The sequence below is a fragment of the Vogesella oryzae genome (assembly GCF_902829295.1).
Taxonomy (GTDB): Bacteria; Pseudomonadota; Gammaproteobacteria; order Burkholderiales; family Chromobacteriaceae; genus Vogesella; species Vogesella oryzae.
Genome location: NZ_CADEPL010000001.1, coordinates 1 through 56,257 on the forward strand (window position 1 = coordinate 1; position 56,257 = coordinate 56,257).

60 protein-coding genes and 1 tRNA gene (1 of these 61 cut by a window edge) are annotated in these 56,257 nt (G+C 62.0%); 14 read left to right on the forward strand and 47 right to left on the reverse strand.

The window, feature by feature from the left end:
• Both HU218_RS00005 and HU218_RS00010 read left to right on the forward strand, forming a co-directional pair.
• Window positions 1–446: MotA/TolQ/ExbB proton channel family protein (locus tag HU218_RS00005; RefSeq protein ID WP_174872865.1), on the forward strand; the 446-nt coding region annotated here is incomplete at its 5' end.
• A 14-nt stretch (window positions 447–460) separates the two neighbouring features.
• Window positions 461–712 (forward strand): hypothetical protein, encoded by a 252-nt coding sequence (locus tag HU218_RS00010; RefSeq protein ID WP_174872866.1) that lies wholly within the window; start codon window positions 461–463, stop codon window positions 710–712.
• 292 nt (window positions 713–1,004) lie between these two features.
• Here HU218_RS00010 and gabP read toward each other — a convergent pair whose 3' ends face one another.
• On the reverse strand, window positions 1,005–2,408 hold the full coding sequence (gene gabP / locus HU218_RS00015; RefSeq protein WP_174872867.1) for a GABA permease: 1,404 nt from the start codon (window positions 2,406–2,408) through the stop codon (window positions 1,005–1,007).
• Window positions 2,409–2,569: 161 nt separating this feature from the next.
• Between gabP and pdxR the strand changes: the two genes are divergently transcribed.
• The gene (pdxR, locus tag HU218_RS00020) at window positions 2,570–4,078 is read left to right on the forward strand and encodes a MocR-like pyridoxine biosynthesis transcription factor PdxR (RefSeq protein ID WP_174872868.1); all 1,509 of its coding nucleotides are present in this window, start codon (window positions 2,570–2,572) and stop codon (window positions 4,076–4,078) included.
• A gap of 16 nt (window positions 4,079–4,094) precedes the next feature.
• Here the strand turns inward: pdxR and HU218_RS00025 are convergent, their stop codons facing one another.
• The 4 genes from HU218_RS00025 to metH form a co-directional block, all read right to left on the reverse strand.
• A complete protein-coding gene (locus HU218_RS00025) occupies window positions 4,095–4,607 on the reverse strand; it encodes an acyloxyacyl hydrolase (protein WP_174872869.1) in 513 nt (170 codons plus the stop codon).
• A gap of 157 nt (window positions 4,608–4,764) precedes the next feature.
• The gene (locus HU218_RS00030; protein ID WP_174872870.1) at window positions 4,765–5,592 is read right to left on the reverse strand and encodes a substrate-binding periplasmic protein; all 828 of its coding nucleotides are present in this window, start codon (window positions 5,590–5,592) and stop codon (window positions 4,765–4,767) included.
• A gap of 112 nt (window positions 5,593–5,704) precedes the next feature.
• A complete protein-coding gene (locus HU218_RS00035; RefSeq protein WP_174872871.1) occupies window positions 5,705–6,280 on the reverse strand; it encodes a TMEM175 family protein in 576 nt (191 codons plus the stop codon).
• Window positions 6,281–6,437: 157 nt separating this feature from the next.
• Complete coding sequence (gene metH, locus HU218_RS00040; protein ID WP_174872872.1) at window positions 6,438–10,169, reverse strand: methionine synthase; 3,732 nt, start codon at window positions 10,167–10,169, stop codon at window positions 6,438–6,440.
• A gap of 122 nt (window positions 10,170–10,291) precedes the next feature.
• On the opposite strand from metH, the gene HU218_RS00045 reads away from it, so the two are divergent.
• From HU218_RS00045 to HU218_RS00055, 3 genes are all read left to right on the forward strand, one after another.
• Window positions 10,292–11,047: a substrate-binding periplasmic protein gene (locus HU218_RS00045; protein WP_174872873.1), complete on the forward strand. Its 756-nt coding sequence runs from the start codon at window positions 10,292–10,294 to the stop codon at window positions 11,045–11,047.
• A gap of 65 nt (window positions 11,048–11,112) precedes the next feature.
• A complete protein-coding gene (locus tag HU218_RS00050; RefSeq protein WP_174872874.1) occupies window positions 11,113–11,694 on the forward strand; it encodes a YqiA/YcfP family alpha/beta fold hydrolase in 582 nt (193 codons plus the stop codon).
• 107 nt (window positions 11,695–11,801) lie between these two features.
• Window positions 11,802–12,776, forward strand: coding sequence for a quinone oxidoreductase family protein (locus tag HU218_RS00055; RefSeq protein ID WP_174872875.1), 975 nt, complete (start codon window positions 11,802–11,804; stop codon window positions 12,774–12,776).
• 78 nt (window positions 12,777–12,854) lie between these two features.
• Here HU218_RS00055 and HU218_RS00060 read toward each other — a convergent pair whose 3' ends face one another.
• From HU218_RS00060 to HU218_RS00070, 3 genes are all read right to left on the reverse strand, one after another.
• Window positions 12,855–13,313, reverse strand: coding sequence for a hypothetical protein (locus tag HU218_RS00060; protein WP_174872876.1), 459 nt, complete (start codon window positions 13,311–13,313; stop codon window positions 12,855–12,857).
• 60 nt (window positions 13,314–13,373) lie between these two features.
• Complete coding sequence (locus HU218_RS00065; protein ID WP_174872877.1) at window positions 13,374–13,730, reverse strand: hypothetical protein; 357 nt, start codon at window positions 13,728–13,730, stop codon at window positions 13,374–13,376.
• A gap of 67 nt (window positions 13,731–13,797) precedes the next feature.
• A complete protein-coding gene (locus tag HU218_RS00070) occupies window positions 13,798–14,397 on the reverse strand; it encodes a hypothetical protein (protein WP_174872878.1) in 600 nt (199 codons plus the stop codon).
• A gap of 209 nt (window positions 14,398–14,606) precedes the next feature.
• On the opposite strand from HU218_RS00070, the gene HU218_RS00075 reads away from it, so the two are divergent.
• Window positions 14,607–15,338, forward strand: coding sequence for a response regulator (locus HU218_RS00075; protein ID WP_174872879.1), 732 nt, complete (start codon window positions 14,607–14,609; stop codon window positions 15,336–15,338).
• Window positions 15,335–16,480, forward strand: a complete 1,146-nt coding sequence (locus HU218_RS00080) for a histidine kinase dimerization/phospho-acceptor domain-containing protein (protein WP_174872880.1) — start codon at window positions 15,335–15,337, stop codon at window positions 16,478–16,480. Before HU218_RS00075 ends, HU218_RS00080 begins: the two co-directional genes overlap by 4 nt.
• Here the strand turns inward: HU218_RS00080 and HU218_RS00085 are convergent.
• Window positions 16,475–17,026, reverse strand: a complete 552-nt coding sequence (locus HU218_RS00085; RefSeq protein WP_174872881.1) for a cation:proton antiporter domain-containing protein — start codon at window positions 17,024–17,026, stop codon at window positions 16,475–16,477. The genes HU218_RS00080 and HU218_RS00085 overlap by 6 nt on opposite strands.
• 302 nt (window positions 17,027–17,328) lie before the next feature.
• Here HU218_RS00085 and HU218_RS00090 point away from each other — a divergent pair, with 302 nt between their 5' ends.
• On the forward strand, window positions 17,329–18,630 hold the full coding sequence (locus HU218_RS00090; protein WP_174872882.1) for a chloride channel protein: 1,302 nt from the start codon (window positions 17,329–17,331) through the stop codon (window positions 18,628–18,630).
• A gap of 148 nt (window positions 18,631–18,778) precedes the next feature.
• Here HU218_RS00090 and HU218_RS00095 read toward each other — a convergent pair.
• Window positions 18,779–18,863: transfer RNA gene (locus HU218_RS00095), tRNA-Leu, on the reverse strand.
• 52 nt (window positions 18,864–18,915) lie between these two features.
• Window positions 18,916–19,788 carry a 16S rRNA (cytidine(1402)-2'-O)-methyltransferase gene (gene rsmI, locus HU218_RS00100; RefSeq protein WP_174872883.1) on the reverse strand — a complete coding sequence of 291 codons (873 nt, stop codon included), beginning with the start codon at window positions 19,786–19,788 and terminating at the stop codon, window positions 18,916–18,918.
• A gap of 123 nt (window positions 19,789–19,911) precedes the next feature.
• Between rsmI and HU218_RS00105 the strand changes: the two genes are divergently transcribed.
• From HU218_RS00105 to HU218_RS00120, 4 genes are read left to right on the forward strand one after another with little or no spacing between them, the layout of a single operon-like run.
• Window positions 19,912–20,919: a penicillin-binding protein activator gene (locus HU218_RS00105; RefSeq protein WP_174872884.1), complete on the forward strand. Its 1,008-nt coding sequence runs from the start codon at window positions 19,912–19,914 to the stop codon at window positions 20,917–20,919.
• Window positions 20,916–21,254: a YraN family protein gene (locus HU218_RS00110; protein WP_174872885.1), complete on the forward strand. Its 339-nt coding sequence runs from the start codon at window positions 20,916–20,918 to the stop codon at window positions 21,252–21,254. Before HU218_RS00105 ends, HU218_RS00110 begins: the two co-directional genes overlap by 4 nt.
• A gap of 38 nt (window positions 21,255–21,292) precedes the next feature.
• Window positions 21,293–21,883, forward strand: coding sequence for a phosphoheptose isomerase (locus tag HU218_RS00115; protein WP_174872886.1), 591 nt, complete (start codon window positions 21,293–21,295; stop codon window positions 21,881–21,883).
• Window positions 21,880–22,455 carry a BON domain-containing protein gene (locus HU218_RS00120; protein WP_246210677.1) on the forward strand — a complete coding sequence of 192 codons (576 nt, stop codon included), beginning with the start codon at window positions 21,880–21,882 and terminating at the stop codon, window positions 22,453–22,455. The genes HU218_RS00115 and HU218_RS00120 overlap by 4 nt, the downstream gene beginning before the upstream one ends.
• A gap of 55 nt (window positions 22,456–22,510) precedes the next feature.
• On the opposite strand, the gene HU218_RS00125 is transcribed toward HU218_RS00120, so the two are convergent.
• The 25 genes from HU218_RS00125 to HU218_RS00245 form a co-directional block, all read right to left on the reverse strand.
• Complete coding sequence (locus HU218_RS00125) at window positions 22,511–23,701, reverse strand: sensor domain-containing phosphodiesterase (RefSeq protein ID WP_174872887.1); 1,191 nt, start codon at window positions 23,699–23,701, stop codon at window positions 22,511–22,513.
• A gap of 165 nt (window positions 23,702–23,866) precedes the next feature.
• Window positions 23,867–27,925, reverse strand: a complete 4,059-nt coding sequence (locus HU218_RS00130; RefSeq protein WP_174872888.1) for a retention module-containing protein — start codon at window positions 27,923–27,925, stop codon at window positions 23,867–23,869.
• Window positions 27,926–28,084: 159 nt separating this feature from the next.
• Window positions 28,085–28,693 carry a response regulator transcription factor gene (locus HU218_RS00135; protein WP_174872889.1) on the reverse strand — a complete coding sequence of 203 codons (609 nt, stop codon included), beginning with the start codon at window positions 28,691–28,693 and terminating at the stop codon, window positions 28,085–28,087.
• Window positions 28,683–30,059: an HlyD family type I secretion periplasmic adaptor subunit gene (locus tag HU218_RS00140; RefSeq protein ID WP_174872890.1), complete on the reverse strand. Its 1,377-nt coding sequence runs from the start codon at window positions 30,057–30,059 to the stop codon at window positions 28,683–28,685. The genes HU218_RS00135 and HU218_RS00140 overlap by 11 nt, the downstream gene beginning before the upstream one ends.
• Window positions 30,056–32,227 (reverse strand): type I secretion system permease/ATPase, encoded by a 2,172-nt coding sequence (locus HU218_RS00145; protein WP_343033018.1) that lies wholly within the window; start codon window positions 32,225–32,227, stop codon window positions 30,056–30,058. Before HU218_RS00145 ends, HU218_RS00140 begins: the two co-directional genes overlap by 4 nt.
• Window positions 32,228–32,451: 224 nt before the next feature.
• Window positions 32,452–32,805, reverse strand: a complete 354-nt coding sequence (locus HU218_RS00150) for a DUF2069 domain-containing protein (protein ID WP_174872891.1) — start codon at window positions 32,803–32,805, stop codon at window positions 32,452–32,454.
• Window positions 32,798–33,529: a twin-arginine translocase subunit TatC gene (tatC, locus tag HU218_RS00155; RefSeq protein WP_174872892.1), complete on the reverse strand. Its 732-nt coding sequence runs from the start codon at window positions 33,527–33,529 to the stop codon at window positions 32,798–32,800. Before tatC ends, HU218_RS00150 begins: the two co-directional genes overlap by 8 nt.
• Window positions 33,530–33,991 (reverse strand): Sec-independent protein translocase protein TatB, encoded by a 462-nt coding sequence (gene tatB / locus HU218_RS00160; RefSeq protein WP_174872893.1) that lies wholly within the window; start codon window positions 33,989–33,991, stop codon window positions 33,530–33,532. It lies immediately after the preceding gene.
• A gap of 12 nt (window positions 33,992–34,003) precedes the next feature.
• Window positions 34,004–34,201 (reverse strand): Sec-independent protein translocase subunit TatA, encoded by a 198-nt coding sequence (tatA, locus tag HU218_RS00165; RefSeq protein ID WP_174872894.1) that lies wholly within the window; start codon window positions 34,199–34,201, stop codon window positions 34,004–34,006.
• A 47-nt stretch (window positions 34,202–34,248) separates the two neighbouring features.
• Entirely contained in the window at window positions 34,249–34,569 is a 321-nt protein-coding gene (locus HU218_RS00170) for a histidine triad nucleotide-binding protein (protein WP_174872895.1), read from the reverse strand.
• 14 nt (window positions 34,570–34,583) lie between these two features.
• Complete coding sequence (locus tag HU218_RS00175) at window positions 34,584–34,910, reverse strand: phosphoribosyl-ATP diphosphatase (protein ID WP_174872896.1); 327 nt, start codon at window positions 34,908–34,910, stop codon at window positions 34,584–34,586.
• 143 nt (window positions 34,911–35,053) lie between these two features.
• Complete coding sequence (gene hisI / locus HU218_RS00180) at window positions 35,054–35,446, reverse strand: phosphoribosyl-AMP cyclohydrolase (RefSeq protein ID WP_174872897.1); 393 nt, start codon at window positions 35,444–35,446, stop codon at window positions 35,054–35,056.
• 11 nt (window positions 35,447–35,457) lie between these two features.
• The gene (gene hisF, locus HU218_RS00185; RefSeq protein WP_174872898.1) at window positions 35,458–36,225 is read right to left on the reverse strand and encodes an imidazole glycerol phosphate synthase subunit HisF; all 768 of its coding nucleotides are present in this window, start codon (window positions 36,223–36,225) and stop codon (window positions 35,458–35,460) included.
• A 47-nt stretch (window positions 36,226–36,272) separates the two neighbouring features.
• Window positions 36,273–37,016: a 1-(5-phosphoribosyl)-5-[(5-phosphoribosylamino)methylideneamino]imidazole-4-carboxamide isomerase gene (gene hisA, locus HU218_RS00190; protein WP_174872899.1), complete on the reverse strand. Its 744-nt coding sequence runs from the start codon at window positions 37,014–37,016 to the stop codon at window positions 36,273–36,275.
• A gap of 23 nt (window positions 37,017–37,039) precedes the next feature.
• Window positions 37,040–37,681 (reverse strand): imidazole glycerol phosphate synthase subunit HisH, encoded by a 642-nt coding sequence (hisH, locus tag HU218_RS00195; RefSeq protein WP_174872900.1) that lies wholly within the window; start codon window positions 37,679–37,681, stop codon window positions 37,040–37,042.
• Window positions 37,682–37,736: 55 nt separating this feature from the next.
• Window positions 37,737–38,330 (reverse strand): imidazoleglycerol-phosphate dehydratase HisB, encoded by a 594-nt coding sequence (gene hisB, locus HU218_RS00200; RefSeq protein WP_174872901.1) that lies wholly within the window; start codon window positions 38,328–38,330, stop codon window positions 37,737–37,739.
• Window positions 38,331–38,336: 6 nt separating this feature from the next.
• Window positions 38,337–39,407, reverse strand: a complete 1,071-nt coding sequence (gene hisC, locus HU218_RS00205) for a histidinol-phosphate transaminase (RefSeq protein WP_174872902.1) — start codon at window positions 39,405–39,407, stop codon at window positions 38,337–38,339.
• Between the two features lie 130 nt (window positions 39,408–39,537).
• Entirely contained in the window at window positions 39,538–40,830 is a 1,293-nt protein-coding gene (hisD, locus tag HU218_RS00210) for a histidinol dehydrogenase (protein ID WP_174872903.1), read from the reverse strand.
• A gap of 57 nt (window positions 40,831–40,887) precedes the next feature.
• The gene (gene hisG / locus HU218_RS00215; RefSeq protein WP_174872904.1) at window positions 40,888–41,529 is read right to left on the reverse strand and encodes an ATP phosphoribosyltransferase; all 642 of its coding nucleotides are present in this window, start codon (window positions 41,527–41,529) and stop codon (window positions 40,888–40,890) included.
• 28 nt (window positions 41,530–41,557) lie between these two features.
• Window positions 41,558–42,310, reverse strand: a complete 753-nt coding sequence (locus tag HU218_RS00220) for a flagellar brake protein (protein ID WP_174872905.1) — start codon at window positions 42,308–42,310, stop codon at window positions 41,558–41,560.
• 44 nt (window positions 42,311–42,354) lie between these two features.
• Window positions 42,355–42,939 (reverse strand): SCO family protein, encoded by a 585-nt coding sequence (locus HU218_RS00225; protein WP_174872906.1) that lies wholly within the window; start codon window positions 42,937–42,939, stop codon window positions 42,355–42,357.
• Window positions 42,940–43,842 carry a heme o synthase gene (locus HU218_RS00230; RefSeq protein ID WP_174872907.1) on the reverse strand — a complete coding sequence of 301 codons (903 nt, stop codon included), beginning with the start codon at window positions 43,840–43,842 and terminating at the stop codon, window positions 42,940–42,942.
• On the reverse strand, window positions 43,830–44,855 hold the full coding sequence (locus HU218_RS00235) for a COX15/CtaA family protein (protein WP_174872908.1): 1,026 nt from the start codon (window positions 44,853–44,855) through the stop codon (window positions 43,830–43,832). The genes HU218_RS00230 and HU218_RS00235 overlap by 13 nt, the downstream gene beginning before the upstream one ends.
• A 51-nt stretch (window positions 44,856–44,906) precedes the next feature.
• Window positions 44,907–45,386: a hypothetical protein gene (locus HU218_RS00240; protein ID WP_174872909.1), complete on the reverse strand. Its 480-nt coding sequence runs from the start codon at window positions 45,384–45,386 to the stop codon at window positions 44,907–44,909.
• Window positions 45,364–46,071 carry an SURF1 family protein gene (locus HU218_RS00245; RefSeq protein WP_174872910.1) on the reverse strand — a complete coding sequence of 236 codons (708 nt, stop codon included), beginning with the start codon at window positions 46,069–46,071 and terminating at the stop codon, window positions 45,364–45,366. Before HU218_RS00245 ends, HU218_RS00240 begins: the two co-directional genes overlap by 23 nt.
• Here HU218_RS00245 and HU218_RS00250 point away from each other — a divergent pair.
• Entirely contained in the window at window positions 46,070–46,249 is a 180-nt protein-coding gene (locus HU218_RS00250; RefSeq protein WP_174872911.1) for a twin transmembrane helix small protein, read from the forward strand. The two genes, HU218_RS00245 and HU218_RS00250, sit on opposite strands and share 2 nt — an antisense overlap.
• Before the next feature lie 2 nt (window positions 46,250–46,251).
• Here HU218_RS00250 and HU218_RS00255 read toward each other — a convergent pair whose 3' ends face one another.
• The 11 genes from HU218_RS00255 to ilvB form a co-directional block, all read right to left on the reverse strand.
• Complete coding sequence (locus HU218_RS00255) at window positions 46,252–47,109, reverse strand: cytochrome c oxidase subunit 3 (protein ID WP_174872912.1); 858 nt, start codon at window positions 47,107–47,109, stop codon at window positions 46,252–46,254.
• A 27-nt stretch (window positions 47,110–47,136) separates the two neighbouring features.
• Window positions 47,137–47,316, reverse strand: coding sequence for a DUF2970 domain-containing protein (locus HU218_RS00260; RefSeq protein WP_174872913.1), 180 nt, complete (start codon window positions 47,314–47,316; stop codon window positions 47,137–47,139).
• A complete protein-coding gene (locus HU218_RS00265) occupies window positions 47,313–47,855 on the reverse strand; it encodes a cytochrome c oxidase assembly protein (protein ID WP_174872914.1) in 543 nt (180 codons plus the stop codon). Before HU218_RS00265 ends, HU218_RS00260 begins: the two co-directional genes overlap by 4 nt.
• A gap of 1 nt (window position 47,856) precedes the next feature.
• Window positions 47,857–49,488: a cytochrome c oxidase subunit I gene (gene ctaD / locus HU218_RS00270; RefSeq protein ID WP_174872915.1), complete on the reverse strand. Its 1,632-nt coding sequence runs from the start codon at window positions 49,486–49,488 to the stop codon at window positions 47,857–47,859.
• Window positions 49,489–49,497: 9 nt separating this feature from the next.
• Window positions 49,498–50,616 (reverse strand): cytochrome c oxidase subunit II, encoded by a 1,119-nt coding sequence (gene coxB / locus HU218_RS00275; RefSeq protein WP_174872916.1) that lies wholly within the window; start codon window positions 50,614–50,616, stop codon window positions 49,498–49,500.
• A gap of 229 nt (window positions 50,617–50,845) precedes the next feature.
• A complete protein-coding gene (gene bioD / locus HU218_RS00280) occupies window positions 50,846–51,469 on the reverse strand; it encodes a dethiobiotin synthase (protein ID WP_174872917.1) in 624 nt (207 codons plus the stop codon).
• A gap of 211 nt (window positions 51,470–51,680) precedes the next feature.
• Window positions 51,681–53,471: a 2-isopropylmalate synthase gene (locus HU218_RS00285; protein ID WP_174872918.1), complete on the reverse strand. Its 1,791-nt coding sequence runs from the start codon at window positions 53,469–53,471 to the stop codon at window positions 51,681–51,683.
• A 205-nt stretch (window positions 53,472–53,676) separates the two neighbouring features.
• Window positions 53,677–54,429 (reverse strand): CDP-diacylglycerol--serine O-phosphatidyltransferase, encoded by a 753-nt coding sequence (gene pssA / locus HU218_RS00290; protein WP_425509236.1) that lies wholly within the window; start codon window positions 54,427–54,429, stop codon window positions 53,677–53,679.
• A 178-nt stretch (window positions 54,430–54,607) separates the two neighbouring features.
• Window positions 54,608–55,624, reverse strand: coding sequence for a ketol-acid reductoisomerase (ilvC, locus tag HU218_RS00295; RefSeq protein WP_174872920.1), 1,017 nt, complete (start codon window positions 55,622–55,624; stop codon window positions 54,608–54,610).
• A 48-nt stretch (window positions 55,625–55,672) separates the two neighbouring features.
• Window positions 55,673–56,164 (reverse strand): acetolactate synthase small subunit, encoded by a 492-nt coding sequence (ilvN, locus tag HU218_RS00300; RefSeq protein WP_026108204.1) that lies wholly within the window; start codon window positions 56,162–56,164, stop codon window positions 55,673–55,675.
• A 9-nt stretch (window positions 56,165–56,173) separates the two neighbouring features.
• Window positions 56,174–56,257: the end of a biosynthetic-type acetolactate synthase large subunit gene (gene ilvB, locus HU218_RS00305; RefSeq protein WP_174872921.1), read on the reverse strand. 1,683 nt of this gene lie beyond the right edge of the window; only the last 84 of its 1,767 coding nucleotides appear in the window; the start codon falls outside the window, past its right edge; the stop codon is at window positions 56,174–56,176.

The following is a 56,257-nucleotide window of genomic DNA, read 5'->3' on the forward strand; positions in this document are numbered from 1 at the left end:
CTGCCGGCAGCGAGAAGCTGTTTCAGGCCGGCTTTGCCGAGTTCCTCAAGCTGCGCCGCCAGAGCGGCATGGAGGCCTCCGACCAGCTGGACGGCGCGCGACGCGCGATGCGTGCCGCCGCGCAGCGCGAGCTGGATGCGCTGGATCATCACAACGCGTTCCTCGCCACCGTCGGCTCGGTCAGCCCGTATATCGGGCTGTTCGGCACGGTGTGGGGCATCATGCACGCCTTTATCGGGCTGGGTAACGCCGGCCAGGCCACGCTTGCCACCGTGGCGCCCGGTATTGCCGAGGCGCTGATCGCTACCGCCATCGGCCTGTTCGCGGCGATTCCGGCGGTGGTGGCCTACAACCGTTTTGCCGCCGATGTCGATCGCCTGGCAGGGCGCTTCGACTCGTTCATGGAAGAGTTTTCCAACATCCTGCAGCGGCTGGCGGCGCGTTGAGCCGGCTAGGTTATGTGAAGCCGTTCACCTTCGGGTGGGCGGCTTTTTTCATGCTGCGGCTTGCGGCCAACAATTACCGCGTTGCTGTGGTGTTTTGCTTGGGTATGGAATCCGCTGCGCGGATGTTGTTTGAAGTCGCCGGTTCCGCCCGGCAGACGGGCGAGGGGGCGGGCCGCCGCCCCCTCGCGACCCCGCTCGCCCTAATGGTCCGCGAAACCCCGGCCAAAACGGCATTCGCCAGGCGCCGGCAATTCACCGTTTGCTAACGTCAAACGGCTCAGCTGCCGTCTTAAAACCTGGCGAACACCATTTTGGCCGGCGCTCCCCGTGGGGCAGTCTGGCGCTACACAACGCTGGCCGCATGCCTTTCGCCGCTTGATACAACACAACGTGTGTTGCAGGGCGTAAGCCCCGCAGGGGCGTTCCGCCATTGGCTGCCGGTTTGCGGCCAACCTTGTTTCTTGCCTGCGAAACGCCCGGTACTAACGGACGGCAAGCAAAAAAATGCCCGTCGCGGTTGCGACGGGCGAGTGCTGTGACACAGCAGGGTCAAACCAATCAGTTGCGGGCCATGGCCGGGCGCAGGGTGCTGCTGTGGCGCCACGGGGTGCCGAACAGGCGGGAGCGGATCCAGCCGACGACCAGCAGCGCCAGGGTCAGCACGCCGGTGCCGATCACCTCGATCTGGTGATCCGGGCGGAAGGCCATCAGCAGTACCACCGCGGTGATGAACAGGATTACCGCCCAGGTCAGCCACGGGAACAGCCACATCTTGAACGCCGGGGTCTCGCCGGCGGCAATCATGCGCTGGCGCATGCGCAGCTGCGAGATGGCGATGGCCAGGTAAACCAGCAGCGCGATGGTGCCGGAGGTGGCCAGCAGGATGTCGAACACTTCCTTCGGCATCACGTAGTTGGCGATCACGGTGAGGAAACCCACCACCATCGAGCCCAGCACCGCTTTTTGCGGCGTGCCGTTGGCCGCCACGGTGCCGAACAGGCGCAGCGCGTCGCCGCGGGTGGACAGCGAGTACAGCATGCGCGAGGCGGTATACAGCGCGGAGTTCAGGCAGCTGGCGACCGAGATCAGCACCACCACGTCGACGATGGCCTTGGCGTTGGGGATGCCGATCAGCTCCAGCGTGCGCTGGTAGGAGCCCAGGGCCGCCAGTTGCGGATCGTTCCACGCCACCAGTGCCGTCACCACGAAGATGGAGCCGAGGTAGAACAGGCTGATCCGCCATACCACCGAGTTGGTGGCCTTGGTGATCTGCTGCTGCGGGTTGTCGGATTCGGCGGCGGCGATGGTGACGATCTCGGTGCCGAGGAAGGTGAACATGGTGGTGAGCATGGCGCCCAGTACCGCACCGAAGCCGTTGGGCATGAAGCCGCCGTGGGAGAACAGCTGCGACACGCCGCTGACCTGGCTGCCCGGAATCAGGCCGCAGATGGCGGCGCCGGCAATGGCCAGGAAGGCGACGATGGCGATCACTTTCACCAGCGCGAACCAGAATTCGAATTCACCGTAGTTCTTCACGCTGAACAGGTTGGTGATGGTCAGCAGTACGGTGATGCCCAGCGCAAACAGCCACATCGGCACGCCGGCAAACCAGGCATGCAGGATGGTGGCGGCGGCGTTGGCTTCCAGCGGAATCACCAGTACCCAGAACCACCAGTACAGCCAGCCGATGATGTAACCGGCCCAGTGGCCGATGGCGCGATCGGCATAGGTGGAGAACGAGCCGGTATCGGGCGAGGCTACCGCCATTTCGCCCAGCATGCGCATGACCAGCACCACCAGCAGACCGGCGATGGCGTAGGCCAGCAGTACTGCCGGGCCGGCTTCGGCGATGGCGTGGCCGGAGCCGACGAACAGGCCGGCACCGATAACGCCGGCGATCGACAACATGGTGACGTGACGTTGCTTGAGCCCGTGGCTCAAGCCGGAGGAGGGAGCGCTCATCAAACTTTCTCTCTATTGGTCCAGGGGACGACCGCGCAGGCGGTCCATCTTGTTGTTTTATTGTTATTGCTGCATCGGGGGGAATGCAGGCCGGCAGTGTAAGGGGCCATTGGCGATATAATTAGACCCAATCCTGTTTTTTTGATGGAACCAATAGCGCCATGACATGGTTGCCGCCTCCCGCTGCCGCCGGCAGTTCGCCACTGCTCGGCGATCTGGTGCAGCAGCAGTTCGACCCGCATAGCCGCGAGGCCAACAACCAGCAGCTGTACCGGCTGCTGCGCGACGCCATGCTGCAGGAGCAGTTGCCGCCGGGGCTGCGGCTGCCGTCGTCGCGGCAGCTGGCGGCGGAACTGGGGGTGGCGCGCAACACGGTAATCCACGTCTACGAAAGGTTGGCCGCAGAGGGTTATGTCAGTGCCGGCGTCGGGCAGGGCACGTTTGTGCTGGATACCCGGCCGGACCGGCTGGTGGGGCTGGAGGCCGCCCAGCCGGCGGTACCGTCAGCGGCACAGGCGGCAATCTCGACGCGCGGCCAGGCGCTGGTGGCGCAGGCCGGTGCCGCCGGGCGGCAGTGGGGGGCTTTCATGCCGGGGGTGCCGGAGGTGCGCACCTTTCCGGCTCGCATCTGGATGCGCTTGCACAACCGGCAGTGGCGCAAGCCGCAGCCGGACCTGCTCACCTACGCGGTGGGGCCGGGCCTGCCGGCCTTGCGCCAGCAGCTGGCCGACTACCTGCGCAGCTCGCGCGGGGTGCGCTGTTCGCCGGAGCAGATCATCGTCACCAACGGCACCCACGCCGCCATGCAGCTGGTGGCATTGCTGCTGGCCGACAGCGGCGATAGCGCCTGGGTGGAAGATCCGGGCTACTGGGGGGTACACAGCGTGTGGCGCAGTGCCGGCCTGCAGACGCTGCCGGTGGCGGTGGACGAACAGGGGCTGATGGTGGACGAGGGCGCGCGGCAGGGCGAGCCGCGGCTGATCTACGCCTCGCCGTCGCACCAGTATCCGCTGGGGGCGGTGATGAGCCTGGCGCGCCGGCGCCGGCTGCTGGCCTACGCGCACCGGCATAACAGCTGGATCGTGGAGGACGACTATGACAGCGAGTTCCGCTACGGCCGGCCGCCGCTGCCATCGCTGCAGGGGCTGGACCCACACGGGCGGGTGATTTATCTGGCCACCTTTTCCAAGGTGATCTACCCGGGTTTGCGGCTGGCCTATATGGTGGTGCCGGAGGCGCTGGTGGAAAGCTTCCAGACCGGCCTGTCCGAGCTGTATCGCGGTGGCCAGTACCTGACGCAGGCGGTGCTGGCGGACTTCATTGCCGAGGGTCATTTTGTCGCCCATATCCGCCGCATGCGCCAGTTGTACGCGCGGCGGCGGCAGGCGCTGCTGGGCGCCATCCGCCAGCATTTCGGCGACCGGCTGCCGATTCACGATGGCGCCGCCGGCCTGCATCTGGTGCTGGGGCTGCCGGCTGGCAGCGACGATCTGGCGGTGAGCGAGGCGGCGATGGCGGCCGGCATCCTCACCCGGCCGTTAAGCCAGTACTACCGCGGCAGCAAGGCACAGCCGGGCTTGTTGCTGGGCTACGCCCACGTGGACGAGGCCGATATTGCCCGCCATTTCGCTACCCTGGCACAGGTGATCCAGCGTTGCTGCCCGGGCTAGGGTTGGCCGCGGCCACTCAATACTGCCACTGGTAATACAGCGAATAGCCTTCGATGCCATCGTTGGGCTGTTTCAGTCCGCCATTGGAGTAATGGATGGCGCGCAGCCCCAGGGTATGGCCGCCGCCCAGCCGCAGGCCGACACCCAGCCGGTCTTCCATCTGCAGCGCGGTGCCCAGCTTGTGGTCATCCACCCGGCTATGGCGGAAGGCTGCCAGACCGATGCCGGCCTCGACGAAGGGGCGGATGCCGTTGCCGTGGAATTCGTAAACCAGCACTGGCGATACCGACAGCGACTGGTTGTCGGCGCTGTCCTGCGCCTGCCAGTAGCTGACGGCGGCATCCCAGTAACCGGTCAGCCGGCCGTGGCGACTTTGCCACCAGCTGCTGTCAAATTCCTGCTGCCCGCCGAAGCGGAAGTAGTTCGACCCCTCGCCATTGCTGCCGGCGCCTAACGACAGATCGAGCGCGGCGGCGTGGCCTGCCAGCACCGCACATAACAATCCGGCCCAGATGGTGTTGTTCTTCATGTCTGGCATCCTCTTCGCGACCGCAAAATGACAAAGAAGCAGCGTGTACATGGAGTATAGAAAGTGGGGGAAAGGCAACAAGCCGCGATCCTGGCGGACGGCATAAAGCGTCGGCACTGTTGGCCGCAAGCCACAGCCGCGGACGGTGTGCCAGGGTTTACTTCAGCAGCGAGGTCGCGGTCAGCGCCCAGGGTTGGCCGCCCGGCGGGGTATGCACCACGGTGTCCGGGCTGAATAGTGCCCGTCCCTGGCGATCCAGCAGCTTGTAGCGCTGCGCCAGCTGCTCGTAGAAGCCGGAATGCGCCAGCTGCCGGATGGCCTTGTTGAAGCGCTGGCGGGCTTCCGGGCTGCGGAACGACAGCGAATACAGCGTCGGCGGAAACAGCGCGTGGCTGCACACCGGGCGGCGGGAGCTGACCGGCAGGGTGGGCGGCGCCGGCAGTTGCAGGAAGATGAACAGGTCCGAGATCACCACATCGGTGCGGCCGCTATACAACAGGTTGCCGAGGATGGCCTGTGGCGAGACTTCGACATAATCCGGATTGACGCGCGCCATGTCGGCGTATTCCGCGCCCAGAAAGCGCTGCGCATTGTGGAAGGCGGCCACGCGGAAGCGCCCCAGCGCGTGGATGCTGTCCAGGCTGAGCTGCGGCTTGCACAGCGAGATCGCCATATTGTGGTAGGCGATGTAAGGCACCGACACGAAGGGGCCGTTGCGCGAAATGGCGGCATCCACCCGGCCATCGGCCAGCGCCAGTTGTGCCCGCTGGTTGGGCATGTACTGCACCTGCGGTTCGTAACCGGCCAGTCGCAGCGCAGTGGTGGTCAGCTCGTATTCGATGCCCGCATTCTTGTCCTGCAGGATATAGGGCGGCTTGTGCTCGCCCAGCGCCAGCAGCAACGGCGGCAATGGCAGCTGGGCAGCAGCGATCTGGCCGCATAATGCGGCCAACAGCAGGCAAAGGTGGTAGAGACGATTGGGCATGGCGACTATTGTAATCGTGTGGCGCTGTGCCATTGTCATGAAATGAGTGCAATCAGGGGTTTGACTGTCGCAGGTCAAATCACCGGTGGTGGCAGTCAGACAGGTGTCGGCGCTATGGCTGCTGGAGGCGTTCCAGCCGCCGGTCCGGAATCAGCCACAGCAGGGCCACCAGCGCATAAACCGCTTGCCCCAGCCACTGCCAGCGCAGCGAGACAGCGATGCCGGCAAGATAGAGCAGCGGCGACAGCTTGCCTTTCCAGTCGTGACCCAGTGCCCGCTTCAGCGGCGAGCCCTGGCCGTCGCTGCACATGATGCTGAATTGCAAAAGATGCCAGGCAATGGCGGCCAGCAGCAGCACCACGCCATAAGCGGCCGTGGGCAGCGCGGCAAAGTGGTTTTCTCCCATCCAGCCGGTAGCCAACGGCAGCAGCGACAGCCAGAACAGCAGGTGCAGGTTGGCCCACAGCACCCCGCCGGAAACACGGCTGGCGGCATGCAGCAGGTGGTGGTGATTATTCCAGTAGATGCCGACGTAGATGAAGCTCAGCACATAGCTCCAGAAACTGGGCAGCAGCGGCGTTATCGCGCCCCAGCCGCTGCCGTGCGGTACTTTCAGCTCCAGCACCATGATGGTGATGATGATCGCCAGTACACCGTCGCTGAATGCTTCCAGGCGGCCCTTGCCCATACTGTTTGCTCCTGTGCGGTGATGGCGCGCCCGGTAGGGCGGTGCACCGTGGTTAATCGGCAATCATTGCTTACATCGTAGCGGTAAATGACAAACGGCAAGCCTGTCGGCCTGCCGTTTCGGAGTAATGCGGCCAACGTTGGCCGCAGGACATGGCTTACGCGTTGTAGCCCAGGTTGGGCGCCAGGTCGCGCTCGGCCTGTTGCACGCTGACACCGCGACGCTGGGCGTAGCTTTCCACCTGATCGCGGCTGATCTTGCCGACGCCGAAGTAGCGGCTGTCCGGATGGCTGAAGTAGAAGCCGGACACCGCCGCCGTCGGCAGCATGGCGTAGCCTTCGGTCAGCGTCATGCCGATCGCCGGTGCGTTCAGCAGCTCGAACAGTTCGCGCTTCACGGTGTGATCCGGGCAGGCTGGGTAGCCTGGCGCCGGGCGGATGCCCTGATACTTTTCGTCGATCAGCGCCTCGTTGTCCAGGTTTTCGCCGGCGGCATAGCCCCAGAACTCGGTACGCACGCGGTGGTGCATCAGCTCGGCAAAGGCTTCGGCAAAACGGTCGGCCAGCGCCTTCAGCAGGATCGCCGAGTAGTCGTCGTTGGCCGCCTCGAAACGCGCCACGTGCGGGTCGATACCCAGGCCACCGGTGACGGCGAAGGCGCCGATGTAGTCATCCACGCCGCTGTCGGCCGGGGCGATGAAATCGGCCAGCGACCAGTCCGGATTCTTGTTGCCGTCCTTATCGGTTTTCACCAGCTGCTGACGCAGGCCGACCCAGGTCATCAGCGGCGCGCGGGTGTCCGGATCGAGAATCTCGATGTCGTCCACGTCCACGCTGCGCGCCGGGAACAGGCCGATTACCGCGTTGGCCTGCAGCCACTTCTCGTCGATGATCTGCTGCAGCATGGCCTGCGCATCCGCCCACAGCGCGCGGGCGGATTCACCGACGATCTCGTCGTCCAGGATCGCCGGGAAGCGGCCGGCCAGCTCCCAGCTCTGGAAGAACGGCGTCCAGTCGATGAAGCGGGCAATCTCGGCCAGGTCATAATGCTCGAAGCGGCGCACGCCCAGCCATTGCGGCGTCGGCGGGGTGTAGTTCGCCCAGTCGATGCGGTGGCGTTGCGCGCGCGCTTCGGCAATCGGCAGCAGCTTGGCATCGCCGCGGCCTTCGAAAATGGCGCGTGCCTTGGCGTAGTCGTCGGCGACTTCTTTCACGAACGGGTCGCGCAGGGTGTCGGACAGCAGGTTGGAACACACGCCGACGGCGCGGCTGGCGTCCGGCACGTAGATCACCGGGCCGCTGTAATGCGGCGCGATCTTCACCGCGGTGTGCACGCGGCTGGTGGTGGCGCCGCCGATCAGCAGCGGAATGTCGAAGCTCTGGCGCTGCATTTCCTTGGCCACGTGCGCCATTTCTTCCAGCGACGGGGTAATCAGGCCGGACAGGCCGATGATGTCGGCGTTGTGCTCGCGCGCCGCATCCAGAATGGCCTGGCACGGCACCATCACGCCGAGGTCGATCACCTTGTAGTTGTTACAGCGCAGCACCACGCCGACGATGTTCTTGCCGATGTCGTGCACGTCGCCCTTCACCGTGGCCATGATGATCACGCCCTTGGCCGGCGCGTCCTGCAGGCCCATGCGGATCTTTTCTTCTTCGATGAACGGCTCCAGATAGGCCACCGCCGCCTTCATCACCCGCGCCGATTTCACTACCTGCGGCAGGAACATCTTGCCGGCGCCGAACAGGTCGCCGACCACGTTCATGCCGTCCATCAGCGGGCCTTCGATCACGTGGATCGGGCGCTCGCTCTTGGCGCGCACCTCCTCGGTATCCTGCTCGATATAGCTGGTGATGCCCTTGATCAGCGCGTGTTCCAGCCGTTTTTCCACCGGCAGCTCGCGCCAGGCCAGGTCCTCGCCCTGCTTGCCGGCCACCGCGTCGCCCTTGAATTTCTCCGCCAGCGCGATCAGGTTTTCGGTGGCGTCGGAGCCATCAGCGGTTGGCCGCATCAGCACCACGTCCTCGATACGCTCGCGCAGCTCGGCATCGACCTCGTCGTATACCTCCAGCGCGCCGGCGTTGACGATGCCCATGGTCATGCCGCGCTTGATGGCGTGGTACAGGAACACGGCGTGGATCGCCTCGCGCACCTTGTTGTTGCCACGGAACGAGAACGACACGTTGGACACGCCGCCGGAAATCTTGGCGTGCGGCAGGTTGTCCTTGATCCAGCCGGTGGCCTCGATGAAGTCCAGACCGTAGCGCGCGTGTTCCTCGATACCGGTGGCCACCGCGAAGATGTTGGGGTCGAAGATGATGTCTTCCGGCGGGAAGCCGACTTCATCCACCAGGATGCGGTAGCTTTTCTCGCAGATTTCCACCTTGCGGGCGAAGGTATCCGCCTGGCCCACTTCATCGAAGGCCATCACGATCACCGCCGCGCCGTAACGGCGCAGCAGGCGCGCCTGCTCGATGAATTTGTCGACGCCTTCCTTCATCGAGATGGAGTTGACGATGCCCTTGCCCTGGATGCATTTCAGGCCGGCTTCGATCACTTCCCACTTGGAGGAGTCGATCATGATCGGCACGCGGCTGATGTCCGGCTCGGCGGCGATCAGGTTGAGGAAGCGAACCATGGCGGCGTGGGCGTCCAGCATGCCCTCGTCCATATTGATGTCGATGACCTGGGCGCCGTTTTCCACCTGCTGCCGCGCCACGTCCAAGGCGGTGGCGTAGTCGCCGTTGAGAATCAGCTTGGCAAAGGCCTTGGAACCGGTGACGTTGGTGCGCTCGCCGACGTTGACGAACAGATCGCTGTCACCGATGTTGAACGGCTCCAGACCGGACAGCCGGCATTTCGGCTCGATGTCCGGCAGCTGTCGCGGCGGCAGGTCCTTCACCGCCTGGTAGATGGCGGCGATGTGTTCCGGCGTGGTACCGCAGCAACCGCCGATGATGTTCACCAGCCCGGCCTCGGCCCACTCGCGCACTTGAGGTGCCATGTCTTCCGGCGTCAGGTCATAACCCGTCGGCGCCAGCGGGTTGGGCAGGCCGGCGTTGGCATGCACCGAGACATAGGTGGACGAAATGCGCGACATCTCTTCCACGTAGGGGCGCAGCAGGTCGGGGCCCAGCGCACAGTTGAGGCCGAAGCTCATCGCGTCGGCGTGCGACAGCGAGTTGTAGAACGCCTCGGTGGTCTGGCCGGTGAGCGTACGGCCGGACTGGTCGGTAATGGTGCCGGAAATCATGATCGGCAGCCGCGTGACCTGTGGGCGCTCGTCAAAATACTTGTGGATTGCGAACACTGCCGCCTTGGCGTTCAGCGTATCGAAAATGGTTTCCACCAGCAGGAAGTCAGCACCACCCTGCACCAGACCGTCGATGGCCTCGCTGTAGGTGTCCACCAGTTCGTCGAAGGTCACGTTGCGGAAGCCCGGGTCATTCACGTCCGGGCTGATGGAACAGGTGCGACTGGTGGGGCCGAGCACGCCGGCACAGAAGCGCGGCTTGTCCGGGTTGGCCGCGGTCATTGCCACGCACAGCGCTTTCACCAGTTTGGCGGCTTCGTAGTTCAGCTCGCGCACCAGCGACTCCATGCCGTAGTCGGCCATGGCGATGGCGGTGGCGTTGAAGCTGTTGGTCTCGATGATGTCGGCACCGGCGTCCAGGTAAGCCTGGTGGATGCCGGCAATGATCTGCGGCTGGGTCAGCACCAGCAGGTCGTTATTGCCTTTTACATCGCGTGGCCAGTCCTTGAAGCGCTCGCCCCGGTAGTCGGCTTCTTCCAGCTTGTGGCGCTGGATCATGGTGCCCATACCGCCGTCCAGAATCAGGATGCGGCGCGCGAGCAGGTCGAAAACAGGGTGCGTAGCGTGTGTGGACATGGCGAAAGCTGCTTTTATAGGTAAAACTACGTAGACAAAAGAGCTTCATCTTATCATTGCGATTCAGCCGGATAAGCTCATTCTTTAGAAGAATACAATATAAAAGAAGCAGGGAGCCGCATATGCGGAAGTTGGCAGTCACACTATGGTTGGCACTCCTGGCCGCCGCCGGCAGCGGCCAGGCGGCAGAGCTGCGCGTCGGCGTGGCGGAGTCGGATGCACCGCCGATCGTGGTGATCAATGCGGCGCGCGAGCTGGCGCCGAGTCTCAGCTATGACATTGGTGTTGCCGTGGCGGGCAAGCTGGCGGCCAAGGCCAGATTCTTGCTGCTGTCGCGCAACCGGGTGGAACCGGCGCTGGAAAGCAGCGAGGTGGACATCGTCTGCAACGCCAATCCGGTATGGTTCGGCGATGCCGACAAGCTGGGCTGGACGCGTGATGTCTATGCGCAGGTGGAGCGGGTGGTTACCGGCAACAGCCTGCCGCGGCAGATCCAGTCGCAGCAGGATCTGGCCGGGCTGCGCATCGGCGTGATCCGCGGTTACAGCTACCCCGACGTGCAGTCGTTGTGGCAGCGCGGGGCTTCGGTGCGGGTGGATCACCCGCGGCTGGATTCGCTGCTGCGGGCATTGGGCATGGGGGCGGTGGATGCGGTGATTACCTCCGAGCTGGAGCTGGCCGGCTGGGCGCGCAGCCATGCCGCAGCGGCTCAGCACATCAAGGTGCAACCGTGGCAGGTGTCGATCCAGCCGACCTACTGCGCGGTGGCGCCCAGGTCGCGCTTTAGTGTGGCACAGCTCAATCAAGCCATTGCCGAGTTGGCGCGCAGCGGCGAACTGCGGCAGATCCTGCAGCGTTACCAGTGGCTGACACACTGAACAAGGTTTCAATGACACCGCAGATGCTGGCATACACTTGAAGCATCCATCCCGCGCAGGCCACCATGACCCACTACCTTTATCTGCACGGCTTCCAGTCCGGGCCGCAATCGCTGAAGGCGCGCGAGACGCGTGATTTTCTGGCGAGCAGTACCCCGCTGCATACGTTTGCCGCGCCGCAGCTGTCACCGTATCCGGCCACTGCCATCGCACAGCTGGCCGAGCTGATCGTCACGCAGCAGCAGCCGATGGTGCTGATCGGCAGTTCGCTGGGCGGCTTTTACGCCACCCATCTGGCCGAACGTTTCGATCTGCCGGCGGTGCTGATCAATCCGGCCATCTATCCGGAACGCGATCTGGCTCGCTTTCTCGGCCCGCAGCACAACCCCTATACCGGCGAGGACTACGTGCTGACCGAGCAGCACATGGCCGAGCTGGAGGTGATCCGGCCGGAGAGTGTGCATGCGGCCAACTACTGGCTGGTGCTGGGCACCGAGGACGAGGTGCTGGACTGGCGGATCGCAGCCGGCTACTACGCCGGTGCGCGGCAGAGCATCTTCAATGGCGATGACCACCGGCTGCAACGTTGGCCGCAATGCCTGCCAGCGCTGTTGCATGTCGATGGCCGGCTGCCGCAGCGCCACTAGCCACCGGTTCTGTCTGCAGAACAGCCTGTTGCTGCCCATCCCGCCCGCTTTATTGCAAGATGTCGCTCCATGTGCGCCAGGGAGGCGCCCACCGACAGGAGGCACCCATGAACCAGATCATCCGTTTTCACGCCACCGGCGGCCCGGAAGTATTGCAGCTGGAACAGAGCGATCCGGGCCAGCCCGGCGCGGGCGAAGTGTTGCTGCGCCACACCGCCATCGGCGTCAACTTCATCGATACCTACCATCGCAGCGGCTTGTATCCGCTGACGTTGCCATCGGGCCTCGGTACGGAAGCGGCCGGGGTGGTGGAAGCGGTGGGCGAGGGCGTCAGCCATGTGGCGGTGGGTGACCGTGTCGCCTATGCCGGCGGGGCGCAGGGTGCCTACAGCCAGCAGCGGGTGATGAATGCCGCGCCGCTGGTGCGGCTGCCGGACGATGTCAGCGACGAGCCCGCCGCCTGCGTGATGCTGCAGGGCATGACCGTGGAGTACCTGATCCGCCGTACCTTCGCGGTGCAGCCGGGACAGACCGTGCTGTGGCATGCCGCCGCCGGCGGTGTGGGACAGATCGCGGTGCAGTGGCTCAAGTCGCTGGGGGTGCATGTCATCGGTACCGTCGGCAATGCCGACAAGGCCGCCATCGCGCACCGGCTGGGCTGCAAGCATGTGATCAACTACCGCGAGGAAGACGTGGTGGCGCGGGTCAACGAGATTACCGACGGCAAGGGCGTGCCGGTGGTGTACGACTCGGTGGGCAAGGACACCTTCAACATCTCGCTGGATTGCCTGGCGCCGCGCGGCATGTTCGTCAGCTTCGGCAATGCCTCCGGTGCGGTGCCGCCGTTTGCGCCGCTGCTGCTGGCGCAGAAGGGCTCGCTGTTCTTCACCCGGCCCAAGCTCGGCGACTACGTGGCCAGCCGCAGCGAACTGGAAGCCAGTGCCGCCGCGCTGTTCGAGCGCATCGGCGCCGGTGCGGTCAAGGTGCAGCCGTCGGCGCGCTACGCGCTGGCCGATGCCGCTCGTGCGCATGCCGATCTGGAAGCGCGGCAGACCACCGGCTCCATCATTCTGCTGCCATAGGACTTGCGGCCAACGTTGGCCGCAACAACAAGGCCGCCGGTCGGTGACCGGCGGCCTTGTTCATGGTGATGGCGGGGACTAGCGCTGCTCGGAGCCGTCATCCAGTTGCTGGATGGCCAGATGCTGGCATTGCCGGCGGCGGCTGCCGAACAGGGCGCCACAGCGGCTGGCGGCTTCCTGCAAGGCGCGGCAGCGCTCCTGGGCGGTGCCCGGCCGGCAGGTGGGCGCCGGCAGGGCGGCGGCAAGGCACTGGCGGCGGGCCGCACCCTGCTGCTGGCTGCATTGGTATTGCGCCTGCTGCAGGGCGATGCAGGCGGCCTGGTCGCGTTCGCGGCGGCAGTTGGCCGGCGGGGTGAATTGTTGCAGGCAGGCGGTACGCTCGGATCGGGCCACGTCGCTGCAGCTGGCCTCACCCGCCTGCTGATACTGGCAGGCCGGGCTGTCCGCCTCGCTGCGGCAGCTGGCCGCCGATGCGGCCCAGACCTGTGATGCGGCCAACCCTGCGGCCAGCAGCCCTGCCCAGCGTAGCCATCTCATGCCCATCCCCCAATATCAAATCTCCTGCCAGCCGGAGCTTACAGCGCACCCTGCACGCTGCTAGTCCGGTGCGGCAAACGGCTGTGCGTTAAGCCGGTCCTGTTTTTTTCGCCAGCGTCGCCAGCCCTTGCCCTCTTGCTGTCCATCCGGCGGGTTGTCCAGACCGGAGGCCGGCGGAAAAGGGCGTACCGCCTCGTGGCGGCGGTAGAACTGGCGCAGGCGTCTGGCTTCTTCCGGGCTCAGCTCGCCGCGATCGATTGCTTCCTTGAGGCGCAATTCGCGCAGGCGCAGGGTGTCGCCCCCATCCTGCTGGTCGCGGAACGGTTGCGGCCCGGCAAACAGCGGTGGTGCGGCCAGTGCCGCGTTACCGTGGTTGGCCGCAATGCAGAGCAGCAGCGTCGGAAAAAGCCGATTCATAAGTGCATTCTATCTTGCGTGACGACGGCGTGCCATGTCGGGGCTGCATGGCACGCCGTCATGGTCATTACGGCTGCGGCGCAGCCGGCATCTGGCGCGGCTGGGTGCGGTCGCTGTTGCCGATCAGCTCCTGCAGCTTGGCGTGCAGCGCCTGCTGTTGCTGGCGCAGGGTGGCGATCTCGGCATCGGTCAGCGCGCCGGATTGCACGGCGGCATGAAACGCCTGCATGTCGTCACGGCTGCCCCAGTTGCCGCCGGCGCCATCGTGGCCGCGACCGTGCGGCTGGCCGTGGCGGCCAGGCTCCGGCAGCAACTGCGTCGGCCAGCTGCTGCGCGGCTGGGTGCGATCCTTGTTGGCGATCAGTGTCTGCAGCTTGTCATGCATGGTCTGGCGCATCTTTTGCAGACTGGCCCGATCCTCGGTGCTTAGCGTGCCGTCGGCCCGCAGTTTTTCCATCTGCGCGTGCAGCGCATCGCGGTCTTTCTTCAGCGTTGCCAGCTCGGCGTCGGTCAGCGCGCCGGACATCACGGCATCGCGGAAGGCCTGCATTTCGGCGCGGCGGGGTTTGCCGCCGTCGTCCATGCCGGGGCCAAAGGCCATGGCGGAGGCGGACAGGGCGGTGATGATGGCGATACCGGCTACGGTCAGCATGGTGCGGGTTTTCATAGGGCAGTTCCTTGCAGATGGCCAGCTTGGCCGTGAGGGATGACTGCACTGTAGGGGCCGGGTGTTGCGCAACTTTGAACCGGCGGCGGCAGAGTGTTAACGGCTGTTAAGGTTGGCCGCCGGCTTAATCAATCTTTACGCCGGTGCTGACGCAGGCGGTGCCGCAGGGTACGCTTGATACTGGATTCAAGGCAGGTAACGGAAAGCTTATGGAGCAACGCAAGATACTGGTGGTGGACGATGACGTGCGCTTGCGCGAGCTGCTGCAGCGCTATCTCAACCAGCAGGGCTACACCGTGGAAACGCTGCCGGACGCACGCGACCTGGACCGCAAACTGGCGCGCAATCGCCCGGACTTGCTGGTGCTGGACGTGATGATGCCCGGCGAGGACGGCCTGGCGGTGGTGCGGCGTTTGCGCGCGCAGGGCGAGCCGATTCCGGTGGTGATGCTGACCGCGCGCGGCGAGGACGTGGACCGCATCCTGGGGCTGGAAATGGGCGCCGACGACTACCTGGCCAAACCGTTCAACCCGCGCGAGCTGCTGGCGCGCATCAATTCGGTACTGCGCCGCTACGAGCACACGCCGGTGGTGGCCGCGCCGCTGGCCGGCGCGGAACCGCTGGTGTTCGGCCGCTGCGTGCTGGATCCGGCGCGGCGCGAGCTGACCCGCGATGGCTCGGTGGTAACACTGACCACGGCGGAGTACGCGGTGCTGCTGGCGCTGGCCAGCCACCCGCGGCGGCCGCTGACGCGCGAGCAGCTGATGGAGCTGGCGATGGGCAAGGGCGGCGGCGAGTCGCAGGATCGCAGCATCGACGTGCACGTGTCGCGGCTGCGCAAGGCCATTGAGGAGCCGGATTCCCCGCCGCGCTATCTGCAGACGGTGTGGGGTTACGGCTATGTTTTCGTGCCCGATGGCGGCAGCAGGGACGCAGGATGAAGTGGCCAGCCTTGCGCGGCACGCTGTTTACCCGCCTGGCGGCGCTGGTGGTGATGGCGGTGCTGGCCAGCCAGGTGTTTACCCTGTGGCTGGGGGAGCAGCAGAAGAACCGCCTGTTGTCGCGGCAACTGTATGCCCAGGTGGTGGATACCCTTGCCGATTACGAAGGCGTGCTGGACAGCCTGCCGGCGTCCCAGCGCGCGGCGTTCCTGCGCGCCAATGACCACATCGGCCTGCCGCGGCTGCTGCCGCTGGATGACACCCCGCCGCGGGCCAAGCACGTGCCCGGCATGGGGCGCGATCTGGCCGCCTCACTGGGCAAAGCGCTGGGCGAACCGGTGGAAGTGTTTTTTGCCAATGGCGAACGGCACGAGTTGTGGCTGAAGGTACCGATGCTGGCCGAGCACTACTGGCTGGTGATGCCGCTGGCGCGCTACCTGCCGCCGGCCTTGCTGCCCACCCTGCAGGCCGCCGGGCTGGTGGCGCTGCTGTCGGTGCTGGCGGCGTTCGCGCTGGCCTGGCGTACCCCGCGGCCGCTGTCGAAACTGGTGGCGGCCACCCGCGAGCTGGAAGCCGGCCGCACCCCGCCGCCACTGGTGCCCAGCGGTCCGCGCGAAGTGAAGCTGCTGATCGAGCGCTTCAACGGTATGGCCAGCGCACTGGAAAAAGCCGCCAGCGAACGGCGGCTGATGCTGGCCGGCTTGTCGCATGATCTGCGCACGCCGCTGACGCGGCTGAAGCTGGCGGTGGAGCTGCAGGACGACAACACCGAGCGCGAAGGCATGCTGTCCGACATCGACGAGCTGTCGCGCATCGTCGGCCAGTTCATCGATTTTGCCCGCAGCGAGGAGGCGCGTGCGCTGTCGCCGCTGGCGCTGGACGAGCTGGTGGACAGCGTGCTGGGCAAGTTCGCGCGCGATGGCATGAGCGTGAGCTTCCAGCGTGCCGATGCCACGGTGAACGGCGATGCGCTGGGACTGCAGCGCCTGCTGTCCAATCTGCTGCAGAATGCCCGCCGTTACGGTGCGGCGCCGTTCGCGGTGGCGCTGGAAGTGGCGGGGCAGCAGGGGGTGCCTTTTACACATCTGACGCCGCCGGGGGAATGTAGGGTGGGGAGTTCTGGGGGGGCCGTGGCATTATAAAAAAAAACAAAAAAAGCAAGAGGGCGCTGGAGGATGTGCACATAAGGTAAGTATAGGAGTCAGGACTAGAATAACGAAGGGGCATACAAGAGAGGGGTCCGTCTCGGGGGCTGGGAGATTTGTAAAAGAGACACCCCGCAGCACCGTGGCGGGCGAGGTTGCCATCGACAGCGCCGCCAGCAGCAAGGAAGCCGGCAGCGACATGGCCAGCCAGTTGGCCAGCGCGAATACCGCCACAAAAGTCAGCAGCGCCTCTGCCAGACTGCTTGCGGCCAACCACGGGTTGAGCAACAGCCAGCGCAGATTGATGCGGTGACCGCACTCGAACAGGATCAGACCGAAGCCCATGTTCGCCAGCAACAGCAGCGTTTCGCCATTAGCGCCGGACAACCAGCCCAACTGCGCCGGCGCGAAACAGAAACCGATCACCGCATAAACACTGATGCGGGAAAAATGCAGCCACCGGGCAATATACTCACCAGCAAACCAGGCCAGCAGGATGATGATCGGCCAGCCCAGTTCTTGCAGATTTTTCAGATACTCCATCCGGATACTCCCAGCATTGCACCGTCCGGCAGCGCACATGCACTACCATTGGCGGGCAACCGTCACTCAACAGTAGCCCAAGACAGTCGCAACAATTCAGACATCCGACAGCTTAATATAGTTTTGTCCAAAACTATATACCAATGCATATTTCCCCGCCGGCAATGCGCAGACTTGTTTTGGACAAAAATATATTGCTATACTGCACGCTGAGTTGAGCGCAACTTTGGTTTGATCACTGAAAGTTTGAGGCGTGACTGCTTGCGGTTATGCCTTTTTTTTTTCGCCGACTGTACCCTTCTATGCTGCCCCTTGATCGCACTCCGTCCCGCATTCTGCAGCTTGTTCACTGGCGCAGCTGGCGCGGTAGACTACTAGTCTGGGGTGGCGCCATTCTGGCCGCCCTGGTCATCGTCGTATTCGCCCGTGCCGTAGATGTAGCCATCGCCCTGTTTGGCGACGCCTACCGGCAATACCCGTTACTCCCCTTCGTACTGACCCCACTGGGCGGCATTCTGATCGCCTACATTACCCGCCATTACTTTCAGGGCTCGGAAGGTAGCGGCATACCGCAGGTCATTGCCGCCCTGAAACGGGCAGAAGACGAGGGCAAGAAAAGCCTGGTTTCGCTGCGCATTGCCTTTGGCAAGGTGATGATGGGAACCCTGGCGCTAGGCTGCGGCTTTTCCAGCGGCCGCGAAGGCCCTTCGGTACAGATCGGCGCCAGCATCATGTACAGCGTGCGCCACCTGTTGCCCAAGCGGTTCCCGGTCAGCCCGCATCACCTGATTCTTGCCGGCGGAGCCGCCGGCATTGCCGCGGCGTTCAATACCCCGCTGGCCGGTATCGTGTTCGCCATCGAGGAGCTGGGACGCAAATTCGAGGAGCGGACCAACGGCGTGCTGCTTACCGCCATCATCCTGTCCGGTATCATCTCCATCTCGCTGCAAGGCAATTACATCTATTTCGGCCACATCGCGGTAACCGCCGTCGATGGCCGGCTGGCGATCCCGATCCTGCTGTGCGGTATTGTTTCCGGCATTGCCGGCGGCCTGTTCTCCCGCGCCATGCTGCTGGCAGGCAAACCCTGGCCAGGCAAGATCGGCCAACTCAGAAGCGTTCACCCGATCTGGTTTGCCGGCCTGTGCGGGCTGATGGTGGCGATTCTGGGTTATGCATCGTCGGGTGCGGTGCATGGCAGCGGCTACCTGCCAACCCAGCAGGCACTCTCCGGACAGGCGTCCCTGCCGGTGCTCTACTCCGTAGAAAAAATGCTGGCCACGCTGTTCTCCTACTTTGCCGGCATTCCCGGCGGCATCTTCGCCCCCTGCCTTGCCGTCGGTGCCGGTATCGGCCAGGATCTGGCCTCCCTCCACTTGGGAGACATCAACAGCACCGCCTGGATCGCGCTATCGATGGCCGCATTCCTGGCTGCCGTGACCCAGGCGCCGATCACCGCATTCGTCATCGTGATGGAAATGGTGGACGGCCACTCGATGGTGATCAGCCTGATTGCCAGCGCGTTGATTGCCAGCCTGATTTCACAGGCCATCTCGCCGCCGCTGTACCACACCCTGGCCAAGAAATACCTGCCTAAGGAATAAGCAGCGACTAGCCGGCATTAAGGAAGATGGCGCAGCCATCTTCCGCACCCGGTCCGAACACCGCGTACAGGAGTAGAAAACAAAAAACCCGCAGAGCCTTGTGCTATGCGGGTTTCTGTACGTCCTTGGACGCTAACGATCTTTCACGTGGTGCCCAGGGCCGGACTCGAACCGGCACACCTTGCGGCGGGGGATTTTGAGTCCCCTGCGTCTACCAATTTCGCCACCTGGGCGAAAAATCATCAGGGGACGGATTATAGTCGTCGAATAATGTTGCTGTAAACCTTATTCCGCGGACTTAAGTTGCAATGCTGCATCGTACAGCTGCTTCTTGTTGAGATCGTAATGGCCGGCCACGATCGCCGCGGCCTGCTTGGTGGGTAACACGGCCGCCAGTTCGGCCAGCAGCTGACGCGCCGCGGCCGGCAAATCATCTTCGGCGACGGCGGTTTTAGCGGCGGCGTCGATAATCAGGACGCACTCGCCGCGCTGCTGGTTGCTATCAGCACGGATACGTGCGGCCAACTCGCCCGCCGGCAGACGCAGGAAAGTCTCGAAAGTTTTGGTCAGCTCGCGCGCCAGCACCAGTGGCCGGTCGGCGCCCAGCGTGGCGGCAATGTCCTCCACGCATTCCAGAATGCGATGCGGCGCCTCGTAGCACACCACGGCGTATTCCGCCTGCTGCCATTGCTGCAAGGTCTTGCAACGCGCGCCGCTCTTGGGCGGCAGGAAGCCGTGAAAGTGGAAATGCCCGGTTTCCAGCCCGGCCGCAGACAAGGCGCCGATAACGGCGGAAGCACCGACAATCGGCACCACGCGCAAACCGGCGGCCCACACCGCATCGGCCAGCCGCGCGCCCGGATCGGAGATGCCCGGCGTACCGGCATCCGACACCTGCAGCACGATCTTGCCCTCGCCGATCCACTCCACCACTTTGGCGGCCATCTCACGCTCGTTATGCTCGCGCAGGCTGACCAACTTTTTGTGGATGCCATAAGCGGAAAGCAGGCTGCCGGTCACCCGCGTGTCCTCGGCCAGCACGATATCGGCGGCATGGAACCCGCCCAGGGCGCGCACGGTCACATCCGCGAGATTTCCAATGGGCGTGGCCACCACATATAATGCCCCGTTGATAAACGTTTCCCGAGCAGAATTCATCAAGTGATCAAGCGCTGTCTGCACGTTTTGGCTCCATGGGTTTCCGGCACTGCCGTTTTATTGGCGGCCAGTGTAGCGATTGCCCAATCCCCAGGCTACATCCTGCAGCAAAATCAGCTGCAATTGCAGCCGCCCCCCGCCGGCAAGGCCGCCAGCAGCCCTGCCGTGGCGGTCGCCGCACCGGTTGTCGCCGCCCGGCCGGGCAGCAAGTCGCTGCATATCGGCCTGCTGCTGCCGCTGGCATCGCCACAATTGAAGGAAGCCGCCCAGGTAGTAAAAGACGGTTTCGATGCCGCCGCTGCGGCCAACCCGGATAGCTCAGTACAAGTCAGCGTTTCCAGCCTGGAAGACGACAGCAAAGTGCTCGACGGCTACCGGCAGTTGGCCGCACAAGGCGCCAGCTTCATCGTCGGCCCGCTGACCCGCCAGGGTGCGGCCAACCTGGCACAGGAAAGCAAGCTGCCGACACTGGTGCTGAACACGCTGGACAAGGCCCCGCCGGCTGGCAGCAAGGTATGGAGCCTGACGCTGGCGGTCGAGACCGAAGCGCCGCAAATCGTGCGCCTGCTACGCGATGACGGACGCCAGCAGCCGCTGCTGCTGTTCAATGGCGACGGTCTGTCGCAGCGCTTGCGCCAGGCGTTTGCCGAGTTCTGGGTGCCACGTGGCGCCAAACCACTGGCCGAACTGGATATCAGCAACCCGGATGGCGACAAGCTGAACGCGGCACTGGCAAGCAGCGACGCCGTCATCCTGGCACTGGACAGCAAGGAGGCCGCCGCCACCCGCGCGCTGTTGCCGCCGACCATGCCGGTGTACGCCTCGTCGCTGGTCAATATCCAGCAACCGCCCGCGGTGATGCAAGGCGTGCGCTTCGTCGACATGCCGTGGTTCCTGATGCCGGATCATCCGGAGACCCGCGGCATTGCCCGCCCGACATCCAACCTCACCCGCGCCACCGAACGACTGTACGCACTGGGCGTGGATGCCTACCGTCTGGCCGTGGCACTGGCCGGCAGCAAGAACGCGGCATTGATCAAGCTGGGCGGCGCCACCGGCGACCTGCGCATCGGCAAGGGCTGGCAAGTTCAGCGCGAATTGCCCAGCAGTGTGGTCGGCAACACGCAATGAGCCGGGAACGCGGCAACCAGTTCGAGCAACTGGCCGCCAGCTATCTGCAACAGCAGGGCCTGCAGCTGCTGGGCAGCAACTGGCAATGCCGCTTCGGCGAAATCGACCTGATCATGCAAGATGGTGCCAGCCTGGTGTTTGTGGAAGTACGCGCCCGCGCCGATAGCCGCTTCGGCGGCGCCGCAGCCAGCATCAGCGCCGCCAAATGCCGCAAGCTGACCGCTGCGGCCAACCTGTACCTGAGCCAGCATCGCCTCGATATGCCCTGCCGCTTCGATGCCGTGCTGTTTGACGGCACCGCCCCCGCCCAGTGGCTGAAAAACATTATCGGCTAGCCCCCCGCGGGCAGCCGGGCAAGACGCAAGGAAGCAATATGGACCTGATTGACCGCGCCGGCGGACATTTCCGCGAAAGCATCGCCACCCTGCAAATGGTGATGGACGAACTTTCTCCCGCGGTGGCGGTAGCCGCTGAGCGGCTGGTCGCCAGCCTGATGAACGAAGGCAAGATTCTGGTGTGCGGCAATGGCGGCTCGGCCGCCGATGCCCACCACTTCACCACCATGATGCTGGGCCATTTCGAGAAAGAGCGCCCGGGCCTGGCCGCCATCGCCCTGTCATCCGATGTACCGGCACTGACGGCGGTGGGGAACGATTACGAGTTCGACCTGATCTTCTCCAAGCAGGTGCGGGCACTGGGCCATCACAACGACCTGCTGCTGGTGATCAGCTGCACCGGCAATTCGGCCAACATCATCGAGGCGATCTATGCCGCCCACGAGCGTGGCATGAACGTGATCGCCCTCACCGGCAACGACGGTGGCCAGGTGGCCGAAATCCTGGCACCGGAAGACCTGCACCTGAATGTCCCCGTCACCCGCGCCGCCCGCGTGCAGGAAGTCCACCTGCTGCTGCTGCATGCGCTGTGTGACGCCATCGATTACATGCTGTTGGGAGGTGAATGATGAAACAACGCGTAACAGCCCTGCTGTTGGCCACCGTGGCTGCGGCCAACCTTTCCGCCTGCTTCCCGCTGGTCGCCGGCGGCGTGGCTGGCGGCGCCCTGGTCGCCACCGACCGCCGCACCAGCGGCGCCTATGTCGAAGACCAGGGTATCGAGCTGAAAGCCGCCCAGGTGCTGCGCGAGCGGTTTGCTGCAGCCAACGTATCGGTCACCAGCTATAACCGCGCGGTACTGCTGACTGGCGAAGTTGCCGACGATGCCCAGCGCAGCGCCGTGGAACTGCAATTGCGCGGCATGCCCAATGTCCGCCGCGTCTACAACCACCTGGTGGTGGCCCCCAATGCCACCCTGCCGCAGCGCAATGGCGACATTTGGCTGACCACCAAGGTGCGGACCCGCCTGCTGGAAGGCAACGGCTACCCGCCCAACGCGGTGAAGGTGGTCAGCGAACGCGGCGTGGTCTACCTGCTGGGCTTGCTAACCCCGGCCGAAGGCGAGGCCGCGGCACAGGTGGCAGCCACCACCTCCGGCGTGCAGCAGGTGGTGACCCTGTTCGAACCCATCGGACAGTAAGCCGGCACCACAAAAAAACCGGGCCAAGGCCCGGTTTTTTCATTGCCCGCCCGTCTCAGCGCGGCAACAGCACGTCGGTACACAACACGTGCATTTCCTCGTCGATCTCGATCGCCATCGACAACGTGACGCAGGTGCGGGTATCGGTCATCGACAGATACGGCTCGCTCATATACAGCACGCCCGGCTGATCGATGGCGTGCTGGAAGTAACTGCGCCGCGACCAGACCGCTCCGGTAGTGTCTTCCAGCGGCGCAAAACGCAGGTTGTCTTCGTCGCTGAGCTGGCGTGCATTGAGGTTGCGTCCCTTCTGCCGCCCCTCGTGATCGAGCAGGAAGCAGCGGATCACATCCGGTAACGCCAGCATCGGCTGGGCGGCAAAACGGAACTCGCTACCCTGCATCAGTGCGATCGCCGTCTGCACGAAGGCCTGTCGCGACAGCTCCAGCTGGCGACGGTTGAGCTTGCGTCGCAACAGCTCGCGGTTCATCAGCTCGTCCCATTTGGCGTCCAGCCGCGGGGTAATCAGGGTATCGGCATCCGGCACCGCGGCCGGGCGGGCGACATAGAAGCCCTGCACCAGATCGCAGCCGGAATCCAGCGCCACCACCACATCGGACTCGCTTTCCACCCCTTCCACCACCACCAGCGCACCAATTTCGTGCATCAGCCGCACCAGACGTGACAGCAGATTGCGGGTGCGCTGCTGCATCACCGCACTGCGCAGCAGGTTGCGGTCGAATTTGACGAAGTCCGGCTCCAGGCTGCACACGCGGTCCAGATTGGAATGGCCGACGCCGAAATCGTCGATTGCCAGCAGACAGCCCTGCTCGCGCAGCATAGCCACGCCTTCCAGCAGGCGCGCATCCAGCTCGATCGCCTGCTCCAGCACCTCCAGCACCACGCTTTGCGGCGCGATACCGGCTTCGCGGATGATATTGCCCAGTTCCGCCGCCTGCTTGGGGTCGGACATGGTCATCGCATCCACATTCAGGAACAGCCAGCGCTGGCTGTGCGGCATTTCGGCAAAGCGCTGGCAATGGGCGGCACACACCGCCAGATCCATCGCCACACGCTCGTCACGACGGATATAGCGCTCGTACACCTCCGGCGGCGACAGCGGCTGCCCCTGCTCCGAGGCTCGCAACAGCGCCTCCAGGCCCACGGTACGGCGGTGAGCCAAGCTGTAAATGGGCTGAAAATGAGAATCCAATAGCAAGGAATCTCTTACCGGTCGCTTATCCACAACGTTCCTCCATCATCTGATGGGATCAAATTAGCAATAGTCGTTCCAGTGTATGTGAGGTTGGCCGCATCCCCAATGCCCACGCGCGTTTTCGCACACGCCATACGTAAAAAAAGGGGCCGGATTTCCGGCCCCTTTGCGCTAAACAACATCCAGTGCTGACGCTTACTGATCGACTTTCAGGTTTCCGTCGGTCAGCAACTTGGTAATGATTTGCGTATCGGTAGCGCCCAGATCACCCAGATGCACGCCGGTCAGGGTAATGGCCTGATCGTAACCGCTGGCGACATGACCACTGCTGCTGACTTGCACCACGGCATTGCCACTGCTGTCCGCGGTGAAGTGCAGGTAGTTGCCGAGGTTGGTACTGTTCTCGCCCACCAGCAGGTCCTTCAGATCCAGCACATCGCCGCCGGTGCCCTTATGGAAGTCGGTAATGGTGTCGCGCGCCGGGGAGGCCGTCGTCCCGTTGTCGCCCAATGCCCATTTAAAGGTATCGATACCGCTACCCCCGGTCAGGGTATCGTCACCCGTGCCCCCTACCAGCAGATCGGCATCATCACCGCCATTAAGAACGTCATTGCCCGCCCCACCATACAGCGAATCACTGCCGGTACCACCGTACAACTTGTCGTTACCTGCATCGCCATACAGCGTGTCATTGCCATGACCGCCCATCAGTACATCGTTACCATCACCGCCATATAGCTTGTCATTCCCTGCCCGACCATCGATGAAGTCATTGCCACTACCCCCGGTCAGAGTGTCATTGCCGGTAGTGCCGTAGGCAATATCATCGCCAGCCAGATAATCGACCGTTACCCCAGTTTGGGCCGACGTCGATGTAGCCAGCTCGCCGCCATTGGTATCGCTACTCAGCCAATCGTGGTCGTTCGAGCGCGAAGCATTGCCATCATCAAACTGGGTCGCATAGTTCCAGCTATTGTTTTCGTGCGTGCCGATATACTCGTCGGAGTTGATCAAAATCGCACTACCGTTTGCTGCTCCCGTTACATTGATGATGAACTGGTCGTTGTTGTGCAGAGTCACCTCACTGTCACCAGTTACAGTCAAGTAGACACGCAGCATGACAGAACCACTTGCGGCATACAGCTGCTCGAAAGTCAGTGATACACCAGTTGGCAGACTCTTGTTCACCAGAGACAGTGACGCATTCAGATCACTATCCAGCACCCGGATATCCCAATAGATCGAACTACCTGGTTGCATTGTGGCCGTCCCACCAGATGCGGATTTCACCCTCATATCAAACTGGTTGGTGTTGTCGGTGTAGTTCATCTGCCAAGAAGCACCACCGGAGTAGCTAATCTGCGGATCTTCTACCGCCGTCACCGAGATATCCAGCGTGGAAGTATCAGTGGTCTTGCCGTCAGTAACGGTGTAACTCACGGTTGGCACCGGGCCGTTATAGTCTTTCACTGGGGTAAAGGTATAAGAACCATCGGCATTGATCTTCAATGTCCCGATATTGGCGATGGTAGCCGTCTGGCCGGCGCTATAGCTGCTATCACCGATAGTAAAGCTGCTGACAGTTACTACACCTTCAATACTACTGGTACCGTTGAGTACACTACCTTGCAGAGCAGTATCTTCCAGCGTGCTTACTGTCTCGTTGCCATCGGTAAAGTTGGCCACATCCAGCACGGTAACGGTGAAGTTCGCCTGACTGCTCGCCGAGTCGACCACGCTACCATTAACCACCTCGCTGGATGTCGAGGTAACAGTCAAGGTGTAGCTACCCGGATCATCCACCATAAGTTGCAGAGTGTTCAGATTCCAACCGGTGACATCCAGTTGGCCGGAATTTCCAACGGTCAGCTCATGACCAGCACCGTCTTTCAGCACTGCACCAGCAGGCAAACCGGCAATATTCACGCTCAACACCTCAGAGCCATCGGTGTCAGTCAGTGCGGTATTGATGTCACCCAGGCTGAAGAAACTGTTCTCATAACCTTTGTTTTCCACCGCCGAGAACGAAATATTGTCCAGCAGTGCACCATAGGTGTCGCCGCCATCAGTCGACGAGAAAATCAGGCGGTAACTTCCGGAAGCATCCGCCGTCCAATTCTCGGTAACACTGTGCCAGCTACTATCCGTCGGTGAGAAGGTGTACAGCGTTACAGCCGTACCAGTTGGATTGCCGGCCGCATCCAGTTTCACCAGCGATACCGTCATACCAGAGCTTAAAATGTGGCCACTTCGCGCAGCCACATCAAAATCCAACTCATAGAAACGACCTGCCTCCAGCTGCATGTCGACGTACAACGTCCTATCACCAGATGCCGCTTCGATCTCCATGATCTTGTTACTGGAGCCATCACCTTGATAAATCCCTTCGTACCCCACTTCGACAAAGCCCTTGCCATTCCAGGTACTCCAGGTACCCACCGTACTGGCACCGGAAATACTGTTGATCTGAACCTGATCAGACCAACCTCCCGTCGGCAACGCCACGTCCTCGAAATTCATCGAGACCACCGTCTGATAACTGCTGACTGACAAAGCAGGCTTATCTGCAACCGGAGTTACATGGAGGTTCAGCGCTGTGCTACTTCCGGTATTGGTGGTGTAGGTAACGGTCGGCACCTCACCACTCCAGTTGGCCGCCGGGGTGAAGCTGTAGTCGCCGTTGGCGTCGATGTGCAGTTCGCCGGACGCCAGTTTGACGGTGGCACCGGTGCCGCTGTCGACGTCGGTGCTGTGGCCGTCGATGCTGATGCTGGTCACGCTCAGGCTGCTGTCGATATCGCTGTCGTTGGCCAGCACGTTGCCGGTGGCGGTGTGGTCTTCTTCGACGGTGTTGCTGTCCGGCGCCAGCACGCTGGCGTCGTCCACCGGGGNGAAGCTGTAGTCGCCGTTGGCGTCGATGTGCAGGTCGCCGGACGCCAGTTTGACGGTGGCACCGGTGCTGCTGTCGACGTCGGTGCTGTGGCCGTCGATGCTGATGCTGGTCACGCTCGGGCTGCTGTCGATATCGCTGTCGTTGGCCAGCACGTTGCCGGTGGCGGTGTGGTCTTCTTCGACGGTGTTGCTGTCCGGCGCCAGCACGCTGGCGTCGTCCACCGGGGTGACGGTGATGTTGAGGGTGCTGCTGCTACCGGTGTTGGTGGTGTAGGTAACGGTCGGCACCTCACCGTTCCAGTTGGCCGCCGGGGTGAAGCTGTAGTCGCCGTTGGCGTCGATGTGCAGGTCGCCGGACGCCAGTTTGACGGTGGCACCGGTGCTGCTGTCGACGTCGGTGCTGTGGCCGTCGATGCTGATGCTGGTCACGCTCAGGCTGCTGTCGATATCGCTGTCGTTGGCCAGCACGTTGCCGGTGGCGGTGTGGTCTTCTTCGACGGTGTTGCTGTCCGGCGCCAGCACGCTGGCGTCGTCCACCGGGGTGACGGTGATGTTGAGGGTGCTGCTGCTACCGGTGTTGGTGGTGTAGGTAACGGTCGGCACCTCACCGTTCCAGTTGGCCGCCGGGGTGAAGCTGTAGTCGCCGTTGGCGTCGATGTGCAGTTCGCCGGACGCCAGTTTGACGGTGGCACCGGTGCTGCTGTCGACGTCGGCGCTGCTGCCGTCAACGCTGATGCTGGTCACGCTCAGGCTGCTGTCGATATCGCTGTCGTTGGCCAGCACGTTGCCGGTGGCGGTGTGGTCTTCTTCTACGGTGTTGCTGTCGGCTCCGAGGATGGATGGCTGGTTAGTCGTAGAGGTCGTACTCAGGGTACTGGTTGAAGCGTTAGTGGTATCTGTGCTGCTACTGCTGGCAGCGCTATCCAGCGTAGCCGTAGTAACGCCCTCACTGATACGGGTCAGAATGGTATAGGAAGAACCACCATCCTCGGCACCGGCGGCATTCAGACCAGCTGCGGTGGCATCCAGATTTTGCAGCGGATCCTGACCTTGTTGCAGTGCGCCCAGAATCTGTTGAGCTTCGGCAGGAAGCGCAGGCGTCGCGAGTGCAGCATCGGTGGCGTCATGCGTGGCGTGACCGAATACGTCGTCAGTAATGGTCAGATCACGTGCTTCAGCAATTTTTACTACATTGCCATTGTCGGCCTGCAATTCGATATTGCCATCAGCCGGTACGATGAGCCGCTCGCCCACTGCAACGATGTCACCGACCTTCAGGAAACGCTGCGAGCCATCGGCCGCAACTGCAATGACTTTGCCGCTGATTGCAATGATTTTGCCGTGATTGCCGATCGCACTCATTCAAACGCTCCATACACTTTGACTAGGATGAATAGAGTCTATCGAGCACGATTTTTTTAAACCATTGTACTTAAGGGCACACAAAAAAATAAAAACCAGCCTTGGCCGGTCTTTATCGTTTAATGCGTTTGGTATTAGGCGTGGCAATAGAGGCGTATTTCAACCCGCCAGCCGGAGCAGTAACTGCACCCTGTCCGGCACACCGATTTTGCCGAAAATAGCGGTCAGATGCGCTTTTACAGTCCGCTCGGCAATATCCATATCGCGCGCGATCTGCTTGTTACTCTTGCCATCGCGCAGGTGGCCAACCACTTCTCGTTCACGCTCGGTGAGTTGTGCCAATAGCGGGCTATCGGTTTTCGCAACCTGCCCGAAACGGGCGCACAACTGCTGCATCAGGTGCACGCCGATCCAGATGCCGCCCGATGCCACTACCGACGCCACCTGCTGCAACGTATCACCGGCAGCAAATGCATGCAGATAACCGGCCGCGCCCATCCCCAGCCACTTCACCGCAGCCTCGTCGGTTGGCGAACTGCTCAACACAATGACCCGCGCCTTGCCGAAGTCACCGAGGCACAAGCGTTGCACCAGGTCCGCATCCTGATTATCGGCATCCACCCAGACCAGCTCCCCGTCCTGCAAGTGCAGCGAGTCAGACAACTCCCACAGACTGAGATGCTGGCGGCAGTTACCGAATACCATCTGCAGATGCTGCTGCAGGGAATTGCTGACACTAATCAGCCGGATATCCATATCAACGCTCACTCAGGGCTTTGGCTTTGGCTCGTAGCACCGGCTTCAACAGGTAGTTGAGCACACTTTTGTGCCCGGTAATGATGTCTACCTCGGCCACCATGCCGGGCTTGATTTCCATTTTCTTCTCGCTCAAGTGGGAAGAAACGGTCTTCACCTTCACCACATAGAAGGTATTGCCCTTTTCGTCGGTAATCGAGTCAGCCCCGATCTGGTCCAGCACGCCTTTCAAACCGCCATAGATCGTGGAATCGTAGGCAGTAAAGCGCACAAACACATCCTGCCCAGGCCGCAGGAAAGCGATATCGCGTGGAGAAATCTTGGTTTCGATCAGCAGGGTGTCATCCAGCGGCACGATTTCCATGATGTCTCGGCCGGGCTGCACCACACCACCCACGGTATTGACCAGCAAGCGCTTCACTTCGCCACGTACTGGCGAGCGAATTTCCGACAGCTTCACCTTGTCTTCCAGCGCGGTGCTGCCGGCACCCAGCGTGCCCAGTTTGCCCATGGTCTCCGACAACTCGGTACTGGCCTGGTTACGGAAAGTCAGCTCCACTTCCTGGATTTTGCGGCTCGCCTCGGAAATAGCGGATTGAAGTTTGGGAATTTGCGCATCGGCCATATCGCGTTCGCCACGATAGCGCGACACATCGCGCTCCAGCCGCAGGATGTCGACCTCGGACACCGCCCCGGACTTCAACAGCGGACGGGTAACATTCAATTCCTGCTGGGTCAGCGCCAGCCCCTGTGCCGCCTGGTCACGCCGGGCGCGGGCCTCGTTCAGCTCCTGTGTACGCTGCGACAGCTGCTGGCGGGCAATAGAGACGTTGGCGTCAAGCTCCATCTGTTTGGAGTGGTACAAGTCCATTTCCTGCTTGGCAATATCCGGAGACTGTTTGGTCACTTCTTCCGGCATCTGGAATGGCTTGCCATCGGCCAGCGCGCGCAGACGTGCCGCCTTGGCTTGCAGCGACAGCGATTGCGACTGGTTTTCGTTGAGCGACGACACAAAACGGGTGTTATCCACCTGCAACAGCAGTTGGCCGCGCTCCACGACATCACCTTCTTTCACCAGAATCTTGGAAACAACCCCACCATCCAGACTTTGCAGGTGCTGCACCTGGCTTGTCGGCACTACCTTGCCTTCACCACGCGCTACTTCGTCGATAGTCGCCAGTGCCGACCACAGCAAAGCCACCACAATGAACGAACCGATGGTCCACAGGAACAGCCGCGGACGCTGCGGGTTCTGCTCCAGAATCGCCCACTCGGCATCGGCAGCGAAGTCCTGGCGATCGCGCAAATCTTCCGCCGAAGACCAGTCCAGCAGACGCTGGAAGAAAGATTGCTTTTCTTGCTCTTGTTGCATGCTCATACCCGTGCCTTCCCGATACGCCCCTGCTGCAATGCCTGGATAACATCGGCCTTGGGTCCATCTGCCAGAATCTGCCCCTGATCGATAACAATGATGCGATCCACCAGATCAAGCAGGTTGGTGTGATGCGTCACCAGCACCAGCGTCTTGCCGGCGGTAATTTTTTCAAACGTCCGCTTCATTGCCGCCTCGGTACTGTGGTCCATATTGCTGGTCGGCTCATCCAGCAGCAGCACCGGAGGCGCATTCAACAGCGCACGTGCAATGGTCACCGCCTTGCGCTGGCCGCCGGACAGCGACTCGCCACGTTCGCCGATGATCATGTCGAAGCCTTCCGGATGGCTGTTGATGAACTCGCTCAACCCGGCCAACTCGGCTGCCGCATAGATACTGGCATCGTGAACATGCGGCTGCCCCATACAGATGTTCTGGCGCAGGGTGCCGTAGAACAGCACCGGGTCCTGCGCCACGTAACCGATATGCCGACGCAACTCGGCTGGATCGATCTGCTTCAGATCAACGCCATCGATGCGTACCGCGCCTTCCTGCGCCTGGTACAACCCCATGATCAACTTCTGGATGGTGCTCTTGCCGGAGCCGACACGTCCCAGAATCCCGACCCGTTCTCCGGCCTTGATACGGAACGAGACATTACGCAGCGCGCCCAGCGGGCTATTGGGATAATTGAACGACACGCCGGAAAACTCGATCTCGCCACGGAAGCTGGTACGGTGGAAGAACGACGCTTCGTTCTCGCGTTCCACCGGCATCTTCATCATGCCTTCCAGCGAAGTCAGCGACGACTTGGCATTGTTGAACTGGGTCATCAGCCCGGCAACGGCGCCCATTGGCGCCAACGCACGCGATGCCAGCATGTTGCAGGCAATCAGGCCGCCGACCGAAGTCTGACCATCCTTGATCAGGTACACACCGAGGGCGATGACCGAAACGGACATCATTTGCTGGATGAAACCGGCAAAATTCATGGTCACAGCCGACAGCAACTTGAGACGGCTACCCACCTGGGCCAGGAACAAGGTGGCTTTTTCCCAGCGCCCCTGCAACTCGCCTTCGGCACTCAGGGTCTTGATGGTTTCCAGTCCGACCAGACTCTCGACCAGATGCGCGTTCTTCTGTGCCGATGCGCGGAAGGTGGTCTCGGTCAGCTCCTGCATCCGTTCCTGCACGGAATAAGCCAGCAACAGCATCAGGATGATGGCAACCAGCGGCGGTATCACCATCCACGGCGAAATCCACATGATGACCAGCAAGAACAACAAGGCAAACGGCACATCCACCAATGTGGTTACCGTGGCCGAGGCGATGAAGTCGCGCACGGTCTCGAATGCCCGCAAGTTGGCCGCAAACGCGCCGACCGAGCTTGGACGTGCCTCCATGCGGATGCCCAGCACCCGCTCCATGATCAGCGACGACAGCATTACGTCGACACGTTTGCTGGCCAGGTCGATCAGGTAGCCGCGCGTCAGCTTCATCAGGAAATCGAACAGCAACAGCAACAGCACGCCGGAGGCCAGCACCCACAGCGTTTCGAACGCCATGTTCGGCACCACCCGGTCGTATACGTTCATGGTGAACAGCGGCAGCGACAGGGCAAACACGTTGATGAAAAATGCCGCGATCAGCGCATCGCGATACAGCGGTCGTCCCTGGAAAATGGCATGCCAGAACCAGTGCTGGCTACGCGCCTGATGCAGCTCCGGCACCCGCTTGTCGAAACGGAAGCGCGGCTTGACCGCAATGGCCAGCCCGGCATAGCGCGACTGCAACTCTTCGGCAGTCAGCACCTGTTCGGCTTCCGGCAGCTCTGCCGGGCTGATATGGAACTTACCGTCCTCGTCGATGGCGCGCAGCAGGCAAGCATCATCGCCATTGAGCAACAGCACTGCCGGCAGCAAGGCATGCGGCAAGCCGGACAAGGGGCGACGCAGCACGCGCGATGCCAAACCGGCACGGCGGGCTGCGCGTGCAAACATGGAAGGCGTTAACCGCTGGTTCTCCAGCGGGATACCAGCCACCAAGGAATCCCGGGTTGTCGTGATGCCATGTTCGCGCGTGAGTTGGAACAGACAATCCAGCAGCGGATCGAGGTGTGTTGCGTGTTGCGATATGTCTGACGGACTTCCTTGCTGCACCTGATTATTCATCATTAATGTCGTTTTCCAGGAGTTTGCGTGCGTGCTTTCATTATGGAATGAATTGTCGCTTTAGCCACGGCAGCGGCGGCCTCATTATCGGGATGACATGGCAAATCTGCAATCTGTGTTTGATTGATATTAAACAAATTGTTGCAAAATAGTCGCGCCATTCGTTCAGCCATAAAAAAAGCCAGCCTGCCGGCTGGCTTTTCTCTCTTTCACTGCTACGACGCCCCTCAGGCCGCCAGTTCGATTCGTTTTGCGCGCACATACAGCAGCACACAACCGAAGTAGCAAACCGTCAACGCCACTTCACCCAGTGCCAGCGCTTGCGCCGTGGCATTATCCGCCCAGCTGCGCATCACGCCATCGGCAAAGTACGCCAGGATGAACATGCTGGACCATTGGTAGGTGTAAATGCGCTCCCGCAGAATGCCCATCAATGGCAACAGCAACACTGCCGCCTTCAGCACGAGCCAGGAGCCGCCGGCACGCAACGGTGCCAGCCATAATTCCCATGCCAGACACAGCAGGATCAGCGCGATCAGACTGAGCACCGCCCCCCAGTGAAAAACCCGGGTCTTACTCATCTGCAACCACCGGCTTTTGCTTGTTTACCAGGCGGGCCATCAGGATGCCGGTCTCGTACAACAGGCACAGCGGCACCGCCATCATTACCTGCGACAGCACATCCGGCGGCGTCACCACCGCCGCCACGACAAAGGCCACCACAATCATGTAGGGGCGCCCTTCCCGCAGCTTGGCCAAGCTGACAATGCCCATACGGTTGAGCAGTACTACCACCACCGGCACTTCAAAAGTCACACCGAACGCGACAAACATGCCCAGTACAAATGACAGGTATTTGTCGATGTCAGTCATCATCGAGACACCCACCGGCGTGACCGCGCTCATGAAGCCGAACACCACCGGGAACACCGCAAAATAGGCAAACAGCATGCCGGTGACAAACAGCACCACGCTGCTGACAATCAGCGGCAGAATCAGCTTTTTCTCATGGTTATACAGCCCGGGTGCGACAAAAGCCCACAGCTGGTACAGGGTGTTCGGCAGCGACAGCAGGAACGCCACCAGCATGGTGACCTTCAGCGGCACAAAGAACGGTGCGGTGACATCGGTGGCAATCATGCTGCCGCCTTTGGGCAACACATCCATCAGTGGCTTGGCGATCAGGTGATAGATATCGCCGGACCAGTGGAACAGTGCCAGAAACGTCAGCAGCAGACCGGCGGCAATCCGTACGAAACGGGTGCGCAGCTCGATCAAGTGCGCAAGAAGAGGTTGTTGATCCATTTATGAATGCTTGTCGGCAACAGAGGGGGTCGGGGCCGTTGCCGGCTGATCGAACAGGTCCAGCTGGTTATCGTCTTTACCGGCCGGGGCATCCGCAGCGGCCAGCAGGTTGGCCACACCCTCCGGCAGGGCAATGCTGTGAACGGCATCATCATGCAATTGCGCCGCCACCACACTGGCTTCGTGTTCGATTTCGCGCGCTGTTTCCCGCACCTGGGCAACCTCGGTTTCCACCTGGTGGCGGAAAGCCGCAGCCGCCTGCTGCATCTCCTGCTGCAGTTCCTGTAGCCCCGCCATTTGGCTTTGCTGCTGGATATCGCTTTTCACGCTGGCAACAAAACGCTGGGCGCGGCCAACCAGGGCACCGATGGTACGGGCCACGGTCGGCAAGCGCTCTGGCCCTAACACGATAAGCGCCACCGCCCCGATGACGAGCAGTTCGCCAAAGCTGATCTCGAACACGATGGCGGCTACTTATTTCTTGTCGCTGTCGTCGGCATCAATGATGCGGCCATTGCCGGCATCCTTGTCGGTTTCACCCTTCATGCCTTCCTTGAAACCGCGTACCGCGCCACCCAGATCCTCACCGATATTGCGCAGCTTCTTGGTGCCAAATACCAGTACCACTACCAGCAACACGATTAACCAGTGCCAAATGCTGAAAGAACCCATGGAAACTTACCTCTAGCAAGAAACCGGCACGCGGTGCCGGAAAATGGTTACTTGTTGCCCAGAACGTGCAGGTGCAGGTGGAATACTTCCTGGCCACCGCCGACACCGGTATTGATCGCGGTTTTGAAACCGTCGCCCAGCCCCTGCTCTGCCGCCAGCTTCGGCGCCATCAGCAGCAGCTTGCCCAGCATCTGCTGGTGACTGCTATCGCAATGCGCCAGCGAATCCACGTGCTGCTTGGGAATCAGCAGGAAGTGTACCGGCGCCTTGGGATGAATATCGTGAAAGGCGACCATTTCGTCGTCTTCATAAAGCTTCTGCGCCGGAATCTCGCCCGCCGCAATTTTGCAGAAAATGCAGTTGCTCATGCTGTGCTCTCCGTTTATTGCTGCGGACGCGCGGCTTTTTCATCCAGCCCGGAAATACCCTCACGGCGCTTGAGTTCGGCCAGCACATCTTCGGCACGCAAGCCGTGATGGGCCAGCAATACCATGCTGTGGAACCACAGGTCGGCCACTTCGCGCACCAGATGCAGGCGATCCTTGTCCTTGGAGGCCATCAATACCTCGGCAGCCTCTTCTGCCACCTTTTTCAGGATGGCGTCCTCGCCCTTGTGGAACAGGCCGGCAACATAGGATGAGCTGGGGCTGGATTCCTTGCGGGCTTCCAGCGTATCGCCAATGGTTTTCAGAACTTCAGCGGCAATCATTCGGGTGTCCTTTCTGCGTCGGCAGCGGGGCAAGTATATGTCGATTGTGTGACATCCAGGTAACAAGGCGTATGGGGGTCAACCGTTGTACCCCGCGGTCGTTTACCTTGCCATGACCGGGGTCAGACGACAGGAAAGTGATGTCAGTGCGAGTGGTAAATGGCGTGCGGATCTTTCAGTACCGCGTCGGTCACCACCCAGTCGCCGTCGCGGAACACGCGGTAGAAACAGCTCTCGCGCCCGGTGTGGCAGGCGATACCGCCAGCCTGCTCCACCTGCATGGTGATCACGTCGCCATCGCAGTCCAGACGCAACTCCTTCACCGTCTGCAGGTGGCCGGACTCCTCGCCCTTTTTCCACAAGCGGTTGCGGGAGCGGCTCCAGTAGTGCGCGATGCCGGTATCGGCGGTCAGCTGCAGCGATTCGCGGGTCATCCACGCCACCATCAGCACCCGGCCGGTGGCGGCATCCTGGGCGATGGCGGGGACCAAACCCTTGTCATCCCCTTTCACGGCATCAAGCCAGTTTGCAGTCATGCGGCCAACCTTTACAGACGGACTTCGATGCCGGCCGCGCGCATGGCTTCTTTCGCCTCGCGCACGGTGTACTCGCCAAAGTGGAAGATGCTGGCAGCCAGCACCGCATCGGCCTTGCCCAGCGTCACGCCTTCCACCAAGTGCTGCAGATTGCCCACGCCACCGGAAGCGATTACCGGAATCGGCACCGCCTCGGATACCGCGCGGGTCAGCGGCAGGTTGAAACCGATCTTGGTACCGTCACGGTCCATGCTGGTAAGCAGGATCTCGCCGGCGCCGTACTGCGCCATCTTCGCTGCCCATTCGACCGCATCCAGGCCGGTAGGGTTGCGCCCGCCGTGGGTAAAGATCTCCCAGCGGTCGTTATCCGGCGTTACCGCCTTGGCGTCCACCGCCACCACGATGCACTGGCTGCCGAACTTGTCGGCTGCTTCCTTGACCAGATCCGGATTGGTCACCGCCGCGGTGTTGATGCTGACCTTGTCGGCGCCGGCGTTCAGCAGCCGGCGGATGTCTTCCACCTTGCGCACCCCGCCACCCACGGTCAGCGGGATGAACACCTGTTCGGCTACCGCTTCGATCACGTGCAGGATGATGTCGCGCTGGTCGGAGCTGGCAGTGATGTCGAGGAAAGTCAACTCGTCGGCGCCCTGCTCGTTGTAGCGCTTGGCGATTTCCACCGGGTCGCCGGCATCGCGCAGGCCGACGAAGTTGACACCCTTCACCACGCGACCGGCGGTCACGTCGAGACAGGGGATGATGCGTTTGGCTAGAGACATGATGTACTACGAATGAAGGTTGGCCGCACGAGGCGGCCAACCGGGGGTTAGGCTTCGGACAGTTCGTCCGCCAGCGTCTGCGCGGCGGCAAAATCGATGCTGCCTTCGTAGATGGCGCGGCCGGTAATGGCGCCCTCGATGCCCTCGCTCTCCACCGCGCACAGGTTGCGCACGTCGTCGAGGTTGGTCAGGCCGCCGGAGGCGATCACCGGCACGCTCAGCGCCTGCGCCAGCTTGACGGTGGCGTCGATGTTGACGCCATTCATCATGCCGTCGCGGCCGATATCGGTGTAGATCACCGAGTTCACACCGTAGTCTTCGAAGCGCTTGGCCAGATCGATCACATTGTGATTGGTTACCTTGGCCCAGCCATCGATGGCCACCATGCCGTCCTTGGCATCCAGACCGACAATCACCTGGCCGGGGAAGGCATCGCAGGCATCGTGCAGAAAGCCCGGGTTTTTTACCGCGGCAGTGCCGATAATCACGTATTTCAGGCCGAGATCGAAGTACTTCTCGATGGTGTCGAGGTCGCGGATACCGCCCCCCAACTGCACCGGCATGTCGTCGCCCACTGCACCCAGAATGTCGCGGATCACCGCCAGATTCTTGGGCTTGCCGGCAAAGGCACCGTTCAGGTCCACCAGATGCAGGCGCCGCGCGCCCTGGTCACGCCAGTGCAAGGCAACCTTTACAGGGTCATCGGAAAACACGGTGGCATCAGTCATTACGCCTTGTTTCAGGCGTACGCATTGACCGTCCTTCAGGTCGATAGCGGGAATCAGCAGCATGGTGCGTAAGGATCTACGGAAAGTTAAACAGTGCCATCCCAGGCCAGGAAGTTCTTCATCATCTGCAACCCGGCACGGTGGCTCTTCTCGGTGTGGAATTGCGTGGCAAAAATATTGCCACGCCCGACGATACAACAAAAGCGCTCCGGATACTCGCTTTCCGCCAGGTTGATGCCGGCTTCAGCGGGTGCGAAGTGGTAACTGTGTACAAAATAGAAACGCTCGCCATCCTCGATGCCGGCAAACAGCGGGTGTGCGCTGCGCTGGTACACGCGGTTCCAGCCCATGTGCGGCACTTTAAGGCGCTCACCACGGGCATCCAGCAGGTTGGCCGCAAAGCGCTTGACCTCGCCCTTGAAGATGCCAAGACCGGGGGTATCACCCTCCTCGCTGTGCTCGAACAACAACTGTGCGCCAACACAAATGCCGAAGAACGGCTTGTTGCGCGTGCTTTCGCGCACCGCTTCGGCCAGACCGTGTGCATTCAGCTCGCGCATGCAGTCCGGCATCGCGCCCTGGCCGGGAAAGATCACCTTGTCGGCCTTGAGTACCTGCTCCGGATCGGAGGTCAGAAAAATATCAGCCCCGATGTCGTTCACGAACTGCACGGACTTCAGCACCGAGTGCAGATTGCCCATGCCGTAGTCGATGACTGCAACTTTCATATCAGCCTTACAGAATCATGTTGGGAGTAGGTGACAAACCGTCACCATTGCCGCATCAGGCAGTCAGCGTGCCCTTGGTGGACGGCGTGATGCCGGCCATGCGCTCGTCAAATTCCACCGCCATGCGCAGCGCACGGCCAAAGGCCTTGAACACCGTCTCGGCCTGGTGGTGGCTGTTCACCCCACGCAGATTGTCGATGTGCAGCGTCACCATGCTGTGGTTGACGAAACCATGGAAGAACTCGCTGAACAGATCGACGTCGAAACCACCGATGGCGGCGCGAGTAAACGGGATGTGGTACTGCAGCCCGGGGCGACCAGACAGGTCGATCACTACCCGCGACAGCGCTTCATCCAGCGGCACATAGGCGTGACCGTAGCGACGGATGCCTTTCTTGTCGCCAATGGCCTTGGCAAACGCCTGCCCCAGCGTGATGCCGATATCTTCCACGGTGTGATGGGCATCGATATGCAGGTCGCCGCGGGCGGTGATGTCGATATCGATCAGGCCGTGGCGGGCGATCTGGTCCATCATGTGATCGAGAAACGGTACGCCGGTATCGAAGCGGCCAACACCGCTGCCATCCAGGTTCAGGCTGACAGTGATCTGGGTTTCCAGGGTATTACGGGTAACGGTAGCAGTACGCATGATGGCTCAGGCAAAGTAGGCGTGAATGGCGGCAAGCAGCGCACTGTTTTCATCAGGGCTGCCCACAGTCAGGCGCAGGCAGTTATCCAGCAGCGGATGATAGCCATGCAGGTTCTTGATCAGGATACCCTCGGCCTTCAAGCGCGCAAACAGTGCCAGCGCATCCGGCACGCGGATGGTGAGGAAGTTGGCCTCGGAGGGATACACCGTCACCGCGGCCAAAGTGCCGAGGCTGTCGGCAAGACGGCTGCGCTCGCGGCGCAACTCGGACGCCTGTGCGGCAAACACATCCAGATGACGCAATGCGAACTTGGCGGCAGCCTGACTCAGTACATTGATGTTGTACGGCGGACGTACCTTGTCCAGTTGCGCGATGACTTCCGGATGACCGGCGGCGTAGCCCAGACGCAAACCGGCCAGGCCCAGCTTGGATAGCGTACGCATCACGATCAGGTGCGGCTGGCTGCCAGCCAGATCCATGAAGCTGTCGACGGCAAAGGTCTGATAGGCTTCGTCAACCACCACCAGTCCTGGCGCGGCATCCAGCACGGCCTGCACTTCCTCGCGGGCAAAGCGCGGACCGGTAGGGTTGTTGGGGTAGGACAGGAACACCACCGCCGGGCGATGTTCACGGATGGCGGCCAACGTGGCCGGCAGGTCGAGGCTGAAATCCGCCTGCAGCGGCACCCCGACATAACGCACGCGCGAGAACTGCGCGTTGAGGCGGTACATCACGAACGACGGTTCCAGCGCCAGTACCACGGTGTCGTCGCTGGCGATCGCCTGGGTAATCAGGGTGATGATTTCGTCGGAGCCGTTGCCCAGCACCACGTCGGCTGCAGCCGGAATAGCAAACGCGGCCTTGAGCTGGTCTTTCAGACCATCGCCATGCGGGTCGGGATAGCGGTTCAACGCCACCTCGGCCAGCACCTGGCCCAGTTCGGCACGCAGCGCCGGCGGCAAATGGTAGGGATTTTCCATCGCGTCGAGCTTGATATAGCCCGAGGCATCGGCGACATGGTAGGCCTGCATGGCCAGCACGTCGGGGCGGAACAATTGTTGTATAGACATTTTCATCGGCAATTCTCGCCGGCCGGGCCGGTTCGAAGTGTCGGTGATGGCCCGACGCGGAGGGTGCAACAAGGGCTTCATCGTAACCTGAAACCCGTCAGCGGGCTACCGCCGGAACGCGGCAGCCCGGCGGCAGTTACTTGTCCAGACGCAACTCGGCGGCACGGGCATGCGCGGTCAGGCCCTCACCATGCGCCAGAATACTGGCGATCTGGCCCAGCTTTTGCGCCCCGGCGTGCGACACGCGGATCAGGCTGCTGCGCTTCTGGAAATCGTACACCCCCAGCGGGCTGGCAAAGCGCGCGGTACGGCTGGTCGGCAGCACGTGGTTAGGGCCGGCACAGTAATCGCCCAGGCTTTCCGAGGTAAAGCGTCCCATGAAGATGGCACCGGCGTGGCGCAACTGCGGCAGGTAACGCTCCGGCTCCGCCACCGACAGCTCCAGATGTTCCGGCGCGATGTAGTTGGAGATGACGCAGGCTTCGTCCAGGTCGCGTACCTCGATCAGCGCACCACGGTTGCCAAGACTGGCTTCGATGATGGCGCGGCGCGGCATGGTCGACAGCAGCTTTTCGATGCTGGCTTCCACTTTGGCGATGTAGTCGGCCGACGGGCACAACAGGATGGCCTGCGCGATTTCGTCGTGCTCGGCCTGACTGAACAGGTCCATGGCGATCCAGTCCGGATCGGTATCGCCATCGCAGATCACCAGGATTTCGGACGGGCCGGCCACCATGTCGATGCCCACCACGCCGAACACGCGGCGCTTGGCGGCGGCGACGTAGGCATTGCCCGGGCCGGTGATCTTGTCTACCTGCGGCACGCTGTCGGTACCGTAAGCCAGTGCGGCAACGGCTTGCGCACCACCACAGGTAAATACCTTGTCCACGCCGGCGATAAAGGCCGCAGCCAACACCAGATCGTTCTTTTCGCCATTCGGCGTCGGCACCACCATGATGATCTCGCCGACACCGGCAACCTTCGCCGGCAGCGCATTCATCAGCACCGAGCTCGGATAGGCGGCCTTGCCGCCCGGCACGTAAATGCCGACGCGGTCCAGCGGGGTCACCTGCTGCCCCAGCAGGGTGCCGTCTTCGTCCTCGTAGCTCCAGGAATGCGCCAGCTGCTTTTCGTGATAGCGGCGCACGCGCTCGGCGGCGGCGGTCAGCGCGGCGCGCACGTGCTCCGGCAGACGGTCGTGGGCGGCCTGCAGCTCGGCACGGCTCAGCGTCAGCTCGGCCATGCTGGCCGCGTGCATACGGTCGAAACGGTTGGTGTACTCCACCACGGCGGCATCGCCACGGGCTTTCACGTCGTCGCAGATGGCGGCGACAGCGGCGTCCACCGCCGGGTCCTGCGCCGTCTCGAACGCCAGCAGCGCTTGCAGGCGGGCGTCAAAATCGGCTTGGGAGGAAGACAGGCGTTGCATGTTTACGGCTCCATAGACTTGCGGCCAACCCGAAGGTTGGCCGCAACGGGCATTGGCTTACTGCGGCACGGCGCCGGCAAAGGCATCCAGCACCGGCTGGATGGTGTCGTACTTGAGCTTGAGTGCGGCCTGGTTCACCACCAGTCGCGAGCTGATGTCGATGATGTGTTCCACCGCCACCAGATTGTTGGCTTTCAGGGTGCCGCCGGTCGACACCAAATCGACGATGGCATCGGCCAGCCCCACCAGCGGCGCCAGCTCCATCGAGCCATACAGCTTGATGATGTCCACATGCACACCCTTGGCGGCAAAGTGCTCGCGGGCGATCTGCGGATACTTGGTGGCCACTTTCAGGCGCGCGCCATGCTTCACCGCGGCGTCGTAATCGAAGCCGTTCTCCACCGCCACCATCATCTTGCACTTGGCAATATTCAGGTCCAGCGGCTGGTACAGGCCGGCACCGCCATGCTCGATCAGCACATCGCGGCCGGCGATGCCCAGATCGGCGGCGCCATACTGCACATAGGTCGGCACGTCGGAAGCGCGCACGATCACCAGGCGCACGTCCGGACGGTTGGTACCGATGATCAGCTTGCGCGAGGATTCCGGCGCCTCGGCCGGCACGATACCGGCCGCAGCCAGCAGCGGCAGGGTTTCTTCAAAGATGCGGCCCTTGGACAGGGCAATAGTCAAAGTCATGATTTTGTTGCGTTGCAATAGTTAGGGCTCAGCGTACCAGAGCTCGACGCTCTCGCTCAAGGTGGGTGATGTAGCGTTGTACCAGCGTTTCGCGTGCCAAATTCATACCGATGAAATTACAGCCGACGCGGTAATGCTCCTGCCCGTCACGTGCGGTGATGAGCATGACATGGCGCACCTCCAGTCCGACCTGCAGCAGACCGACGCCCGGCAGGTCGATATCGACCTGCGACAGGATCTGGCCGGGCTGCAACCAGGCATGCTGGTCCAGCGTCAGCGACAGCGCCACGCCGCCCAGACTGATGTCGAACAGCGGCAGCACCCGCCCCGGCGGCTCGTGCAGCCGGCACCATACCGGCTTGGTCAACGGAGAATGGATGCGGTAGAACTCGCGGCGCTGCAGACGGATGATTTTTTCCGGCAGTGCCATTTCGAAAGCGCGCCGGCCCTCGTACTCGACCGCCGTAGCCGGACCGCAAATGAACTGTGTTTTCACGCCGGCCGGTGCACTGACCAGCACATTACGCTCGCTGGCCAACAGCTTCTGGTTGGAAACCTCGTCGGCACTCATGGCGAACACCAGCACCGCGCGCACGTCATCAACCGCCAGCAGGCGCGTCACGATAAAGCTGTTTCCCTTGTTGGAAAACACCGTTACCGCCTGCTTCAGCTCGGCGATAGTGCCCAGGTGCTGCAGGATTTCCAGCCGGTTGCCCAAGGTAAAGCGGGTCAATTCCGCCTGCTGCGTGCCGCTGGCCGCGGGGGGGTTATGCTGGCTCACGATAGTGATTCGTTCCGGAACAGGAGTGATCTCTATCTTGCAGTCTAACGCAACAACTGTTGCAGATCATGGACGATATCGGCGGTAGCCGTACCGTACGGCACATACACCCGCAACTGGCCATCACGATCGAACAGATAGCTGCCGGCACTGTGGTCCACGCTGTAACCGCCACCTTCCGTCGGATGCTTCTGCGCCACCACCTTGTACTGCCTGGCCACTGCCAGTACCTGCTCGGTGGCACCGGTCAGGCCCATAAAGCGCTTGTCGAAAAACGGGATGTAACCGGCCAGCACCTGCGGGGTATCGCGCTCCGGGTCGACGCTGACAAACAGCACCTGCACGCGGTCGGCATCCTTGCCCAGCTTTTTCATCACCTGCTGGTATTCCAGCATGGTCGTCGGGCAGACATCCGGACAGTGGGTGTAGCCAAAGAACAGCACCACTGCCTTGCCCTGATAGTCAGCCAGGCCGTGCGGTTTGCCATCCTGACCGGTCAGGGTGAACGGTTGGCCAAAATCGGCACCGGTGAGATCGGTGCCCTTGAAGGACAGCTTCTCGCCCGGCGTACACGCCAGCAAAGAGGCGGCCAGCAACAACAGCACCAGCCTGGTAATCAGTCGCAACATTCAGAATCGCAATGCAATGAAAAGGTAGTGATCTAACAGCAGCGCGGCAAACAGCCAGCTCAGATAATGGATGGACCAGCGGAAGCAGCGTCGCGCAAGGTCGTCAGCATAGTTTCGATGCAGGCAGGCGGCAAGCCACAAGAACCGCCCCCCCAGCAGGAGGGCAGCCAGCAAGTACACGGCGCCACTGGCACGCAACGCCACCGGCAACAGGGTGACGGCCAACAGCAACACGGTATACAGCACTATCGACAAGGTGGTGAAGCGCGCGCCATGCGTCACCGGCAACATCGGCACCCCGGCACGCTGGTAATCGTCACGCCGATACAGCGCCAGCGCCCAGAAGTGCGGCGGCGTCCAGGTATAGATGATCAGGAACAGCAGCATGGACATGGCACTGATTTCGCCGGTCATCGCCACCCAGCCCAGCAGCGGCGGCATGGCGCCACTGGCGCCGCCGATCACGATGTTCTGTGGCGTATTCGGCTTCAGCAGCAAGGTGTAAACGATGGCATAGCCGGCAAAAGTGGCCAGCGTCAGCCACGCTGTCAGGGCGTTAACCAACCCGATCAACAGTGCCATGCCCAAGCCCAGCGCCACCAGCGCCACCAGCAGCGTGGCGGCGGGACTGACCTCGCCACGCGCAGTCGCCCGCCAGGCGGTACGGCGCATGCGGGCATCGATGGTGCGCTCCACCAGACAATTGATCATCGCGGCCGCACCCGCCACCAGTGCAATGCCAACCGTTGCGGCCAACATGCGCGGCAAATCCGGCGTGCCCGGCACTGCCAGCAACATGCCGATCACGGCGCAGAACACGATCAGCAATACCACCCGCGGCTTGGTAAGTTGCCACATCGCCTGCCATTGCTGCCGGTCGGCATGGAAAATCAGGCTGGCCATGTCGTTCTCCTTCCCTTGCCATGGCGTAGGCGTGGTGCAGCCATGCGTTGTCGCGCCGGCTGCAACTGCCGGCGGGTGGCACTGACCAGCAGCAAGGTGCTGCTCAGCAACAGCATGGCCCCGATATTGTGGGCGACCGCCAACGGCAGCGGCAGCTGCAACAACACGTTGGCCGCCCCCAGCGACAGTTGCAGCAGCAAGGCCAGCGCCAGCAACAGCAGCCGTGGCCGCAATGCGGCATGGCGCCAGCCGGCCTGCAGCGCCGCCAGCAGCACCAGGGTCAGCAACAGCGCACCCAGCCGGTGCAGCCAGTGGATGGCGGTGAGCTGAGCCAGCGTCAGCGGTGTACCGTCCGCACTTTCGCCCAGCGCACGCTGCCAGTGGAAGGCGCCATCAAACTGCATCTGCGGCGGCACAAAACTGCCATTGCATGCCGGGAATCCCTGGCAGGCCAGCGCGGCATAGTTGCTGGATACCCAGCCACCCAGTGCCACCTGCCCCAGCACCAGTAATGGCAGCGCACACAGCAGCCAGTACAGCCGGGGAGACAGCGGAACGGACTGGCTGCCGCCGAAACGCCAGGTTGCCAGTAACGCCACGATACTCATGCCCCCCAACAGATGCGAGGTGACCACCGCCGGCTTGAGCAGCAGCGTCACCGTCCACATGCCAAGCAGACCCTGCAACAACAGCAGCGCCAGCAAGCCGGTCGCCGGCAACCGTTGCCGGCGGCGATACCAGGCCAGTGCCGCCGCCAGCAACACCAGCAGCCCCAGCGTGGCCGCCAGATAACGGTGGGTCATTTCCTTCCACGCCTTGGCCGGGCTGACCGGGCCATCCGGCCGCAGCGTCATGGCCTGATGGATATCCGCTGCCGCGTGATGCGGAGACAGATGACCATAACAGCCGGGCCAGTCCGGACAGCCCAGACCGGCATCGGACAGCCGTACATAGGCGCCCAGCGGCACCACGATGCAGGCCAACAGCAAGGCAACGGCGAGCAGACGTTTCATGAACACCCCCTGTTGCAGCATGGGCGGCACGGTTGGCCGCAAGGGCCACGGTCAGCCGAGGCCGTTATTGGTTTTCAGCACCTTGCCGATTTCGCGGATCACCGCCGTGGGTGGCGTACCATCGGCATAGAACAGCACCAGATTGCGCTGCGGGTCCACCAGATAGAAGCCGTCCTCGCGCAGCCCGGCGCGGTTGAGCTGCTGCCGCACCTGTACGCGGCCGGCATCCTCGCCCTGCGCGGTACGGATCTGCTGCATGGCAAAGCCGCGCTGCCGGCAGGCCGCATCACAGCCCTGCCCGACCGACAGCAACACCCAGCGCCCTTGCGGCCAACCTTGAGCCTGCACCGCCGGCAACGGCTGCACCAGCAGCGTGCCGACACTGCGCGTAGCCTGCGGCTGCCACCACAAGTACAACGCCGTGGAGCCCAGCACCGGCGCCAGCACCAGCAACAGGATCAGCCACAGCGGACGCATATCGCGCCGGCGCCGGCCGTGATAGAGCAGCTCAGTTCCCGGAATGCTGTGCATGTTGTCTCCTCATCATCACCAGTGCGCCAATCACCACGCACCCCGCCAGCAACAGCCATTGCAAGGCATAGGCGTAATGCCGCTGCGGATCGAAGCCCGGTTGCACCGGCCAGGTGGTATACGGCCGTAGCGTGGGCTCCAGCACCACCAGCCCGTCACGCAGCGGCCCGGGCAGCGATGCCGCCAGCGCCTTCCAGTCCAGTGCATCCACCTCGCCATCGATGCCGATGCGTGCCTTGCTCAGCAGATAAGGGCTTGGCCGCACCACCCAGCGGCCGCTTAGCCGGCCGGTCGGCAACGGCAGGCTCATGATGCCCACTGGCCGCGGCAACCAGCCGCGATCGATCACCACCCAGCTGCCGTCTATCAGCCGCACCGCCTGCAACTCCCGCACACCATCGCGGCCGTTCAGCACCGCACCGGCCACCCGCAACGATGGTGCGCTGGAACGGGCGGTCAGCCAGACCCGCTGGCCATTGGGCGCCGCGTCGCGGGCAATTTCCGCCAGATGCCGCGCCGGCAGGTTGGCCGCACGTTCGAACGCGGCCAGCTGGGCACTACGCTGCTCCCCGCGCCGGTATTGCCACACCGCCAGCGCTAGCGGCAGCAGCGCCAGCAACAACAGCCACGCGGCGCTACGCCGCCGTCTAGACTGGGGTGTGGATACCTGGGGAGAAACTGTCATGAATGCGATCGTACCGTTGCTGTTGTTATTGATTGTCGGCTCGCTGGGCTATGCCCTGCATTCGCTTACCCGCGGTGCCGATCCCCGGCGTACTGTGCGGGCGCTCACCCTGCGGGTGGCGCTATCCATCAGCCTGTTTGCCCTGGTCATGGCCGGCAAGCTGTGGGGTAGCTGGTAGCGCTACAGCCAGTACACGAACACAAACAGGATCAGCCACACCACATCGACAAAGTGCCAGTACCAGGCCGCCGCTTCGAACGCGAAATGGTGCTGGGCACTGAAATGACCACGCTGCACCCGCAGCCACATTACCGACAGCATGATCGCCCCCAGCAGCACGTGCAGGCCGTGAAAGCCGGTCAGCATGAAAAAGGTCATGCCATATGCCCCCGCGGCCAGGCTCAGCCCCAGTTCGTGCATGGCATGCGCGTACTCGTACATCTGCAGCGACAGAAAGCTCACCCCCAGCAGCACGGTAACGCCCAGCCCGAAGGCCAGCTGCCGGCGGTTGCCGGAAAGCAGCCCCCAGTGCGCCCAGGTCAGCGTGGCACCGGACGACAGCAGGATTAGCGTGTTGATGGCCGGCAAGCCCCACGCCCCCATTGCCTGATAGCGCGCGGTAATGCCCGGGCCAGTCTGTAGCGGCCAACTGGCGCTGAAATCCGGGTACAACAGCTTGTGCACCTCGTTCCCCAGCTCCGGCACCGAGATCACCCGTACGTAGTACAGCGCACCGAAGAAGGCAGCGAAGAACATCACCTCGGAAAAAATGAACCAGCCCATCCCCCAGCGGAAGGAGTGATCCTCGCGGCCGTGATAACGGCCGGCCAGGCTTTCGCGGATCACATCGCCAAACCAGCCAAACAGCATCCAGAACAGGATGCCGAAACCCAGCAGCAGGCCGAATTTGCCCGCCGCCACGCTGTTGACGGCTAGCGCTGCGCCCAGCCCCAGACAGAACAGCGCCAGCGAGCCGATGATGGGCCAGCGTGACGGATCGGGTACGAAGTAGTGGGTTTGCTCGCTGTGTTCCATCATCACGCTCTCCTTGTGGGCCGCCAAGAACTAGCCCGTCACCAGCCGCACCAACAGCAGCAGCAGCCCGATCAGTATCGCCACCAGCACGATGGCGGCGGTGACCACATCGGCAAAGCTCAACTTGCGATCGAGCCGCGCGCTCTGCCCCTTGCGGATACCGACAAAGGCCGACAGCACCGCCCGCAGGGCTTGCAACGGGTTAGTCATGACCGTCCCGGCACATCAAAGATGGTGTAGGCCAGGGTGATGCTGTCGATACCGGCCGGCACGCTCTTGTCCACCACAAACACCACCGGGAAGCGCTTGGTCTGCCGTGGTTCGAATGCCTGCTGCGCAAAGCAGAAGCAATCCAGTTTTTTCACATACTCGGCCGCTGCCGCCGGCAGGTAACGCGGAATCGCCTGCCCGATCACCCGCCGGTTGCTGGCATTGGTGATCTCGTAGTCCACGCGGACAAACTCGCCCGGACGGGCCTTGAGCGTGGACACCAGCGGCCGCACCTGCCACGGCAACCCCGGCTGCACCGTGGCATCGAAGGTCAGCACAATGGGTGCGGCCAACGTGGTTGCCGGAGACGTGCTGATCGCATCGGGCTGCAACAGCTTGCCCAGCCCGGTTGCGCGGCACAGCGCGTCGTATACCGGTATCAGCCCCCAGGTAAAGACAAACATCACGCAGGCCAGTACACCCAGCTTGAGTAGCAAGACACGGTTGTCACGGCTGCGGGATTGCTGGTGCGCGGTCATTTCAGTGATGCTTTCCGCCGTGCATGGACTTGATGGCACCGTTCTCGCCGACTTCCAGCGTCGGCGCCTCGACAAAGCTGTGATAGGGCGCCGGGGTGGGAATCTGCCATTCCAGGGTATCGGCACTTTCCCACGGCTGTTGCGGCGCCGGCTGGCCGTGCTTGATGCTGCTGATCATGTTGTAGAGGAAGATCAGCTGCCCGAGGCCAAAGCAGAATGCCCCCACGCTGGCGACAGCATTGAAATCGGCAAACTGCAGGTTGTAGTCCGGAATGCGGCGCGGCATGCCGGCCAGCCCCAGAAAATGCATCGGGAAGAAGGTGACGTTGAACCAAATCATCGACCACCAGAAGTGCAGCTTGCCCAGCTTCTCGTGATACATCCGGCCGGTCATCTTGGGAAACCAGTAGTAGATGGCGGCAAACAGGCTGAACAGCGCTCCGGCAACCAGCACGTAGTGGAAGTGCGCCACCACGTAGTAGGTGTCCTGCAACTGGATATCGACCGCGGCAATACTCAGCGTGACGCCGGACAGCCCGCCCACGGTAAACAGGCAGACAAAACCCACCGCGAACAGCATCGGGGTTTCGAAGCTCAGGCTGCCCTGCCACATGGTGCCGATCCAGTTGAACACCTTCACCCCGGTGGGTACCGCGATCAGCATGGTGGCGTACATGAAGAACAGCTGGGCGGTAGCCGGCATGCCGGTGGTAAACATGTGGTGCGCCCACACCATGAAGCTGAGGATGGCGATGGAGCTGGTGGCATACACCATCGAGGTATAACCGAACAGCGGCTTGCGGCTGAAGGTCGGGATGATGTGGCTGACGATGCCGAACGCCGGCAACGCCATGATGTACACCTCTGGGTGGCCGAAGAACCAGAAAATATGCTGGTACAGCACCGGATCGCCGCCACCGGCGGCATTGAAAAAGTGGGTGCCGAAATGGCGGTCGGTCAGCACCATGGTCACCACCCCGGCCAGCACCGGCATCACCGCGATAATCAGGTAGGCGGTGATCAGCGTAGCCCAGGCAAACATCGGCATCTGCATCATCCCCATGCCGGGCGCACGCAGGTTAAGAATGGTGACGATGATGTTGATCGAGCCCATGATCGAGCTGACCCCCATGATGTGGATGGCAAAGATGGTGAGATCCATGCCCATGCCCATCTGGGTGGAAAGCGGTGCATACATGGTCCAGCCAGCTGCAGCGGCGCCGCCGGGGACGGCAAACGAGATCAGCAGCAGCAGTGCCGCCGGCGGCAGCAGCCAGAAGCTCCAGTTGTTCATGCGGGCAAACGCCATGTCCGGCGCGCCGATCATCAGCGGCAGCAACCAGTTCGCCAGACCGGTAAAGGCCGGCATGATGGCGCCGAACACCATGATCAGCCCGTGCAGGGTGGTGAACTGGTTGAACAGCTCCGGCTGCCAGAACTGCAGGCCGGGGCGAAACAGCTCGGCACGGATGCACAGCGCCAGCACGCCGCCAAAGATGAACATACTGAAGGCAAACCACAGGTACAGGCTGCCGATGTCCTTGTGGTTGGTGGCATACAGCCAGCGTGCCAGCCCCTGCGGCTTGCCGTGATGGTCGCCGTGGCCGGCGTGGGTGGTTTCTGCGATCGCCATGATCCCTCCTTACGCCTTGCCGCCGCGGGCAGCCTTGATTTCACTAGGTTGCACCACATCGCCGGTCTGGTTACCCCACGCATTGCGCTCGTAGGTGATCACCGCCGCAATATCGGTATCCGACAGTTGCTTGCCCCAGGCGGCCATGGCCGGATTTTTCTTGCTGCCATTGAGCACGATGTCGATGTGCGCCGGCTTGTCCTTGGTGGCGATCGGCGAGCCATCCAGTGCCGGGAATGCCCCTGGAATGCCCTTGCCGTTAGCCTGGTGGCAGGCCACACAGTTCTGGCTGAACACCTTCTCGCCACGCGCCTTCAGCTCGTCCAGCTTCCAGACCTTGTTGGGATCGTCAGCGTTGGCCGCAGCCGCTTTCTGTTTGGCGGCCAACCATAGCTGGTAGTCGGCCGGGGATTTCGCCTCCACCACAATCGGCATGAAGCCGTGATCCTTGCCGCACAGTTCGGCACACTGCCCGCGGTAGAGACCGGGCTGCTCGACCTTGAACCAGGTATCGCGCACAAAGCCGGGAATGGCATCCTGCTTCACCCCCAGTTGCGGCACCCACCAGGAGTGGATCACGTCATTAGCCGTCAGCAACAGGCGCACCTTGACGCCGGTGGGCACCACCAGCGGCTCGTCGACCTCCAGCAGGTAGTTGTCATTGCGACCAGCAGTCTTGACGATGGCGTCCTGCGGCGTGGCCAGGTGGCTCATGTAGCGGACGTTCTGATCCAGGTAGTCGTACTGCCACTTCCACTGGTAGCCGGTCACCTTGATGGTCAATTCGGCCCCGGCGCTGCTTTTCTGCTGCAGGATCAGCCGGGTGGCCGGTAGCGCCATCGCCACCAGAATCAGGAACGGGATGACCGTCCAGATGATCTCGACCGTGGTGTTCTCGTGGAAGTGCTTGGCCTGATGGCCGGCGGATTTGCGGTGGCGCAGGATGGCCCAGAACATCACGCCGAACACCAGAACGAAAATGCTGCCGGTGATGTACAGCAGCAGCAGATGCAGGTCGTAGATGTCGCGCGCCACTTGCGTCACTGGCGTCTGGAAATTCAGGTTGGCCGCAGCCGCGCCCAGCGGTGCGCCCCCCAATATCCCAAGGTGGGTCTTACGGGAAAGCATGGCGTCTCCCTATGGATCATCCTGCGGTCCCACCGTTGGCGGTGGTCTGGCAATGCGATCCGGTTGATGACGGCAGCAATATCCGCCGGCATCTATCCTCTCGTGTTGGCCGGAAACCCGGCCACTCCCTGCTCTATGTCAATGGCAGTGCAATATCGAGATTAGGAATTCGCCGAAAAAAAACAAGGATTTATCATGACGCAACGCAGCATGAACTGTTGCATTGCCCTTAGCCCTCGAATGGCAGCTCCAGCAATGGCGTGCCCAGATGTTGCACCAGCGTCGCCAGGTTATCGGCGTAGGCCAGCTGGTTCGGCACCACGCGGTTGGCGATCCAGCCGGCCAGCTCGCAACCCGCGGCACGAATGGCCTGGGCCGTCAGCAGCGCATGGTTGATACAGCCCAGCCGCATGCCCACCACCAGAATCACTGGTAACTGCAGCTGCTGTGCCAGATCCTGCATCTTGAAAGCGTCGGACAACGGTGCCAGCCAGCCACCCGCGCCCTCCACCAGCACCACGTCGGCATCGGCGGCCAACTGCCGGTAATGCGCGGCGATCAGGTCTAGATCGATGTTCACGCCGGCTTCACGCGCGGCAATATGCGGCGATACCGGCGGCAGGAAGCGGTACGGATTCATCAGCGCCAGATCGGTCTGGCCGGTGGCCGCCACCAGCCGCACTACATCATCGTTAAGCAGGCTGCCATCCGGCTGCACTTCGCAACCCGACGCGACCGGCTTCATCGCCAGCACCCGCTTGCCCTGTGCCTGGAAATGCTGCACCAGCTTGACCGCGCTGTGGGTCTTGCCGATCTCGGTATCGGTGCCGGTGATGAAATAACCTTGTGCCACGAAATGCCTCTCTATGCGTTGCTGCGCCGGTTAATGCGGCAGCAGGTAAATGACAACAGGCAGACGCGACATCGCCGACCTCGTGGGTCGGCGGTCGGCGTCTGCCTGTTGGGGCAGCCACCTGTATAGGGCGGCCTTGTGAGCCTTCGATCTTTAACGCCGCGGCCAACCTTTCCGGGTAGGACGTCCTGCCGCCGCGTTTGCGCGCTCGTTAAACCGGGCCTTGTGCGTGCACGCGCTCGGTTTTGCTATGCAGTTTGTTCAGTGCCGCCAGGTAGGCCTTGGCGCTGGCGACGATGATGTCGGTGTCGGCGCCCTGGCCGTTGACGATGCGGCCATCCTTGGCCAGACGCACCGTCACTTCGCCCTGCGACTCGGTACCCTTGGTGATGGCGTTCACCGAGTACAGCTCCAGCTCGGCATCGCTCTTCACCACGCTTTCGATGGCCTTGAAGGCAGCATCGACCGGACCGGAACCGGTGGACTCGGCACGCTGCTCGTTGCCGTGCTCCACGAACACGATCTGCGCCTGCGGTGCTTCGCCGGTCTCGGTCGCCACTTTCAGCGACACGAACTTGTAGTCTTCCTGCTCGACGGTCACCAGCTGGTCGGACACCAGTGCGTGCAAGTCTTCGTCGAAAATCTCGCGTTTCTTGTCGGCCAGTTCCTTGAAGCGGGCAAAAGCGGCGTTCAGTGCCTCTTCGCTATCCAGCACGATGCCCAGGTCCTGCAGCTTGGTGCGGAAGGCGTTGCGACCGGACAGTTTACCCAGCGTCAGGCGGTTGGCGGTCCAGCCCACCGACTCGGCCGACATGATTTCGTAGGTCTCGCGATGCTTCAGCACGCCATCCTGATGGATGCCGGACTCGTGGGCAAAGGCGTTGGCGCCGACGATGGCCTTGTTCGGCTGCACCGGGTAGCCGGTGATGGTGGACACCAGCTTGGATGCCGGCACGATCTGGGTGGCATCGACGCCGGTTTCCACGCCGAACACGTCCTTGCGGGTGCGCACCGCCATCACGATTTCTTCCATCGCGGCGTTACCGGCACGTTCGCCGAGGCCATTGATGGTGCACTCCACCTGGCGCGCGCCGCCCAGCACTGCCGCCAGGCTGTTGGCTACCGCCATGCCCAGATCGTTGTGGCAATGCGCCGACCACACCACCTTGTCGCCGCCCGGCGTCTTGGCAATCAGCTCGCGGAAGAACGCCTCGGTAATACGCGGCACCGCGTAACCGACGGTATCCGGTACGTTGAGGGTGGTGGCGCCGGCCTTGATCACTTCGCCAAAGATGCGGGCGAGGAAGTCGATATCGGAGCGCAGCGCGTCTTCGGCAGAGAATTCCACATCGTCGGTGTATTCACGCGCCAGCTTCACTGCCTTGACCGCGGCTTCGACCACTTCGTCCGGGGTCATGCGCAGCTTCTTCTCCATATGGATCGGGCTGGTGGCAATAAAGGTATGGATACGTTTTTTCGCCGCCGGGGCGATCGCCTCGCCAGCGGCGCGGATGTCGCGCTCGTTGGCACGCGCCAGCGAACAGACGGTGGATTCCTTCACCACTTCGGCAATGGCGCGAATCGCGTCGGCATCGCCCGGACTGGCGGCAGCAAAACCGGCCTCGATCACATCGACACCCAGACGTTCCAGCTGGCGGGCGATGCGTACTTTTTCTTCTTTGGTCATGGCTGCGCCCGGCGACTGCTCGCCATCACGCAAGGTGGTATCGAAAATGTAAAGACGGTCGCCCATGTCTGGTGATCTCCCTTGAGCCGAAGCGGCAGCCCCGGTCAGATAGTCGTTGAAATCGAATCTCTTGCCTTGTTGTACGGCGAGTTGCGCCAGCTTGTTCAGCTGCGCCAGCGGCAGAGTGCCGCGTTCGCGCCATTTATAGACAGCAGCACGGGTCACCGGCTCATCGGGAAAGCTGGCCGTTAATGCCTCCGCGAGCACGCCCGGGCCGCCAAAATCCTCGATTAGACGCTCGATGTCCAATTGCATACTGCTCTCCTGTTTGTCCTTGGTTTCAATCTACCGAAATTCGCGACATTGTGTCAAACGCAATCGTCAAAAATTTACACAAATCACAAAACGCACGTTGTCCAAACCATAAAATTAGACAACATGTAGAATTTAAGACAAAACAAAAGGCGCCGAAGCGCCTTTCAGGTTTACCCGACTGTTTTAGCCCGCTATTGGACAACCATCACTCGCTTGCTACCGGCGGTGTCTTCTTACCCATGGCCAGCAACGCCATCACATAGCCGGACAAGGCATAGCAGACAAAGAAACCGAACAACACCAGCGGCGGCTCGGACATCAGCAGCAGCAAAGCAACTACCAGCGCCAGCAGCATCACGAATGGCACGCGACGGCGCAGGTGAATCTCCTTGAAGCTCCAGAACTTCACATTGGTCACCATGGTAATACCGGAGAAGGCGGTAAAGCCCAGCGCCAGCCACTTCAGCCCCGGCATGTCGTTGTAACCGTAGGCATGGCAGATCCACACCAGGCCAGCCACCAACGCGGCCGCCGCTGGACTGGGCAGCCCGATGAACCAGCGCTTGTCAGTGGAGCCGATCATGGTATTGAAGCGCGCCAGACGCAGTGCCGCGCCGGCACAATGAATGAAGGCGACCATCCAGCCCAGCTTGCCCAGATCCTTCAGCATCCATTCATAGGCCACCAACGCTGGCGCCACGCCGAAGCTCACCATGTCGGAGAGACTATCGAACTCGGCGCCGAAGGCACTCTGGCTGTGCGTCAGCCGGGCGACACGGCCATCCATGCCGTCAAGAATCATGGCGATGAAGATCGCCACCGCCGCATGTTCGAAGTTCTGGTTCATCGCCTGCACGATGGCATAGAACCCGGAAAACAGCGCGGCCAGGGTAAAGGAGTTGGGAAGCAGATAAATGCCCTGACGGCGCAGGGAAGGCTTGTTCGGGGCCGGATCAATATGCATGGGATAGCCCTAGTCGTTATTGTTGGCAACAGGTTGATCGGTGAGGGCCAAAGGTTGGCCGCAGTCAGCCGCCCATTCTAAAACGGCCAGCGGCACCGCAAAAGTCATAGCGTGCCTTGAAATGCAAAAAGCCGGACATTGTCCGGCTTTGCTTGACTGGAAACGGCCCAGATTAGTTCTTGGACTGGTCAACCAGCTTGTTCTTGGCAATCCACGGCATCATTGCGCGCAGCTCGGCACCAACCTTCTCGATCGGATGATCGGCGGTCAGGCGACGGCGGGCAGTCATGCTCGGGTAGTTGGTCTTGCCTTCCAGGATGAACATCTTGGCGTATTCGCCGGACTGGATGCGGTACAGCGCTTTTTTCATCGCTTCCTTGGTGGCGGAGGTCACCACTTCCGGGCCGGTCACGTACTCGCCATACTCCGCATTGTTGGAGATGGAGTAGTTCATGTTGGCGATGCCACCTTCGTACATCAGGTCCACGATCAGCTTCAGTTCGTGCAGGCACTCGAAGTAGGCCATTTCCGGCGCGTAACCGGCTTCGGTCAAGGTTTCGAAACCGGCTTTCACCAGTTCAACCGCGCCGCCGCACAGTACTGCCTGCTCACCGAACAGATCGGTTTCGGTTTCTTCGCGGAAGTTGGTTTCGATCACGCCGCCTTTGGTGCCGCCGTTGGCCGCAGCATAGGACAGGGCAATGTCACGCGCCTTGCCGGATTTGTCCTGGTATACGGCGATCAGGGTCGGCACACCACCACCCTTCACGTACTCGGAACGCACGGTGTGACCCGGGCCTTTCGGGGCGATCATGATCACGTCCAGGTCTGCGCGCGGCACGATCTGGTTGTAATGCACGTTGAAGCCGTGTGCGAAGGCCAGCGCAGCACCCTGCTTGATGTTGGCCGCGATTTCCTTGTTGTACACGTCCGGCTGGGATTCATCCGGCAGCAGGATCATGACTACGTCGGCAGCTTTCACTGCGTCGGCAACTTCTTTTACCTGATGGCCAGCGGCCTCGGCTTTTTTCCACGATGCGCCATCTTTGCGCAGACCGACGATCACGTTAACGCCGGACTCTTTCAGGTTTTGCGCATGGGCATGGCCTTGCGAGCCGTAACCGATGATGGCGACCTGCTTGCCCTTGATGATGGAGAGGTCAGCGTCTTTGTCGTAGAAAACTTTCATTTCATGTCCCTAGTTGTTCTCGGGCAGCGGGTAGCCGCCCTGGTGATATCAGATCTTCAAAATACGTTCGCCGCGGCCAATGCCGGATGCACCGGTACGCACCGTTTCCAGGATCACTGAACGGTCGATCGCCTCGATAAAGGCGTTGAGCTTGTCGCTGGTACCAGTGAGCTCGATGGTGTAGGTCTTTTCCGTCACGTCGATGATGCGACCGCGGAAGATATCCGCCATGCGCTTCATTTCTTCACGGTCCTTGCCGGTGGCACGGACCTTGATCAACATCATCTCGCGTTCGATATGGTCGGACTCGTTGAGGTCAATCACCTTGACCACCTCGATCAGCTTGTTGAGCTGCTTGGTGATCTGTTCGATGACTTCGTCAGACCCGTGGGTGACGATAGTCATGCGCGACAGTGTCGGATCTTCGGTAGTCGACACCGTCAGCGAATCGATATTGTATGCGCGGGCGGAAAAAAGTCCTACTACTCGCGAGAGTGCGCCCGCTTCGTTTTCCAGAAGGATAGAAAGGATATGTCGCATTCTTACGCCTCAGCACATGTTGCCGTAGTCACGGTTGTTCTCGAACGGAGCAATCTGCAGCTCGCGCATGTGCGGCGGCAAGTCCATCTGGTC

Coding starts and splice junctions, on each gene's coding strand:
- gabP (WP_174872867.1), bottom strand. CDS start 2,408: ATGAGCGCTCCCTCCTCCGGCTTGAGCCACGGGCTCAAGCAACGTCAC.
- pdxR (WP_174872868.1), top strand. CDS start 2,570: ATGACATGGTTGCCGCCTCCCGCTGCCGCCGGCAGTTCGCCACTGCTC.
- HU218_RS00025 (WP_174872869.1), bottom strand. CDS start 4,607: ATGAAGAACAACACCATCTGGGCCGGATTGTTATGTGCGGTGCTGGCA.
- HU218_RS00030 (WP_174872870.1), bottom strand. CDS start 5,592: ATGCCCAATCGTCTCTACCACCTTTGCCTGCTGTTGGCCGCATTATGC.
- HU218_RS00035 (WP_174872871.1), bottom strand. CDS start 6,280: ATGGGCAAGGGCCGCCTGGAAGCATTCAGCGACGGTGTACTGGCGATC.
- metH (WP_174872872.1), bottom strand. CDS start 10,169: ATGTCCACACACGCTACGCACCCTGTTTTCGACCTGCTCGCGCGCCGC.
- HU218_RS00045 (WP_174872873.1), top strand. CDS start 10,292: ATGCGGAAGTTGGCAGTCACACTATGGTTGGCACTCCTGGCCGCCGCC.
- HU218_RS00050 (WP_174872874.1), top strand. CDS start 11,113: ATGACCCACTACCTTTATCTGCACGGCTTCCAGTCCGGGCCGCAATCG.
- HU218_RS00055 (WP_174872875.1), top strand. CDS start 11,802: ATGAACCAGATCATCCGTTTTCACGCCACCGGCGGCCCGGAAGTATTG.
- HU218_RS00060 (WP_174872876.1), bottom strand. CDS start 13,313: ATGAGATGGCTACGCTGGGCAGGGCTGCTGGCCGCAGGGTTGGCCGCA.
- HU218_RS00065 (WP_174872877.1), bottom strand. CDS start 13,730: ATGAATCGGCTTTTTCCGACGCTGCTGCTCTGCATTGCGGCCAACCAC.
- HU218_RS00070 (WP_174872878.1), bottom strand. CDS start 14,397: ATGAAAACCCGCACCATGCTGACCGTAGCCGGTATCGCCATCATCACC.
- HU218_RS00075 (WP_174872879.1), top strand. CDS start 14,607: ATGGAGCAACGCAAGATACTGGTGGTGGACGATGACGTGCGCTTGCGC.
- HU218_RS00080 (WP_174872880.1), top strand. CDS start 15,335: ATGAAGTGGCCAGCCTTGCGCGGCACGCTGTTTACCCGCCTGGCGGCG.
- HU218_RS00085 (WP_174872881.1), bottom strand. CDS start 17,026: ATGGAGTATCTGAAAAATCTGCAAGAACTGGGCTGGCCGATCATCATC.
- HU218_RS00090 (WP_174872882.1), top strand. CDS start 17,329: ATGCTGCCCCTTGATCGCACTCCGTCCCGCATTCTGCAGCTTGTTCAC.
- rsmI (WP_174872883.1), bottom strand. CDS start 19,788: ATGAATTCTGCTCGGGAAACGTTTATCAACGGGGCATTATATGTGGTG.
- HU218_RS00110 (WP_174872885.1), top strand. CDS start 20,916: ATGAGCCGGGAACGCGGCAACCAGTTCGAGCAACTGGCCGCCAGCTAT.
- HU218_RS00115 (WP_174872886.1), top strand. CDS start 21,293: ATGGACCTGATTGACCGCGCCGGCGGACATTTCCGCGAAAGCATCGCC.
- HU218_RS00120 (WP_246210677.1), top strand. CDS start 21,880: ATGATGAAACAACGCGTAACAGCCCTGCTGTTGGCCACCGTGGCTGCG.
- HU218_RS00140 (WP_174872890.1), bottom strand. CDS start 30,059: ATGAGCATGCAACAAGAGCAAGAAAAGCAATCTTTCTTCCAGCGTCTG.
- HU218_RS00145 (WP_343033018.1), bottom strand. CDS start 32,227: ATGATGAATAATCAGGTGCAGCAAGGAAGTCCGTCAGACATATCGCAA.
- HU218_RS00150 (WP_174872891.1), bottom strand. CDS start 32,805: ATGAGTAAGACCCGGGTTTTTCACTGGGGGGCGGTGCTCAGTCTGATC.
- tatC (WP_174872892.1), bottom strand. CDS start 33,529: ATGGATCAACAACCTCTTCTTGCGCACTTGATCGAGCTGCGCACCCGT.
- tatA (WP_174872894.1), bottom strand. CDS start 34,201: ATGGGTTCTTTCAGCATTTGGCACTGGTTAATCGTGTTGCTGGTAGTG.
- HU218_RS00170 (WP_174872895.1), bottom strand. CDS start 34,569: ATGAGCAACTGCATTTTCTGCAAAATTGCGGCGGGCGAGATTCCGGCG.
- HU218_RS00175 (WP_174872896.1), bottom strand. CDS start 34,910: ATGATTGCCGCTGAAGTTCTGAAAACCATTGGCGATACGCTGGAAGCC.
- hisI (WP_174872897.1), bottom strand. CDS start 35,446: ATGACTGCAAACTGGCTTGATGCCGTGAAAGGGGATGACAAGGGTTTG.
- hisF (WP_174872898.1), bottom strand. CDS start 36,225: ATGTCTCTAGCCAAACGCATCATCCCCTGTCTCGACGTGACCGCCGGT.
- hisA (WP_174872899.1), bottom strand. CDS start 37,016: ATGCTGCTGATTCCCGCTATCGACCTGAAGGACGGTCAATGCGTACGC.
- hisH (WP_174872900.1), bottom strand. CDS start 37,681: ATGAAAGTTGCAGTCATCGACTACGGCATGGGCAATCTGCACTCGGTG.
- hisB (WP_174872901.1), bottom strand. CDS start 38,330: ATGCGTACTGCTACCGTTACCCGTAATACCCTGGAAACCCAGATCACT.
- hisC (WP_174872902.1), bottom strand. CDS start 39,407: ATGAAAATGTCTATACAACAATTGTTCCGCCCCGACGTGCTGGCCATG.
- hisD (WP_174872903.1), bottom strand. CDS start 40,830: ATGCAACGCCTGTCTTCCTCCCAAGCCGATTTTGACGCCCGCCTGCAA.
- hisG (WP_174872904.1), bottom strand. CDS start 41,529: ATGACTTTGACTATTGCCCTGTCCAAGGGCCGCATCTTTGAAGAAACC.
- HU218_RS00225 (WP_174872906.1), bottom strand. CDS start 42,939: ATGTTGCGACTGATTACCAGGCTGGTGCTGTTGTTGCTGGCCGCCTCT.
- HU218_RS00230 (WP_174872907.1), bottom strand. CDS start 43,842: ATGGCCAGCCTGATTTTCCATGCCGACCGGCAGCAATGGCAGGCGATG.
- HU218_RS00235 (WP_174872908.1), bottom strand. CDS start 44,855: ATGAAACGTCTGCTCGCCGTTGCCTTGCTGTTGGCCTGCATCGTGGTG.
- HU218_RS00240 (WP_174872909.1), bottom strand. CDS start 45,386: ATGCACAGCATTCCGGGAACTGAGCTGCTCTATCACGGCCGGCGCCGG.
- HU218_RS00250 (WP_174872911.1), top strand. CDS start 46,070: ATGAATGCGATCGTACCGTTGCTGTTGTTATTGATTGTCGGCTCGCTG.
- HU218_RS00245 (WP_174872910.1), bottom strand. CDS start 46,071: ATGACAGTTTCTCCCCAGGTATCCACACCCCAGTCTAGACGGCGGCGT.
- HU218_RS00255 (WP_174872912.1), bottom strand. CDS start 47,109: ATGATGGAACACAGCGAGCAAACCCACTACTTCGTACCCGATCCGTCA.
- HU218_RS00260 (WP_174872913.1), bottom strand. CDS start 47,316: ATGACTAACCCGTTGCAAGCCCTGCGGGCGGTGCTGTCGGCCTTTGTC.
- HU218_RS00265 (WP_174872914.1), bottom strand. CDS start 47,855: ATGACCGCGCACCAGCAATCCCGCAGCCGTGACAACCGTGTCTTGCTA.
- ctaD (WP_174872915.1), bottom strand. CDS start 49,488: ATGGCGATCGCAGAAACCACCCACGCCGGCCACGGCGACCATCACGGC.
- coxB (WP_174872916.1), bottom strand. CDS start 50,616: ATGCTTTCCCGTAAGACCCACCTTGGGATATTGGGGGGCGCACCGCTG.
- HU218_RS00285 (WP_174872918.1), bottom strand. CDS start 53,471: ATGCAATTGGACATCGAGCGTCTAATCGAGGATTTTGGCGGCCCGGGC.
- ilvC (WP_174872920.1), bottom strand. CDS start 55,624: ATGAAAGTTTTCTACGACAAAGACGCTGACCTCTCCATCATCAAGGGC.
- ilvN (WP_026108204.1), bottom strand. CDS start 56,164: ATGCGACATATCCTTTCTATCCTTCTGGAAAACGAAGCGGGCGCACTC.